The sequence below is a fragment of the Streptomyces sp. NPDC020807 genome (genome assembly GCF_040641575.1).
In the GTDB taxonomy this organism is placed as follows: domain Bacteria; phylum Actinomycetota; class Actinomycetes; order Streptomycetales; family Streptomycetaceae; genus Streptomyces.
This window is the reverse complement of record NZ_JBFADU010000005.1, coordinates 391,317-448,326: the sequence shown is the minus strand read 5'-3', so window position 1 is coordinate 448,326 and position 57,010 is coordinate 391,317. Positions and strand designations below refer to the sequence as shown.

51 protein-coding genes and 1 pseudogene (2 of these 52 only partly in view) are annotated in these 57,010 nt (G+C 73.2%); 31 read left to right on the top strand and 21 right to left on the bottom strand.

Annotated elements, in window-relative coordinates; translation table 11 throughout:
• The 9 genes from AB0G79_RS12100 to AB0G79_RS12060 form a co-directional block, all read left to right on the top strand.
• A protein-coding gene (locus AB0G79_RS12100; protein ID WP_360804324.1) for a sugar ABC transporter permease crosses the window boundary here: on the top strand, positions 1-423 show its 3' portion. It extends 483 nt beyond the left edge of the window; 423 of the gene's 906 nt are visible here — the last part of the coding sequence; the start codon falls outside the window, past its left edge; the stop codon is at positions 421-423.
• Positions 420-1,250, top strand: coding sequence for a carbohydrate ABC transporter permease (locus AB0G79_RS12095; RefSeq protein ID WP_360804211.1), 831 nt, complete (start codon positions 420-422; stop codon positions 1,248-1,250). Before AB0G79_RS12100 ends, AB0G79_RS12095 begins: the two co-directional genes overlap by 4 nt.
• A gap of 108 nt (positions 1,251-1,358) precedes the next feature.
• Positions 1,359-2,759: a glycoside hydrolase gene (locus AB0G79_RS12090; protein WP_360804208.1), complete on the top strand. Its 1,401-nt coding sequence runs from the start codon at positions 1,359-1,361 to the stop codon at positions 2,757-2,759.
• A 26-nt stretch (positions 2,760-2,785) separates the two neighbouring features.
• Positions 2,786-3,826: an endo-1,4-beta-xylanase gene (locus AB0G79_RS12085; RefSeq protein ID WP_360804205.1), complete on the top strand. Its 1,041-nt coding sequence runs from the start codon at positions 2,786-2,788 to the stop codon at positions 3,824-3,826.
• The gene (locus tag AB0G79_RS12080; RefSeq protein WP_360804202.1) at positions 3,823-4,872 is read left to right on the top strand and encodes a Gfo/Idh/MocA family oxidoreductase; all 1,050 of its coding nucleotides are present in this window, start codon (positions 3,823-3,825) and stop codon (positions 4,870-4,872) included. Before AB0G79_RS12085 ends, AB0G79_RS12080 begins: the two co-directional genes overlap by 4 nt.
• The gene (locus AB0G79_RS12075) at positions 4,869-5,729 is read left to right on the top strand and encodes a PmoA family protein (protein WP_360804199.1); all 861 of its coding nucleotides are present in this window, start codon (positions 4,869-4,871) and stop codon (positions 5,727-5,729) included. The genes AB0G79_RS12080 and AB0G79_RS12075 overlap by 4 nt, the downstream gene beginning before the upstream one ends.
• Complete coding sequence (locus AB0G79_RS12070) at positions 5,723-6,412, top strand: cupin domain-containing protein (protein WP_360804196.1); 690 nt, start codon at positions 5,723-5,725, stop codon at positions 6,410-6,412. Before AB0G79_RS12075 ends, AB0G79_RS12070 begins: the two co-directional genes overlap by 7 nt.
• Before the next feature lie 55 nt (positions 6,413-6,467).
• Positions 6,468-7,946 carry a non-reducing end alpha-L-arabinofuranosidase family hydrolase gene (locus tag AB0G79_RS12065; protein ID WP_360804193.1) on the top strand — a complete coding sequence of 493 codons (1,479 nt, stop codon included), beginning with the start codon at positions 6,468-6,470 and terminating at the stop codon, positions 7,944-7,946.
• Positions 7,947-8,020: 74 nt separating this feature from the next.
• Positions 8,021-8,383, top strand: coding sequence for a DUF1304 domain-containing protein (locus AB0G79_RS12060; protein ID WP_360804190.1), 363 nt, complete (start codon positions 8,021-8,023; stop codon positions 8,381-8,383).
• A gap of 16 nt (positions 8,384-8,399) precedes the next feature.
• Here AB0G79_RS12060 and AB0G79_RS12055 read toward each other — a convergent pair whose 3' ends face one another.
• Positions 8,400-9,446, bottom strand: a complete 1,047-nt coding sequence (locus AB0G79_RS12055; RefSeq protein ID WP_360804187.1) for a S66 peptidase family protein — start codon at positions 9,444-9,446, stop codon at positions 8,400-8,402.
• Between the two features lie 163 nt (positions 9,447-9,609).
• Here AB0G79_RS12055 and AB0G79_RS12050 point away from each other — a divergent pair, with 163 nt between their 5' ends.
• Together AB0G79_RS12050 and AB0G79_RS12045 are read left to right on the top strand one after the other, a co-directional pair.
• On the top strand, positions 9,610-10,869 hold the full coding sequence (locus AB0G79_RS12050; protein WP_360804321.1) for an SLC13 family permease: 1,260 nt from the start codon (positions 9,610-9,612) through the stop codon (positions 10,867-10,869).
• A gap of 4 nt (positions 10,870-10,873) precedes the next feature.
• Complete coding sequence (locus AB0G79_RS12045; protein WP_360804184.1) at positions 10,874-11,329, top strand: universal stress protein; 456 nt, start codon at positions 10,874-10,876, stop codon at positions 11,327-11,329.
• A 15-nt stretch (positions 11,330-11,344) separates the two neighbouring features.
• Here the strand turns inward: AB0G79_RS12045 and AB0G79_RS12040 are convergent, their stop codons facing one another.
• From AB0G79_RS12040 to AB0G79_RS12015, 6 genes are all read right to left on the bottom strand, one after another.
• Positions 11,345-12,220, bottom strand: a complete 876-nt coding sequence (locus AB0G79_RS12040; protein ID WP_360804181.1) for a galactosyltransferase-related protein — start codon at positions 12,218-12,220, stop codon at positions 11,345-11,347.
• Positions 12,208-13,203, bottom strand: a complete 996-nt coding sequence (locus AB0G79_RS12035; protein WP_360804178.1) for a glycosyltransferase — start codon at positions 13,201-13,203, stop codon at positions 12,208-12,210. The genes AB0G79_RS12040 and AB0G79_RS12035 overlap by 13 nt, the downstream gene beginning before the upstream one ends.
• A complete protein-coding gene (locus AB0G79_RS12030) occupies positions 13,200-13,694 on the bottom strand; it encodes a glycosyltransferase (protein WP_360804175.1) in 495 nt (164 codons plus the stop codon). The genes AB0G79_RS12035 and AB0G79_RS12030 overlap by 4 nt, the downstream gene beginning before the upstream one ends.
• Positions 13,616-14,275 (bottom strand): glycosyltransferase, encoded by a 660-nt coding sequence (locus tag AB0G79_RS12025; protein WP_360804172.1) that lies wholly within the window; start codon positions 14,273-14,275, stop codon positions 13,616-13,618. The genes AB0G79_RS12030 and AB0G79_RS12025 overlap by 79 nt, the downstream gene beginning before the upstream one ends.
• Positions 14,272-15,375: a glycosyltransferase family 1 protein gene (locus tag AB0G79_RS12020; RefSeq protein WP_360804169.1), complete on the bottom strand. Its 1,104-nt coding sequence runs from the start codon at positions 15,373-15,375 to the stop codon at positions 14,272-14,274. Before AB0G79_RS12020 ends, AB0G79_RS12025 begins: the two co-directional genes overlap by 4 nt.
• Before the next feature lie 262 nt (positions 15,376-15,637).
• Positions 15,638-16,885, bottom strand: a complete 1,248-nt coding sequence (locus AB0G79_RS12015) for a cytochrome P450 (RefSeq protein WP_360804166.1) — start codon at positions 16,883-16,885, stop codon at positions 15,638-15,640.
• A 50-nt stretch (positions 16,886-16,935) separates the two neighbouring features.
• On the opposite strand from AB0G79_RS12015, the gene AB0G79_RS12010 reads away from it, so the two are divergent.
• A complete protein-coding gene (locus AB0G79_RS12010; protein ID WP_360804163.1) occupies positions 16,936-17,691 on the top strand; it encodes a UdgX family uracil-DNA binding protein in 756 nt (251 codons plus the stop codon).
• Here the strand turns inward: AB0G79_RS12010 and AB0G79_RS12005 are convergent.
• Positions 17,640-18,122 (bottom strand): MerR family transcriptional regulator, encoded by a 483-nt coding sequence (locus AB0G79_RS12005; RefSeq protein ID WP_360804160.1) that lies wholly within the window; start codon positions 18,120-18,122, stop codon positions 17,640-17,642. The genes AB0G79_RS12010 and AB0G79_RS12005 overlap by 52 nt on opposite strands.
• A gap of 87 nt (positions 18,123-18,209) precedes the next feature.
• Between AB0G79_RS12005 and AB0G79_RS12000 the strand changes: the two genes are divergently transcribed.
• Positions 18,210-19,037 (top strand): oxidoreductase, encoded by an 828-nt coding sequence (locus AB0G79_RS12000; RefSeq protein WP_360804157.1) that lies wholly within the window; start codon positions 18,210-18,212, stop codon positions 19,035-19,037.
• 87 nt (positions 19,038-19,124) lie between these two features.
• Here AB0G79_RS12000 and AB0G79_RS11995 read toward each other — a convergent pair.
• Both AB0G79_RS11995 and AB0G79_RS11990 read right to left on the bottom strand, forming a co-directional pair.
• Positions 19,125-20,573, bottom strand: a pseudogene (locus AB0G79_RS11995) (ATP-binding cassette domain-containing protein); the annotation flags it as partial.
• Between the two features lie 170 nt (positions 20,574-20,743).
• Positions 20,744-21,187 carry a VOC family protein gene (locus AB0G79_RS11990; RefSeq protein ID WP_360804154.1) on the bottom strand — a complete coding sequence of 148 codons (444 nt, stop codon included), beginning with the start codon at positions 21,185-21,187 and terminating at the stop codon, positions 20,744-20,746.
• Positions 21,188-21,338: 151 nt separating this feature from the next.
• Between AB0G79_RS11990 and zapE the strand changes: the two genes are divergently transcribed.
• The gene (zapE, locus tag AB0G79_RS11985) at positions 21,339-22,544 is read left to right on the top strand and encodes a cell division protein ZapE (RefSeq protein WP_360804151.1); all 1,206 of its coding nucleotides are present in this window, start codon (positions 21,339-21,341) and stop codon (positions 22,542-22,544) included.
• Here the strand turns inward: zapE and AB0G79_RS11980 are convergent.
• From AB0G79_RS11980 to AB0G79_RS11965, 4 genes are read right to left on the bottom strand one after another with little or no spacing between them, the layout of a single operon-like run.
• Positions 22,441-23,535, bottom strand: coding sequence for an acyl-CoA dehydrogenase family protein (locus AB0G79_RS11980; protein WP_360804149.1), 1,095 nt, complete (start codon positions 23,533-23,535; stop codon positions 22,441-22,443). The genes zapE and AB0G79_RS11980 overlap by 104 nt on opposite strands.
• Positions 23,532-24,539, bottom strand: coding sequence for an acyl-CoA dehydrogenase family protein (locus tag AB0G79_RS11975; protein ID WP_360804317.1), 1,008 nt, complete (start codon positions 24,537-24,539; stop codon positions 23,532-23,534). The genes AB0G79_RS11980 and AB0G79_RS11975 overlap by 4 nt, the downstream gene beginning before the upstream one ends.
• On the bottom strand, positions 24,539-25,708 hold the full coding sequence (locus tag AB0G79_RS11970) for an acyl-CoA dehydrogenase family protein (protein WP_360804146.1): 1,170 nt from the start codon (positions 25,706-25,708) through the stop codon (positions 24,539-24,541). The genes AB0G79_RS11975 and AB0G79_RS11970 overlap by 1 nt, the downstream gene beginning before the upstream one ends.
• The gene (locus AB0G79_RS11965) at positions 25,708-26,676 is read right to left on the bottom strand and encodes an enoyl-CoA hydratase (protein WP_360804143.1); all 969 of its coding nucleotides are present in this window, start codon (positions 26,674-26,676) and stop codon (positions 25,708-25,710) included. Before AB0G79_RS11965 ends, AB0G79_RS11970 begins: the two co-directional genes overlap by 1 nt.
• A gap of 45 nt (positions 26,677-26,721) precedes the next feature.
• Between AB0G79_RS11965 and AB0G79_RS11960 the strand changes: the two genes are divergently transcribed.
• The 4 genes from AB0G79_RS11960 to AB0G79_RS11945 are packed head-to-tail and all read left to right on the top strand — an operon-like array spanning position 26,722 to position 30,454.
• Entirely contained in the window at positions 26,722-27,888 is a 1,167-nt protein-coding gene (locus AB0G79_RS11960) for an acyl-CoA dehydrogenase family protein (RefSeq protein WP_360804140.1), read from the top strand.
• On the top strand, positions 27,885-28,673 hold the full coding sequence (locus AB0G79_RS11955) for an SDR family oxidoreductase (protein WP_360804137.1): 789 nt from the start codon (positions 27,885-27,887) through the stop codon (positions 28,671-28,673). The genes AB0G79_RS11960 and AB0G79_RS11955 overlap by 4 nt, the downstream gene beginning before the upstream one ends.
• Positions 28,670-29,287: a TetR/AcrR family transcriptional regulator gene (locus tag AB0G79_RS11950; protein WP_360804134.1), complete on the top strand. Its 618-nt coding sequence runs from the start codon at positions 28,670-28,672 to the stop codon at positions 29,285-29,287. Before AB0G79_RS11955 ends, AB0G79_RS11950 begins: the two co-directional genes overlap by 4 nt.
• Before the next feature lie 9 nt (positions 29,288-29,296).
• Positions 29,297-30,454: an acetyl-CoA C-acetyltransferase gene (locus AB0G79_RS11945; RefSeq protein ID WP_360804131.1), complete on the top strand. Its 1,158-nt coding sequence runs from the start codon at positions 29,297-29,299 to the stop codon at positions 30,452-30,454.
• 157 nt (positions 30,455-30,611) lie between these two features.
• Here the strand turns inward: AB0G79_RS11945 and AB0G79_RS11940 are convergent, their stop codons facing one another.
• The 4 genes from AB0G79_RS11940 to AB0G79_RS11925 are packed head-to-tail and all read right to left on the bottom strand — an operon-like array spanning position 30,612 to position 34,076.
• Positions 30,612-31,679, bottom strand: coding sequence for a nitronate monooxygenase (locus AB0G79_RS11940; protein ID WP_360804128.1), 1,068 nt, complete (start codon positions 31,677-31,679; stop codon positions 30,612-30,614).
• Positions 31,676-32,446 carry a CoA-transferase gene (locus tag AB0G79_RS11935; protein WP_360804125.1) on the bottom strand — a complete coding sequence of 257 codons (771 nt, stop codon included), beginning with the start codon at positions 32,444-32,446 and terminating at the stop codon, positions 31,676-31,678. Before AB0G79_RS11935 ends, AB0G79_RS11940 begins: the two co-directional genes overlap by 4 nt.
• On the bottom strand, positions 32,443-33,291 hold the full coding sequence (locus AB0G79_RS11930; RefSeq protein ID WP_360804314.1) for a CoA-transferase: 849 nt from the start codon (positions 33,289-33,291) through the stop codon (positions 32,443-32,445). Before AB0G79_RS11930 ends, AB0G79_RS11935 begins: the two co-directional genes overlap by 4 nt.
• 14 nt (positions 33,292-33,305) lie before the next feature.
• Complete coding sequence (locus tag AB0G79_RS11925) at positions 33,306-34,076, bottom strand: enoyl-CoA hydratase family protein (protein ID WP_360804122.1); 771 nt, start codon at positions 34,074-34,076, stop codon at positions 33,306-33,308.
• A 78-nt stretch (positions 34,077-34,154) separates the two neighbouring features.
• Between AB0G79_RS11925 and AB0G79_RS11920 the strand changes: the two genes are divergently transcribed.
• Positions 34,155-34,931, top strand: coding sequence for an SDR family oxidoreductase (locus AB0G79_RS11920; RefSeq protein WP_360804119.1), 777 nt, complete (start codon positions 34,155-34,157; stop codon positions 34,929-34,931).
• 66 nt (positions 34,932-34,997) lie between these two features.
• Complete coding sequence (locus tag AB0G79_RS11915) at positions 34,998-35,909, top strand: SDR family oxidoreductase (protein WP_360804116.1); 912 nt, start codon at positions 34,998-35,000, stop codon at positions 35,907-35,909.
• A gap of 659 nt (positions 35,910-36,568) precedes the next feature.
• On the opposite strand, the gene AB0G79_RS11910 is transcribed toward AB0G79_RS11915, so the two are convergent.
• The gene (locus AB0G79_RS11910; protein WP_360804113.1) at positions 36,569-37,438 is read right to left on the bottom strand and encodes an alkaline phosphatase family protein; all 870 of its coding nucleotides are present in this window, start codon (positions 37,436-37,438) and stop codon (positions 36,569-36,571) included.
• Between the two features lie 100 nt (positions 37,439-37,538).
• Entirely contained in the window at positions 37,539-39,656 is a 2,118-nt protein-coding gene (locus AB0G79_RS11905; RefSeq protein WP_360804110.1) for an alpha-galactosidase, read from the bottom strand.
• 169 nt (positions 39,657-39,825) lie between these two features.
• Between AB0G79_RS11905 and AB0G79_RS11900 the strand changes: the two genes are divergently transcribed.
• The 10 genes from AB0G79_RS11900 (at position 39,826) to AB0G79_RS11855 (ending at position 53,791) form a co-directional block, all read left to right on the top strand.
• Positions 39,826-41,016: an ROK family transcriptional regulator gene (locus tag AB0G79_RS11900; protein WP_360804107.1), complete on the top strand. Its 1,191-nt coding sequence runs from the start codon at positions 39,826-39,828 to the stop codon at positions 41,014-41,016.
• Positions 41,017-41,223: 207 nt separating this feature from the next.
• Positions 41,224-42,507, top strand: coding sequence for an extracellular solute-binding protein (locus AB0G79_RS11895; RefSeq protein WP_360804104.1), 1,284 nt, complete (start codon positions 41,224-41,226; stop codon positions 42,505-42,507).
• Between the two features lie 5 nt (positions 42,508-42,512).
• The gene (locus AB0G79_RS11890) at positions 42,513-43,505 is read left to right on the top strand and encodes a sugar ABC transporter permease (RefSeq protein ID WP_360804102.1); all 993 of its coding nucleotides are present in this window, start codon (positions 42,513-42,515) and stop codon (positions 43,503-43,505) included.
• Between the two features lie 7 nt (positions 43,506-43,512).
• A complete protein-coding gene (locus AB0G79_RS11885; protein ID WP_360804099.1) occupies positions 43,513-44,358 on the top strand; it encodes a carbohydrate ABC transporter permease in 846 nt (281 codons plus the stop codon).
• Between the two features lie 86 nt (positions 44,359-44,444).
• Positions 44,445-46,391: a cellulase family glycosylhydrolase gene (locus tag AB0G79_RS11880; RefSeq protein WP_360804096.1), complete on the top strand. Its 1,947-nt coding sequence runs from the start codon at positions 44,445-44,447 to the stop codon at positions 46,389-46,391.
• A gap of 61 nt (positions 46,392-46,452) precedes the next feature.
• Positions 46,453-48,207, top strand: a complete 1,755-nt coding sequence (locus tag AB0G79_RS11875) for a beta-galactosidase (protein WP_360804093.1) — start codon at positions 46,453-46,455, stop codon at positions 48,205-48,207.
• Between the two features lie 3 nt (positions 48,208-48,210).
• Positions 48,211-51,294, top strand: coding sequence for a glycoside hydrolase family 38 C-terminal domain-containing protein (locus tag AB0G79_RS11870; protein ID WP_360804090.1), 3,084 nt, complete (start codon positions 48,211-48,213; stop codon positions 51,292-51,294).
• A gap of 16 nt (positions 51,295-51,310) precedes the next feature.
• The gene (locus AB0G79_RS11865; protein WP_360804087.1) at positions 51,311-51,982 is read left to right on the top strand and encodes an HAD family phosphatase; all 672 of its coding nucleotides are present in this window, start codon (positions 51,311-51,313) and stop codon (positions 51,980-51,982) included.
• A gap of 154 nt (positions 51,983-52,136) precedes the next feature.
• Complete coding sequence (locus AB0G79_RS11860) at positions 52,137-53,456, top strand: ammonium transporter (RefSeq protein ID WP_360804084.1); 1,320 nt, start codon at positions 52,137-52,139, stop codon at positions 53,454-53,456.
• Positions 53,453-53,791 carry a P-II family nitrogen regulator gene (locus AB0G79_RS11855; protein WP_360804081.1) on the top strand — a complete coding sequence of 113 codons (339 nt, stop codon included), beginning with the start codon at positions 53,453-53,455 and terminating at the stop codon, positions 53,789-53,791. The genes AB0G79_RS11860 and AB0G79_RS11855 overlap by 4 nt, the downstream gene beginning before the upstream one ends.
• Before the next feature lie 60 nt (positions 53,792-53,851).
• Here the strand turns inward: AB0G79_RS11855 and AB0G79_RS11850 are convergent, their stop codons facing one another.
• Complete coding sequence (locus tag AB0G79_RS11850) at positions 53,852-55,285, bottom strand: SulP family inorganic anion transporter (RefSeq protein ID WP_360804311.1); 1,434 nt, start codon at positions 55,283-55,285, stop codon at positions 53,852-53,854.
• A gap of 531 nt (positions 55,286-55,816) precedes the next feature.
• Here AB0G79_RS11850 and AB0G79_RS11845 point away from each other — a divergent pair.
• Positions 55,817-57,010 carry the 5' portion of an FAD-binding oxidoreductase gene (locus AB0G79_RS11845; protein ID WP_360804078.1) on the top strand. It continues 198 nt past the right edge of the window, so the window shows 1,194 of its 1,392 coding nt (coding positions 1-1,194); its start codon is at positions 55,817-55,819; its stop codon lies off the right edge, out of view.

Here is a 57,010-nt window from a genome sequence, read left to right as displayed (position 1 = left end):
GTCGTCATGATCTGGAAGTACTTCGGCTTCCACATGATGCTGTTCCTCGCCGGCCTGCAGAGCATCCCGTCCGAGATCCTCGAAGCCGCCTCCATCGACGGCGCCGGCGCCTGGCAGCGCTTCCGCCACATCACGCTGCCGCTGCTCGGCCCGACGATCCGGATCAGCGTCTTCCTGTCGATCATCGGGTCCATCCAGCTCTTCGACCTCGTCTGGGTCATGACCTCCGGCGGGCCCAACCACTCCTCCGAGACGATGGCCATCGCGATGTTCCAGTTCGGGTTCAAGCGGTACCAGGTCGGCTACGCCAGCGCGATCAGCGTCGTGCTGTTCATGATCAGCCTCGTCTTCTCCCTCTTCTACCAGCGGTACGTGCTCCGCCGTGACCTCAGCGGCGCCGTCACCTCGGGAGGTGGCCGATGAACGCCCGTCGGACGGTACGCGGCCTCTCGCTGCACGCCGTGGTCTGGCTGATCGCCGCCTTCGTCGTCGTACCGCTGGTCTACGCCGTCATATCCGGCTTCAAGAGCACGGCGGAACTGACGAACAACCCGTTCGGACTTCCGGAGCACTGGAAGGTCGGGAATTACCTCGGAATTCTCGGCGACGGCATGTTCTGGCGGCAGATAGCCAACAGCGCGGGCATCGCCGTCGGCACGACGGTCGTGACGGTCGTGGCCTCCGCCATGGCGGCCTTCGTCCTCGCCCGGTACGCCTTCCGGGGAAGGGAGTTGTTCTATACGCTCTTCACCATCGGGCTGATGTTCCCGTTCGCGGTGGCCGTTCTGCCGCTCTTCCTCATGCTGCGGACCTTCGGTCTTCTCGACAATCCGCTCGGAGTGATTCTCCCGCAGGCGGCTTTCGGGCTCCCGATGACGATCGTGATCCTGCGCGGTTTCTTCCGGACCATCCCGGCGGAGATCGAGGAGGCCGCCACCATGGACGGCTGCGGCAAGTTCCGCTTCTTCTGGCAGATCCTGCTGCCGATGGCGCGCCCCGCGCTCGGCACGGTCTCCGTGCTCGCGGTCGTCGCGAGCTGGAACAACTTCTTCCTGCCCCTCCTGGTGTTCAGCGACCCGAAGCTGCAGACGATCCCGGTCGGCGTCCAGCAGTTCCAGGGCCAGTACTCGACCGACTTCGCGCTCGTCCTCGCGTACATCGTGCTCGCCATGGTCCCCGCCCTCGCCTTCTACGCCGTCGCGGAGCGCCAGCTGATCGGCGGCCTCACCGCCGGCGCGACCAAGGGCTGATCCGTACCGCGCGACAGACCTCCCCGTGCGAAACCCCCGTCCCAAGGAGATCCGTTGAAACGTCTGACCGCCTTGACAGCCGTCACGTTGTTAGCGCTAACATCTCACGTGGCCGCCGCCGAACCCGTACCGTCGGCGGCCACCCGGGCCGACAAGGCCGCCTCCGCCGACCACGTCCACCGGGCCGACAAGCCCGACCGTGCCGGACCCGTCATCGACTTCCGGGCAGCACTCCAGCCCATCGACGGATTCGGCTTCTCCATGGCCTTCCAGAGGGCCGACCTGCTGCACGGGGCCCGCGGCCTGAGCCCCGCCAAGCAGCGCGAAGTCCTCGACCTGCTGCTCAGCAAGGAGAAGGGCGCGGGCCTGTCCATCCTGCGCCTGGGCATCGGGTCGTCGACCGACCGCGTCTACGACCACATGCCCACGATCCTTCCCACCGACCCCGGCGGGCCGGACGCCGACCCCGAGTACGTCTGGGACGGCTGGGACGGCGGTCAGGTCTGGCTCGCCAAGGAGGCCAAGGCCTACGGCGTGAAGAGGTTCTACGCCGACGCCTGGAGCGCGCCGGCCTTCATGAAGACCAACGGCAACGAGAACAACGGCGGCGAGCTGCTCCCGGCCTGGCGCCAGGCCTACGCCGACTACCTCGTCCAGTACGCCAAGTTCTACCAGCGGGAGGGCATCGACATCACCGACCTCGGGTTCACCAACGAACCCGACTGGACGGCCACCTACGCCTCGATGCGCTTCACACCCCAGCAGGCCGTCGACTTCCTGAAGGTGCTCGGACCGACCGTCCGCGCCTCGGGGCTCAAGACCGGCATCGTCTGCTGCGACGCCGCGGGCTGGGACCGGCAGGTCGCCTTCACCGAGGCCATCGAGGCGGACCCGGAGGCCGACAAGGCCGTCCGGACCGTCACCGGCCACCGCTACAGCGGCCCGACCACGGTCCCGCAGCCCACCGACAAGCACGTGTGGATGTCCGAGTGGTCGCCGGACGGCACCACCTGGAACGAGAACTGGGACGACGGCAGCGGCTACGACGGCCTCACCGTCGCCGCCGACATCCAGAACACCCTGACCGTCGGCAACGCCAACGCCTACGTCTACTGGACCGGCGCGTCCCTCGGCGCCACCCGGGGACTCATCCAACTCGCCAACCCCGGCGACGACTACCGGGTGTCGAAGCGGTACTGGGCGCTCGCCGCCTTCAGCCGCTTCATCCGCCCCGGCGCCGTCCGCGTGCCGGTCACGACCGCCGACCCGGCACTGAGCGTCACCGCCTTCCGCAACACGGACGGCACCCGCGTCATCGAGATCCTCAACACCGCGACCACCGAGAAGTCCGCCGGATTCACCCTCCGCGGCGGACACGACCGGCACCCCGACGGCTACGTCACCGACGAGACCCGTTCGATCACCCCGGCGGACGTCGTCTCCACCCACGGCACGACCCTCACGGCGAAGCTCGCCCCGCGCGCGCTCACCACGATCGTTCTCGACTGACCCGCCCACCACCCGAGGAGCCGCTCATGTCCATGTCCCGCCATCTGATCGCCCTCACCGCCGCGGTCTGCGTCGCCGCCGGCCTCGGCACCACCACCGCCACCGCCGAGCCCCGCCCCGCCACACTCGCCGAGCTGGCCAAGAAGCACCACAAGTACTTCGGCTCGGCCACCGACAACCCCGAGTTCACCGACGCCGCCTACCTGAAGATCCTCGGCAGCGAGTTCGGACAGACCACCCCCGGCAACGCCATGAAGTGGTACGCCACCGAACCCCAGCCCGGCGTCTTCGACTTCACCGCCGGCGACGAGGTCATGGCCTTCGCCAAGGACCACCACCAGAAGGTCCGCGGCCACACACTCGTCTGGCACAGCCAGCTCCCCGCCTGGCTCACCGACCGCACCTGGACCGCCGAGGAGCTCCGCCCCGTCCTCAAGCGGCACGTCCAGACCGTGGCACGCCACTACAAGGGCAAGGTCATCCACTGGGACGTCGTCAACGAGGCCTTCAACGAGGACGGCACCTACCGCGAGTCGGTCTTCTACAAGACCCTCGGCCCCGGCTACATCGCCGACGCACTCCGCTGGGCCCACGAGGCCGACCCGCACGCCAAGCTCTACCTGAACGACTACAACGTCGACGGCATCAACGCCAAGAGCGACGCCTACTACAAGCTCATCAAGCAGCTCAAGGCCGACGGCGTCCCGGTCGAGGGCTTCGGCCTCCAGGGCCACCTGGCGCTCCAGTACGGCTTCCCCGCGGGCGTGAAGGAGAACATCCAGCGCTTCGCCGACCTCGGCGTCGACGTCGCCGTCACCGAGCTCGACATCCGGATGCAGCTCCCGGCCACCGCCGAGAAGCTCGCCACCCAGGCCGACTGGTACGCCCAGTACGTCAAGGCCTGTCTGGACGTCAGGCGCTGCGTCGGCGTCACCATCTGGGACTACACGGACAAGTACTCGTGGATCCCCGGGGTCTTCCCCGAGGAGGGTGCCGCGCTGCCCTACGACGAGAACCTCAAGCCCAAGCCCGCCTACCACGCCATCCGGAAGGTGCTGGGCGGATGATCAGGACGGCGATCGTCGGGACGGGCGGGATCGCGGGCATCTGCCACGTCCCCGCCCTCCGGGCCCAGGCGCACCGGGCCGAGATCGTGGCCGCCGTCGACGTGGACGCCGAGCGCGCCGAGGCCTTCGCGGCCGAGCACGGCATCCCCGCCGTCCACACCGACCTGCGCACGATGCTCGACGAGCAGCGCCCGGACGTCGTGCACCTGTGCACGCCGCCGTTCCTCCACGCCGAACAGGCCGTGGCCTGCCTGAACGCGGGCGCGTGGGTCTGGTGCGAGAAGCCGGTGGCGCTGTCCCTCGCCGAGATCGACCGGATCCGAGCCGCCGAGAGCGAGTCCGCCGCCGCGGGAGCCGTGTTCCAGCACCGGTACGGCTCCGGCGCCCGGTACCTGCGCGAGCTGATCGGCGCGGGCAGCCTGGGCCGCCCGCTGGTCGCCCAGTGCGTCACCGCCTGGTACCGCGACGACGCCTACTACGACGTGCCGTGGCGCGGCACCTGGGCGAGCGAGGGCGGCGGCCCGACGCTCGGCCACGGCATCCACCAGATGGACCTGCTGCTGACGGTGCTCGGCCCCTGGGCCGAGGTCCGGGCGATGGCCGGCCGCCTCGAACGGGACGTCCAGACCGAGGACGTGTCCACGGCCCTGGTCCGCTTCGAGAACGGCGCCGTCGCCACCGTCGTCAACAGCGTCCTCTCGCCGCGCGAGGAGAGCTACCTGCGGTTCGACCTCACCGACGCCACGGTCGAACTGCGGCACCTGTACGGCTACTCCAACGCGGACTGGACGTTCACCGCCAGGACGCCCGCCACGAAGTGGGAGCCGCCGGAGGACCTGCCGAGCTCCCACACCGCGCAGCTCGCGGAGTTCCTCGACGGCTACGAGGCCGGGATCCGTCCCGACCTCGGCAGGCCGACCATGGAGCTGGTCACGGCCCTGTACAAGGCCGCGATCACCGGACGGCCGGTCGTGCGCGGGGAGATCGACGCCAGCGACCCGTTCTACGACTCGCTCGACGGGGGACGCCCGGAGGTGTTCCGATGACACTCGAACTGCTGCGGAACGAAGGAGCGCTGACGGTACGGGCCCGGGGAACCGAGCTCTTCCGGTACGTGCACCACCCGGTCATGGACCCGTTCGAGGCACCGAAGCCCTACCTGCATCCGGTGCGCACCCTCGCCGGCCAGGTCGTCACCGGCTACCGGCCGCACGACCACCGCTGGCACAAGGGAATCCAGTTCACCGCCTCCTGGCTGTCGGGCCAGAACTTCTGGGGCGGCGGCACCTACCTCCGCGGCCAGGGCTACGTCGACCTGCCGAACCTCGGCACGATGCGCAGCCTCGGCGTGTCCACCGGCACGGACCACGAACGGGCCGTCGTCACCGAGGACCTCGCCTGGCACACCATGGCGGGGGAGCGCTGGATAGACGAACGCCGGACGCTGACCGCGTGCGACGTCGAGGCCGACTCCTGGACCCTGGAGGTCACCACCGAGCTGACCAACGTCCACGGCACCGACCTGGTCTTCGGCAGCCCCGGCACGCAGGGAAGGGAACTCGCCGGATACTCCGGCCTGTTCTGGCGCGGCCCGCGCGAGTTCACCGGCGGGGACGTCATCGGTCCCGGCATGGGCGAGCAGGGCGACTGGCTGGCCTTCGTCGGCACGCACGACGAGGTCGACCGCTCCTCCACCCTGCTGTTCCTCGACGACCCGGACCACCCGTGCCAGTGGTTCGTCCGCAGCGAGCCCATCCCCGCCGTCAACCCGTCCCTGGCGTTCGAGAAGGAGGTGCCGCTCGCCCCCGGCGACACACTGGCGCGCCGCTACCGGATCGTCGTCGCCGACGGCGCGTGGGACCGCGCGCGCCTGACCCGGTACGTCGAGGAGCACCCGTGGTGACACCGCTCCCCGGCGGTGTCGGAATCTCCGACCTGACCGTGTACGAGTGGGAGGCGGCCGACGGACTCTGCGGCGGCACCCCCCACATGCACCTCGTCTGCTCGGAGGCGTACGTCGTCATCGGCGGCCGGGGCAGCGTGCAGACCCTGACCACCACCGGGTTCGCCGACACGCCGCTGCGGACCGGCGACGTCGTCCGGTTCACCCCCGGCACCATCCACCGCCTCGTCAACGGCGGCGGACTGCGGCTCGTCGTCCTCATGCAGAACAGCGGGCTCCCGGAGGCCGGCGACGCCGTGTTCACCTTCCCCGCGCACGTCCTGGCCGACGCCGACGCCTACCGGGCGGCGGCGGCCCTGACCGGCGATGCCGGCCAGGCGGCGCTCCGCCGCCGGGACCTGGCGCTCGAGGGGTTCCGGACCCTGCGCGACGAAGGGGGGCTGCGGGAGTTCCACGCCGCGGCCCACCTCCTGAAGCGCGAGCTCCTGGACGCGTGGGAGGTCCGCTGGCGTGACGGCGCCCTGGCGGCGGCCGAGGAGACCGGCCGTCAGCTGGAGCGCCTGAAGGCCGGGGACCTCGGGCATCTCGACGACGGCGCCGTGGAGCGGCTGAACCGCCCGGAGGCCCCCCTCTTCGGGATGTGCGGCCTGCTCCACCCGTACACCCTCCCCCTTCACCCCTGACCGCACCCGTACTCGCACCGCACCCGCACCCGTACCCCCCCGAGAAAGAAGTCCGATGAGATTTCGTCATCCACCCCTGGTCCTGAGTCTCGTCCTCGCCGTCCTGTCGTCCCTGCTGCTCGGAGCCTCGCTCCTGACCGCCCCGTCGGCGGCCGCGGCCACCGTCGACACCAACGCCTGGTACGTCCTCGTCAACCGCAACAGCGGCAAGGCCCTGGACGTCTACAACCTGTCGACCAGTGACGGCGCCCGCATCACCCAGTGGACGCGGAACGACCAGAACCAGCAGCAGTGGCAGTTCGTCGCCTCCGGCGACGGCTACTACCGCGTGAAGTCGCGCCACTCCGGCAAGGTCCTGGACGTCCAGAACAGCTCCACCGCCAACGGCGCCGCCATCACCCAGTGGACCGACACCAACGGCACCAACCAGCAGTGGCGCCTCGCCGACAGCGCGGACGGGCACGTCCGCCTCGTCGCCCGCCACAGCGGCAAGGCCCTGGAGGTCCAGGGCGCCTCCACCGCCGACGGCGCGAACATCGTCCAGTACGACGACTGGGGCGGCGCCAACCAGCAGTGGCAGTTCGTCAAGGTCGCCGGCGGCACCACCCCCGGCACCTGCGCCCTCCCCTCGACGTACCGCTGGTCGTCGACGGGCCCCCTCGCGCAGCCCAGGCCGGAATGGGCCTCGCTCAAGGACTTCACCGTCGCCCCCTACAACGGCAAGCACCTCGTCTACGCCACCACGTACGGAGCCGCGGGCACGGGCAAGGGCTGGGGCTCGATGAACTTCACCCCCTTCACCAACTGGTCGGACATGGCCACCACCGGCCAGAACGGCATGACGAACTCCGTCGTCGCCCCCACGCTCTTCTACTTCGCGCCGAAGAACATCTGGGTGCTCGCCTACCAGTGGGGCAGGACCGCCTTCTCCTACCGGACGTCGACCGACCCCTCCAACCCCAACGGCTGGTCGGCCGAGCAGGAGCTCTTCTCCGGAACCATCACCGGCTCCGGCACCGGTCCGATCGACCAGACGCTCATCGCCGACGGCACGAACATGTACCTGTTCTTCGCCGGTGACAACGGCAAGATCTACCGGGCCAGCATGCCGATCGGGAACTTCCCGAGCAGCTTCGGCTCCTCGTACACGACGGTCATGAGCGACACGGAGAAGAACCTCTTCGAGGCGCCCCAGGTCTACAAGGTCAAGGACCAGAACCAGTACCTCATGATCGTCGAGGCCCGTGCCTCGAACGAGCAGCGCTTCTTCCGCTCCTTCACCGCCACCAGCCTGAACGGCACGTGGACGCCCCAGGCCGCCACCGAGACCAACCCCTTCGCGGGCAAGGCCAACAGCGGCGCCACCTGGACCAACGACATCAGCCACGGCGAGCTGATCCGCGCCACCGCCGACCAGACCTTCACGATCGACCCCTGCAACCTGCAGTTCCTCTACCAGGGGCGTGACCCGAACGTCGGCGGCGACTACGGCCTCTGGCCCTACCGCCCGGGCCTGCTGACGCTCCGGCGCTGACGGGGCCACCGCCCCTCGCCGCGTCACACCGCGGCCTCTCCACCGGAGGGGCCGCGGCGTGTGATTCTGGTGCCATGTCGATCATCGCAACCACCGTGGTGCTGCTCATCGCCGCGCTCCACGTCTACATCCTGGTCCTGGAGATGTTCCTCTGGACCGGTCCCCGGGCCCGTGCGGCCTTCGGTACCACCGCCGCCTTCGCCGAGGAGACCAAGGCCCTCGCCGCCAACCAGGGCCTGTACAACGGCTTCCTCGCCGCCGGGCTGGTGTGGGGCGCGGTGGCCGCCGACCCGGTGGGGTTCCAGGCGAAGATCTTCTTCCTCGTCTGCGTGGCCGTGGCGGGCGTCTACGGCGCCGCGACGGCCAGCCGCAAGATCCTCTTCGTCCAGACGGTCCCGGCCCTGATCGGCCTCGCCCTGGTGCTCGCGGCGCACTGACCCGGGCGCCGCACCGTCAGTACGTCACGGTGATCCGCCGCGCCGGGCCGTCCACGACGACGGTTCCGCCGTACGGGATCACCAGCTGAGGGTCCGTGTGACCGAAGTCGACGTCGAAGACCGCCGTCGTCTCCGGCGCGTACGCCGCCAGCGCGCGAAGGACCGCTTCGCGCTGCTCGGCGGCGTACCGGCGTTTGGCCTCCGCCGTGTTCGGCCGCTCGAAGGACCATGCCTTGGCACGGCCCATCAGCAGGGCCGGGAAACGGGCCAGGAGACCGCGTTCGCCCATGTTGCGGAGGATGCGGAAGACCTCCTCGGCCCCCGGCAGCTCCTCCGAGGTCTCCAGGAACAGCACCCCGCCCTCGTAGGCGGCGGGGTCGCGGGCGATCTCGCGGTCGGCCATCAGGAGCCAGGAGAGGATCTCCAGGTTGCCGCCCCAGGCGCGCCCCTCGACCCGGCGGTCCGGCCGGTGCCAGATCCAGCCGCCCGCCGGTTCGGTCTCCGGCGCGCGGTCGAAGGTGGCCGGGTCGGCCCAGTCGCGGTCGGTGTCGCGGTAGTGCGCGGCGGCGCGGAGTTCGTACGGGCCCGAGGTGAACAGGGCCGCGCGGATCGACTCGGCGGTCAGGGGGTCGAGCGCGGCCGGCCGGCCGAGCTCGGTCATCACGCTGCCGCCGTGGTAGGCGACGACACCCAGGTTGTAGAGGAAGGCCAGCAGGTTCGTGTTGTCGCTCCAGCCGAAGAACGGCTTGGGATGGGCACGGATCAGCTTGCGGTCCAGATGCGGCAGCACGGTGATCTGGTCGTCGCCGCCGATGGTGGACAGCACCGCCGTGACGGACGGGTCGGCGAACGCGGCGTGCAGGTCCGCCGCGCGCTCCTCCGGCGTGGAGCCCATGCGGCGGGTCGTCGGATACTCCACCGGCACCAGGCCGAAGTCCTCACGGAGCCGCCTGAGCCCCAGCTCGTAGGGGAGCGGGAAGAGACCGGGCAGCCCGGAGGACGGGGACAGGACCGCCACGCGGTCGCCGGGCGAGGGCTTCGGAGGATACGTGGGCGCGGTCATGACAGGGAGCCTACGGGATCGCGAACCGACGGCGGACGAGGCCGGTCGGGCCGGTTGCCCGCCCGGCGCGGGGTCGCCGCCGGGCGGCCCGGGCCCCGCGGGTAACCTCCGCCCAGACTGCCCGGGCGGAGTGACCGCCGGACGCGCGCGGAAGGACCCGACCCTGAACACCGAGCTCGCGGAGGCGCTGTCCGCGGCCCTCCTCATCCTCGTCCTCGCCTGCGCGGTCGCCCGGCCCTTCGGATGGCCCGAGGCCGTGGTCGCCGTACCGGCCGCCGGCGTGGTCGTCGCCACCGGGGCGATCCCGCTGGGCGACGCGATGGAGGAGGCCGAGCGGCTGGGGCCCGTCATCGGCTTCCTCGCCGCCGTCCTCGTCCTCGCCCAGCTCTGCGACGACGAAGGACTCTTCCGCGCGTGCGGCGCCTGGATGGCCCGGACGGCGGCCAACCGGCCGCGACGCCTCCTCGGGCAGGTGTTCCTGGCCGCGTCGGCGATCACCGCCGTCCTCAGCCTGGACGCCACGGTCGTGCTGCTCACGCCCGTCGTCTTCGCCACCGCCGCCCGGATCGGCGCCCGCCCCAAGCCCCACGTCTACGCCTGCACGCACCTGTCGAACACGGCCTCCCTCCTCCTCCCGGTCTCGAACCTCACCAACCTCCTCGCCTTCGCGGCGAGCGGCCTGAGCTTCACCCGGTTCGCCGCGCTCATGGCGCTGCCCTGGCTGGTCGCGATCGGCGTGGAGTACGCGGTCTTCCGCCGCTTCTTCGCGACCGACCTGGACGCCGGGGCGCAGGAGCCCGCCGTCACCGAGCCGCCCCGGCCGCCGATGTTCGCGCTCGTCACCGTGGGGTGCACGCTCGTCGGCTTCGTCGTGACCTCGGCGGTCGGGACCGACCCCGCGTGGGCGGCGCTCGCCGGTGCCCTCGCCCTCGCCGTACGCGCCCTGATCCGGCGCCGCACCACCCCGCGGGCCCTGCTCCGCGCCACCTCCGTGCCCTTCCTCGCCTTCGTCCTCGCCCTCGGCATCGTCGTCCGCGCGGTCGTCGACAACGGGCTCGACGAGGTCCTCGCGCGGGTCATCCCCGACGGCGCGGGCTTCCCCGAGCTGCTGGCCCTCGCCGTGCTCGCCGCCGTCCTCGCGAACGTCATCAACAACCTCCCCGCCGTCCTCGTGCTGCTCCCGCTGACCGCGCCGTCCGGCCCCGGCGCCGTCCTCGCCGTGCTCCTCGGGGTCAACATCGGGCCCAACCTCACGTACGCCGGATCCCTGGCCACGCTGCTGTGGCGGCGTATCGTCCATGCCCACGACGGTGAGGTGGAACTCCGGGAGTTCACCCGGCTCGGCGTCCTCACGGTCCCGGCGGCGCTCGTCGCCTCGGTGTCGGCGCTGTGGCTCTCGCTCACCGCGATCGGAGGAGGCTGACACCATGCCCGTGGTCGTGTGGATCGCCGAGGGCACCTGGCCCGCGTGCGTGGACGCCGCCCGCGCCCACACACCCGACGGGGCCGAGACCGTCCTGCTCCACGTCACCGCCCCCGACGTCCCGGGCGCCGCGCACGGGGCCTTCGCCGGGCTCCTCGGCCGCGGCCACCCCGAGCGCGACCCCGGCACACGCCTGGAACACCTCGCCTCCGACTCCGCGCACGCGCTGCTCCGGGCCGCAGCCGACCGCCTCGGCCGCCCCTGTACGGCGACCGCGCGCACCGGGCGGACCGAGCACGAGGTCCTCGCCGAGGCGGGGGCCGCCGACCTGCTGATCCTGGCCCGCGACGGCGACCGGACGCACGCCGGCCCGCACAGCCTCGGCCCCGCCGGCCGCTTCGTCGTCGACCACGCCCCCTGCCCGGTCCTCCTCGTCTGGCCGGAGCCGCCCGCCGGATGACCGGTGGGGACCGGATCACCCCGGCCGGCCCCGGTCCACGGCCCGCCACGTCCCGTCCGCCGGGTCCCACCGCACGAGGCCCCGGCGGGCGAAGGCCCGCAGCCAGCCCTCCATCGGCCAGCGGCCCCACCGCCGGTGGAAGAGGGCGCCGTTGCGGAGGATGTCGTCGAGGTGCCCGACGGGCGGGTCCTCGACGGGGTGGTACTGGTGATGCGCGGGCGCCCCGCCCAGCCAGCACAGCTCCACCCCGGCCCGGCGCGCGAGGAGGCCGAAGTCGGTGTCCTCGCCGCCGTATCCGGTGTACTCCTCGCAGAACCCGCCGATCGCCCGCCAGGTCGCGGCCGTCAGCGCGAACGACAGCGACCAGAACAGGTCCGGGTCGCCGCCGCCGATGACCTCGTCCTCCCGGGGAACGGGCCTGGCCGGGTGCGGCGCGGCCAGGTCGGTGAGCCGCTCCAGGGCGTAGCCCCCCGGCGGCGGGGGCGGCAGATAGGCGACCGTCCCGCACAACAGCACGCCGTCGCGGGCCGCTTCCCCGTACCGCGCGACGGTGGCGGGACCGGGCACGCAGTCGACGTCCAGGAAGACCAGGACGTCGGCGCCGAGTTCGACGGCCTTCCCGGCCCCGGCGTTGCGCGCCGCCGCGAGCGGCAACCGCCCCGGGACGGTCACCGGCACATGCACGACCCGCGCGGGCGGCACCCGCCGAGCCGCCTCCCGCCCGGCGACCGGGTCGCCCATGGCGACCACGACGTACGGATCGGGCCACCGGCTCCCGCGCGCGAGCCCGCGCTGCTGGAGCGCCAGGTGACCGAGGCGCCCGGCGACGGGGGTGACGACGGCGACCCGGCCGGTCCGCGGCCGGCCGTCCGGCGGCGTCACTCGTTCCACGGCGCGCCCGCGAGGCCGTCCAGGGCCCGTGCCGCCCGGCTCGCCCCGTCGCCCGGCGCCCACCGCGACCAGCCCGAGCCGTCGAGGGCCGCCGCCTCCGCGAGCAGCGACGGCCACTGGTGGGGTTCCGGCCACCGCTCCCGTACGACGGCGAGACCCGCCCGCCGCAGGGCGCGACCGGTGGCGAGCTGCTCGCCGAACGGGCGTTCCTGGGGCAGGACGACGGCGGGCCTGCGGGCCGCGGCGCACTCGGCGACCGCGTTCTGCCCACCGTGCGTGACGACCACGTCGGCCGCGCAGAGCCGGGGCCAGGGGTCCCCCGACCAGGCGCCGAGCGGCCCGCCGAGGAAGTCCCACCGCCACTGCGGTGTCGCGTCCCGGGCCGCGCTCACCTGCTCGGCCGTGACCCCGTCGCCGCCCGCGCCGAGCATGAGGACGACCTGCCGGGTCCCGTCCCGCCGGGCGGTGGGGCAGGCGCGGCCGTCGGAGCGCGAGAACGCGGAGGCGTACACGGTCTTCTCGTACCAGTGCGGCGGCCAGCCGGGCTCCGGCACCGAGGCCGGCCACGGCGCGAGCAGCCGGAGCGCGAGGTCGTACCCGAGCCGGTGGGCGTCGTCGAGGCGTTCGCCGCGCATGGCGACCGTCACGACGGGCACGCCGAGGAGCCGGGCCAGGCAGGCGACCTCGACGGACACGTCGCTGACGACGAGCGCCGGACGGGCCGCGCCGATCCAGTCGGAGAGCTTGCCCATGCGGCGGGCGTAGCCGTCGTGGTGCAGCGGCGCCCAGTGCAGCCGACCCTGGGCGCGGGTGTCCACGGCCGATACGGCGGTGTCCAGCGGGAGGCGGAGCCACGGACCCGGCCAGTCCGGCGGCGGGTCGAGACTGGACAGGCCGGTGACCGGGGTGCGGGCCTTCCGGGCGATGCACAGGGCGCGGTGGAGATGGCCGAGGCCCTGGTGGTGGATGTAGTAGCCGATCACGACAGCAGCTCCTCGTAGAGCGATTCGTAACGGTCCGTCATGCGGCCGAGTGAGCAGAACGCCTCGGCGCGCGCCCGGCAACCGGCCCGGCTGAGCCCCCGCGCCCGCCACACCACCGACGCGAGCGCGTCGACGTCGGCGTACGGGACGAGACGGCCGCACTCCGGGGTGAGGATCTCGCCGAGGGCGCCCCGGTCGAAGCCGCAGACGGGGGTCCCGCAGGCCAGGGACTCGGCGACGACGAGCCCGTACGGCTCGTCCCAGCAGGGCGTGACCAGCGTGGCCGACGCGCCGCCGACGAGCCGGGCGAGCTCCGCACGGGCCAGGTGGCCGACGTACCGGACGGGACCGCCGAGCCGCGGCGCCACGCGGGTACGGAAGTACTCCTCGTCCACGACGGGCCCCGCGAGCGTCAGCGGCAGGCCGGCGGCGCGGGCGGCCGCGACGGCGAGGTGCGCCCCCTTCTCGGGGACCAGCCGCCCCGACCACACCAGCCCCCCCCACCCCCTGGCCCGACCGGCCACCGTCGCAGGTCGATCCCGTTGTGGACGACGCGGGCCGCGCGGACCAGGGGCTGCCAGGAGCGGGCCGTGTGGCCGCTGACCGCCGTGAACGTGCAGGTGTGGGGCGTACCGGTCTGGATCGCCGACTCCAGCCACGGGGTCGGCGGCGTGTGCAGGGTGGTCACGACCGGGAAGGGCACCGCCGGGGCCATCGCCACCGGCAGGTAGTGGAGGCTGTTGTTGTGCGCGAGGTCGTACGCGTGCGGGCCGTCGCCCCGCGCGAGGTCGAGCATCAGCCGCAGGTACGCGTGGTGCTCGTGCAGTACCGCCGGATCCGTCATGCTGATGTCCGCCCGGGCCGCCGCGCTCAACCGGGGCGTGTGCACGGTCAGTTCGCGGACGCCGAGCGCCGGGTCGGAGCCGAGCGCCGCGAACAGCGAGACCCGGTGGCCCCGCGCCCGCAGCGCCGAGGCGAGCGACCACGTGTGCGCTTCGAGACCTCCCGCGAACGGTTCCCGGATCGGGAACCGGGCCGAGGCGATCAGGGCGATGCGCAGGGACCGGCTCACGACAGACAGCGTTCGTACAGGACGCGGTGGGCGGCGGCGAGCGCCGCGCGCTCCCCGAGCCGCGCGCCCGCGTGCGCCCGCGGCGCCGGACGCCGCTCGTAGGCGTCCCGCACCGCCCGGTCCAGCGATGCCGCGTCGAGGCCGTCGGGCGACAGCCGGAAGAGGTGGCAGGGCCGCTGCTGCGGGTAGTAGCCGCAGTCCGACACGGCCACGGCGGTGCCGAGGTCGTGACAGGCCTCCAGCCAGCCCGAGTGGGTGCCGAAGGTGTACGGCGGCACGGACAGGTCGAGCGAGCGGAGGTACGCCCACAGGGCGTCGTCGTCGAAGTAGTCGTGCACGCGCAGATCGAGCAGCCCGTCCCGGGCGAGCGCGTCGAGGCCGGCCACGAGTTCGGGGGAGTAGGCGTGGGCGGCGGGGTCGCGGGTGTCGTGGTGCATGTCGACGCGCAGCCGGGCGCCGCGGAGACCGGCGGTGATGGCGGCGAGGGCCCGTGCGACGTCCAGGGGCGCCATGTTCGGCCGCACGCTCTTCGCGTGCAGGCCGATGACGAAGTCGGTGTGCTGGTCGCGCGGGCGGGAGAGTTCCGGCTCGTCCACGACGTGCGGGTGGGGCAGCACGTGCGGCAGGCGGCCCCAGCGGGCCGCGATCTCGGTCGCCGCGCCCTGCGTGAGGGTGATCAGGCAGTCGGCGGCCGGGATCAGGACGTCGAGCGCGGCGTCATGGGCGCGCCGGTCGCGGTGGTGGGGGTTGCGCAGGTCGTGGACCGTCTGTACCAGCGGCTTGCCGTGCTCCCGCAGGGCGTCGACGAGAGCGGCGAGTTGGGCCGGGCTCTGGGCGTCGAAGCCGAAGTGCAGGTGGTACACGTCGAAGGTCTCGTGGTGGGCGCGGACCCAGCCGGGGTCCAGCATCACCGGCGGCCACCAGCGTTCCGAGGTGCTGGGCGCGCCGTTCGGGCGGGGGTCGGGGAGCAGACGCACCCCGTCGGAACCGTCCGCCGCGTGGATGTGGCGCACGTAGACGTGGCCGGCCGGGACGGAGGCGACCCGGATCGTGCCGGGCCGCGGGCGCTGGTCGGTTCGCGGGCTCGCCGTGGTGGTCATCGTGGGGCCCGTAGTCCTCGCCCCGGCAGATGTTCCACTCCGCCCCGGTGGCGGTCTCCTCCTCGGGATCGCCGTTGCGGGCCTGTCGCACGATCGCCGGTCGGCAGGTCCGGACGCGGTCGTCCGGCGCCGTCCGGACGCCGATGGCCTGGTCGGGCGCGGTTTCCGTACGAGATTCCATGATCAACATCGCCTTGGGGGATCGGGCGGAGTGGCTGTGGGAGCGCGTACCCGGTGCGCCGGAACGCAGGCGGCGTGACGGTCACCGGAGCCGGAGCACGACCCCGCTGCGCGGCAGCGTCGGCACGTGGGACAGCGGAATCGACAGGTCCTGCTCCGGCACGGCGTACGTCAGGGCCGCGAGCTCCGAGGCGAGGGCCGCGAGGACGGTGACGGTGACGTCCTCGCCGGGGCAGCGGTGCCCGCGCGCCGGGTCGCCGCCGCCCTGGGGGACCAGGTCTCCGAGCCCGCCGGGGCCGGTGAATCGCAGGGGATCGAAGCGGTAGGGGTCGCCCCACAGGGCGGGGTCGTGGTCCTGGCCGTACAGGTCGAGGATCACCAGCCCGTCCTTCGGCACGCGCTCCCCGCGCCAGGTCAGGTCCCGCGCCGCGAGCCCCGCCACGAACGGCGCGAAGGGGTAGAAGCGGCGCACCTCGTGGGCGAAGGCCACGGCGTACGACCCGTCGGCGTCCGCGCTGAGCCGCTCGCGCTGCTCGGGCCACCGGTGCATCGCGTGGGCGGCGAACGCGACGAACCAGGCGATGGCGACGGTGGGCCGCACGACGTTGAGCAGTTCCACCGCGGCGGTACGGGGGTCCAGGAGGTCCCCGCCGAGGTCGCGGTGCCGGACGACGGCCCCCAGGGCCGTACCGGAGGAGTCCTCCTCCCGCGCCCGGCGCACGTCCTCGACCAGGCCGGCGAGGGCCCACTCCTGGCGGCCGCGGGCGCGCCGGGCGCGCAGGTGACGCGGGCCGGGCGTGGCGAACCCGTCGACCATGCGGACGCAGTCGTGACCCAGCGCCAGGGTCGCCCGGTCCGACAGCGGCAGGCCGGCCCAGTCGCGTACGGCCAGGGCGAGGACGTCGGCGGTCGCGCCGAACAGGACGACGTCGTCCCGCCCCCGCCCCCGGCCCGCCGCCGTCTCGCGCCAGCGCCGTACGACGTGCCCGCGCAGGGCCGCGACGCCGGCGCCGTCCGTGAGGAGGGCCGTGAAGAGGGCCTTGCGGACCCGGTGCGCCTCGCCGTCGAGGGTGTGGACGGCGCCGCGTCCGAAGAGGGTGTCGAGGACGGGGCCGGGGAGGGCGTCGGTGCGGACGACGTGCCGCTCGTCGTAGAAGAAGCCGACCGCGTCCGGCCCCCGCATCGCGAGGGCGGGCCGCCCCAGGAGCCGGGTGCGGACCGCGCTGTCGTCAGGGGCCCGGCGCATCAGGTCGGGCAGCCAGGCGTAGCCGTGGGTGAGCAGCCCGAGGGTGCCGTCGTGCCAGGGGGCGGGGGATCTCCGGGAGGACATGTGGCGCGCGTACCCGGGTAGCCGCACTCCAGTCGTGAGAGGTGAGGCGAATGGAGAGAGAGGCCGCCGTCCATGAGGCCGGGCAGGGGTACGACGCGAGCCCCTTCCTCCCGACGGCCCGTGCCGGGCTTCCCGGACTGCGCCGGGCCGCCGCCGACTGCCGGGGCTGCCCGCTCTTCCTCGACGCCACCCGGACCGTGTTCGGCGAGGGCCCGGCGCACGCGCGGCTCATGCTCGTCGGGGAGCAGCCCGGTGACCAGGAGGACCGGCGCGGGGAGCCGTTCGTGGGCCCGGCCGGGCGGCTGCTGCGCGAGGCACTCGACGAGGCCGGGCTCGGCGACGAGGAGGCGTACGTGACGAACGCCGTCAAGCACTTCAAGTTCACGCTCGCCCCGCGCGGCAAGCGGCGCGTCCACAAGGCGCCGAGCCTGCGCGAGATGACCGCGTGCCGCCCGTGGCTCGTCAGGGAGCTCCGCCTCGTGGACCCCGATGTCCTGGTGGTCCTGGGCGGCACGGCGGGCAGGGCCTTGCTCGGGTCCTCGTTCCGCGTGGGCGAGCGGCGCGGCGTCCTGCTGCCCATGCCCCGGCTGCACGGGGCGGACGGAGGCGCGGAAGGCGAAGCGGGGGCAGGGGCGGACGGCGGGACGGGCCGCGGGACGGAGCGGGGCAGGGACCCCGGGGCCGATCCGACCGGTCAGCTCCTCGCCACCGTCCACCCGTCCGCCGTCCTGCGCGCCGACGACCGGAAGGCCGCCTACGCCGGCCTGGTCGCGGACCTCTCCGTGGCCGCCACGGTGCTGACCTGATCCCCGGCGTTCCCTCCGCCCGCCTCCGCGTCCGGCCGCGACGGGTTCCAGAGCCGGTCGGCCTCACCGCGCGCCAGGTGCTCCTCGTAGATCCGGACCTTGTAGCGCATGACCTCCAGCGTGTCCTGGAGCTCGCGTATCTGCGACTCCACACGGCTCTCGTGGCGGCGGAGCAGGTCGAGGCGGTCGCGCTCGTTCCCCGGGCCCTGCCGGACCAGGTCGATGTACTCGCGGATCATCGCCAGCGGCATCCCGGAGGCGCGCAGCTTCGTGCAGATCGCGAGCCACGCGAGGTCCTCCTCGTGGTAGATCCGGCGGCCGTTGGACAGACGGCGCACGGGATTGGCGAAGAGGCCCTCCCGCTCGTAGAACCGCAGCGCGTGCACGCTCAGCCCGCTGCGCTCCGCCACCTCGCCGATGCTCAGGTCCATGCCCGTCCTCCTCTGTTGATCTAGACCCGACTCTAGGTTCTACGGTCGTTCCGACGGCCCGTCCGGGCTCTGTGAACAGGGGAGAACATGAGCGTTTGGTTTGTCACCGGGGCATCGCGCGGACTCGGCGCGGAGATCACGCGGGAGGCCCTCGACCGCGGGCACAGCGTCATCGCGACGGCCCGGGACGCGGCGGCCGTCCTGAAGGCGTACCCGCAGGCACCGGACCGGCTGCTCGCGGTCGGCGCGGACGTGACCGCACCCGAGCAGCTGGCGGCGGCGGTCGAGGCCGGGCTCGCGGCCTTCGGCCGGATCGACGTCGTCGTGAACAACGCCGGTTACGGCCTCGTCGGCGCCGTCGAGGAGGTCTCCGACCAGGCGGCCCGCGACCTGTTCGACGTCAACGTCTTCGGCGTGCTCAACACCCTGCGCGCCACCCTGCCGACCCTCCGGGCCCAGCGGTCGGGACACGTCCTGAACATCGGCTCCGTGGGCGGCTTCGCCACCGCTCCCGCCGTGGGCCTGTACGGCGCCTCGAAGTTCGCGGTAGAGGGCATCACCGAGGCCCTGCACGGCGAACTCGCCCCCGTCGGCGTCCGCGTCACGATCGTCGAACCCGGCGGTTTCCGGACCGACTTCCTCTCCGGTACGAGCATGCGCGTCGAACCGGCCTCCATCCCCGACTACGAGGCCGGGGCGGGCCCGGTCCGCGCGGCCCTGGCCGGCAACGACGGCCGGCAGCCCGGCGACCCCGCGAAGGCCGCCAAGGCCGTCGTCGACGTCACCGAGGCCGCCGAACCGCCGCTCCGCCTCCAGCTGGGCGCGGACGCCGTCGACCGGGTCGAGGCCAAGCTCGACCTGGTCCGGCGCGAACTGGACCAGTGGCGGGACGTGGCCCTCTCCACCGGCATCTGACGCCCGCCCCCACGCCTCCCTCCCCAGGCCCCACCAGGCGACCCGCGACCCGCGACCCAGGGGCCGCGATCCGCGGGCCGCGAACGGTCAGCGGTCCCGGGACAGTTCGAGCAGCTCCGCGAAGGTCCCGCCGCCGTGGGCGAGGTCGTCGTACCTGCCCTGCTCGGTGATCCGGCCCTGCTCCATCACGACGATGTGGTCGGCGATCCTGGTGTTCTCCAGGCAGTGGGTGACGACGATCGTGATCCGGTCGGCGGCGATGGCCTTGATCCGCTCGAAGATCCGGTGCTCCCCGCGCGGGTCCATCTGCGAGGTGGGCTCGTCGAGGATGAGGAGCCCGGGGCGCCGGTTCAGCGCCCTGGAGCACGCGATGCGCTGCCACTGGCCGCCGGAGAGCTCCGTACCGCCGAAGACGTCCCGGGCGAGCAGGGTGTCGAGCCCCGCCGGCAGCTCCTCGACGGTGTCGCGCATGCCGACCGCCGTGACGGCCTCCCAGACGGGGGCGTCGTGCACGGTGTGCGGCTGGCCGAGCGTCACGTTCTCCCGGACGCGGAGCGGCCATTGGGCGAAGATCTGCGGCACCAGACCGGTGTGCGCCCACACCGAGGCGGGGTCGACCTCGGCGAGGTCGGTGCCGTTCCAGGCGACCGTCCCCTTGTCGGGGAGGTAGATCCCGGTCAGGAGACGGGTCAGGGTCGACTTCCCGGAGCCGTTGGCGCCGACGATCGCGAGGATCTGGCCGCGCCGCAGGCTCAGGGAGACCCCGTTCACCGCGGGCCCGTCCTTGCCCGGGTACCGGTAGACGACCTCGTCGAGCCGGATCTCGTCGACCGGCCCGGTGAGCCGGTGGACGCCGCGCCGGGGCGCGCGGGCGGCGGCGTCGTCGAGGAACGCCTGCATGTCGCCCAGGTACAGGCTGGTGTGGAAGACCGCCGCGCCGTTGACGACGACCTGGGAGAGCGCGGCGAGGGTGGTCTGCACGGCGATGACGGCCGTCGCGGCGACCGCGAGGGCGATCCGCCCGGACATCGCGAGCCACGCGAGCGCGCCCCACGTCACGAGGAGGAAGACACCCCCGGCGAGGGCGGACAGCAGGGCGATCGACAGGGTCCGGGGCGCGGCGGCCAGGGTGCGCCGGTCGCACCGGTCGGACAGCGCCCGGTACCAGTACACGAGGTAGTCGGTCATCGAGTTCGCACGGACCTCGTCGCTGTACTTCGACTCGGTCGCCCACCAGCGCATCATGCCGCGCACGTTGCGGTCGGCGATGTTGCCGTAGTGGATCTCGTAGTCGACCCGCGCGCTCAGGACGGCACCGACCGCCGCCGGGAGGACGGCGAGCAGGAGCAGCGGCAGCATCAGCGGGTTGAGGACGGACAGGACGCCCCCGGCGGTGACCATGCGGATCACCGCCGACACGAACCGCTGGGCGTCGGTCACCATGACGTGGGTGCGCAGCACCCCCATCTCGGCCGCCTCGCGCCGGTCGGAGAACCCGTCCTCCGCGTACGCGACGGCCTCGACCCGGCACACGGCCAGCTCTCTGGAGGGGGCGCCCCCTGGGAATCGGAGGGGTCGCTGGGTGGTGACACCTCATTCTTTGATCAAGATCCACATGCTGGGAAGGTTTCCCAGGCGTCCGTCATGCGACTGCAAGACGCCCGTCACAATCGGCCGTCACGACGCTCTCGCGACCGGCCGCCGGGTCAGCCGATCCGCTCGGCGAGGGCGACGATGATCCCGGAGGGCCCGCGCAGGTAGCAGAGCCGGTAGACGTCCTCGTACCGCGCGACCTCGCCGAGCAGTTCGGCGCCGTGCGGGCGGAGCCGGGCCAGGGTGTCGTCGAGGTCGTCGACGGCGTACATCACGCGGTGCAGCCCCACCGTGTGGGGCGGCGGCGGGTCGAGCGCCCCGTCGCCGACCGGGGCGGGGGAGTCGTAGCGGGCGAGCTCCAGCCTCCCGTGCCCGTCGGGCGTCCGCATCATCGCGATCTCGCTGCGGACACCGTCCAGCCCGACGGTCAGGTCCGCGAACAGCCCCTGGATCGGGGTCCGGCCCTCCAGTTCGAGACCGAGCGCGGTGAAGAACGCGACGGCGGCGTCCAGGTCCTCGACGACGATGCCGACGTTGTCCATGCGCTGTACCGCCATGAGGCACTCCTTCCGTGTGGCACGACCCCCGTGGACCACCGGTATACCGATCGCGGACCCGATCGCCCGGACGCGACACCCGTGGAGCCGGGTGCGATCATGATCGGCCGGTCGGTGCCCCGACCCGTACCCAGCGCACGAAGGACGACCAGTGCCCCAGCATGAGCAGGCCATGCGCCGCCACTTCCACGAGGCCGCGGCACGGCGCGGATTCTCGATCGCCCCGGAGCAGGAGGCGGCGGTCGCTCGGCTGTCCCGGCTCGCCTCCGAACTCGCCCGCCCCGCCTGGACGTTCCCCCGCCCGCCGCGCGACCTGTACGTCTGGGGCCCGGTGGGCCGGGGCAAGAGCTGGCTCGTCGACACCTTCTACGAAGGGCTGCCGGGCGACCGCAAACGGCGCCTGCACTTCCACGACTTCTTCCGGCGGCTGCACGACGGCGTGAGCAGGCCGGGCTCCCGCCACGACGGTCAGAGCGCCGTCGACAGCGCGCTCGACGAGCTCGTCGGGGACAGCAAGGTCCTCGTCTTCGACGAGTTCCACGCGCACGACGCGGGCGACGCGATGCTCATCGCCCGGCTCTTCCGGACGCTCCTCGACCGCCGGACCACCCTCGTCACCACCTCCAACTACCCGCCCGCGGGACTCGTGCCCGACCCCCTCCACCACCATCTCTTCGAGCCGACCATCGCGCTCATAGAGGAGCGGATGGACGTCCTGGACGTCTCGGGACCGGTGGACTTCCGCCGCGTCGCGCACCCGGGTGCGCTCGACGGAGGCCGTCGGTTCGCGACCGGGCTGCGCGTGCCCGCGGGCGACCCGGGCCTGGAGTCCGCGGGCCTGACCTCCCCGGCTCCGGACGAGGCCACCTCCGTCCGCGCCCACCTGCGTGACCTGCCGGCCCGCGCGGTCCGCGGCGACCTCGTGTGGCTCGCCTTCGGCGCGCTGTGCGAGACCACGACGGCGGTCCCCGACTACCTGGCCCTCGCCGAACGGTTCGGCACCCTCGTCCTGGACGGCGTCCCCCCGCTGGCCGAGGCGAGCGCCGACGGCCGGCAGCGCTTCGCGAACCTCGTCGACGTCGCCTGCGACCGGGACGTCCGGCTGATCCTCGTCGGCGCCGACCCGCTGGCCACCCTCACCGATGCCCGGGCGGCCACCCGGGACCTGGACCGCACGGCGAGCCGCCTCGCGATGCTCGGCGGCCCGGCCCGGGGGACGGGCGCTCCCCAGGACGTCTGCCCCGCCTCTCGCGTCACCCGAGCGGGGTGCCCGACGGCAGCCCCAACTCCCCTGCCAGGCGCGCCCGGTGCCAGTGGGGTGCGCCGAAGAGCTGGGACGAGCCGTGGGCGCGCTTGAAGTAGCGGTGGGCGTCGTGCTCCCAGGTGATGCCGATGCCGCCGTGCAGCTGGATCATCTCCCCCGCCACCGTCGAGAACGCCTCCGAGCACGCCGACTTGGCCGCGGCGGCCAGACGCGTGAACCCGGCCGCCTCCGCGCGGTGTTCGTCGGCCGCGAAGGCCGCTCCGAGCGCGGCCGAGCGGGCCGACTCGACCAGGACGTACGCGTCCGCGAGCCGGTGCTTCACCGCCTGGAAGGAGCCGATGGCGCGGCCGAACTGGACCCGTTCCCGCGCGTAGTCGAGCGTGATCTCCAGGCAGCGCGCCGCCGCGCCGACCTGTTCGGCGGCGAGGGCCGTGCAGGCGAGGTCCAGGACCTCCGCCAGCACCCTGTCGCCCGCGCCCCCGGCCCCGATCAGGCGGGCCTCGGCGCCGTCGAGCACCACGCGCGCCTGGGCGCGGGTCGCGTCCATCGTGACGAGCGGCTCGCGCGCCACTCCCGGCCCGTCCACCGCGACCTCGAACAGCGAGACGCCCTCGGGCGCACGGGCGGCGACGACCAGGACGTGCGCCTCCGCGCCGCCGAGGACGTGCTCCTTCACACCGCTGATCCGCCACGTGCCGTCGGGGGCCGCCGTGGCCCCGGCCCGTACGGCCGAGGGGTCCCAGCCCTCGCCCTCGGCCCACGCGAGCGCCCCCACCGCGTCGCCCGCGGCGAGTCCCGGCAGCAGGCGCGCGCAGGCCTCCCCGTCGCCGGAGCCGAGCAGCGCCGCCACGGTGAGGACGGCGGAGCCGAGGTACGGGACGGGGCTCAGCTCCCGGCCCAGCTCCTCCATCACCACGCCGACCTCGCGGGCCCCGTACCCGGCGCCGCCGAACTCCTCCGGGACCGCGAGACCGGCGACGCCGATCTGGCCGGTGAGCGGCCCCCAGGCCGCGTCGCCGGGGTGGCGCGCGAGGACCGCCCGAACGGCGGACCGCAGCTCCTCCTGTTCCTCCGTGGGCCTCATGCCCCGACTCCTTCCGCGAGGACCCGGGCCCGGCAGGCCGCGGGGGTGCCCCAGGCGTCGCGGAGCGGCCGCGCCTTGCGGATCCACAGGGCGAGGTCGAGCTCTTCGGTGTAGCCGATGGCGCCGTGGAGCTGGAGGGCGGTGCGGGCGGCCGCGTACGCGGCCTCACCGGCCGTCACCTTCGCCGCCGCAACCTCGGCGGGGGCGTGGTCCGCCCCCTCGGCCAGGGCCAGCGCGGCGGACCAGAGCAGCGGCCGGGCGAACTCCAGGGCGACGAGCGTGTCGGCCAGGCGGTGCTTCACCGCCTGGAAGGAGCCGATCGGCGCGCCGAACTGACGCCGCTGGCCGACGTAGGCGACGGTCCGGTCGAGGAGCGCGAAGCCGAGGCCGAGGCTCTGGGCCGCGGTGCCGAGGGCGGCGACCTCGGCGGCGTACGCGGTCGCGGCGGCCACGGCCGGCCCCTGCGCGAGAACGGTCCCGTCGAGCGGGCGCGCGAGGCGGCGCGCCGGGTCGGCCGAGGGCTGGACGGGTCCGGTGCCCGCCGTGAGGCGCACCGTGTCGCCCTCGACGAGGAGCACGGCGTCGGCCGCGTCGGCGTCGAGCGCGTACGGTCCGCCGACGGCCGGCACGCAGAGCGAGACGAGGGCCTCGCCGCTCGCGATCCGGGGCAGCCACCCCGCCGCCCCGTCCCCGAGAAGATCCCCGAGGCGGTCGAGGAGGGCCGCGGCCGCGACCGTCTCCACCACCGGACCGGGCACCGCGTGCCGCCCCAACTCGGTGAAGGCAACGGCCAGTTCGACCGGAAGCGGACCGAGGCCCTCGTGCCGTTCCGGTACGGCGAGCGCGAAGACCCCCGCGTCCGCGAGCCGCGACCACAGCGCGCGTCCGGGCTTCGTGTCCCCGGCCGCCCAGGCCCGCACCGCCCCCGGGGTGTCCGCCGCCGTGAGCATGGCGTCGAGGGAGCGGGCGAACTCCCGCTGCTCGTCGTCGAGGAGGAACCGCATCACCGGCGTCCCTTCGGGAGGCCGAGCAGGCGCTCGGCGATGATGTCGCGCTGGATCTCGTTGGTGCCCGCGTAGATGGGGCCGGCGAGCGAGAACGTGTGACCCTCGGCCCAACCGCCGTACGCGGGCGCGTCGTCGGCCTCGTCGGAGAGCTCGCCGTACGGCCCTAGGAGGTCGAGGGCGGTCTCGTGGAGGGCGATGTCGAGCTCGGACCAGTACACCTTGTTGAGACTGGACTCCGCGCCGATCGTTTCCCCTGCGGCGACCCTTGAGGCGTTGGCGAAGGTGAACAGCCGGTAGGCGCGCGCCCCGATCACGGCGTCGGCGACGCGGTCCCGCAGCGCCGTGTCCGCGGGGTCGGCGGTCTCCCGCCAGAGGGCTGTGAGGCGTTCGGCGGCGGCGGTGAACCGGCCGGGGCTGCGCAGCGTGAGGCCGCGCTCGTTCCCGGTGGTGCTCATCGCGACCCGCCAGCCCTGTCCGGGCGTACCGATCACGTCTTCGTCGGGCACGAAGACGTCGTCGAGGAACAGCTCGGCGAAGGCGGGCTTTCCGTCGAGCCGCCCGATGGGCCGTACGGTCACGCCGTCGGCGTCCAGCGGGAACATCAGGTACGTCAGGCCCTGGTGCGGCTTGGCGGTGTCGGGCTCGCTGCGGAACGGGCCGAAGGCGCGGTCGGCGAAGGCCGCGCGCGAGGACCAGGTCTTCTGGCCGTTCAGCAGCCACCCCCCCTCGGTCCGGCGGGCGGTGGAGCGCAACGAGGCGAGGTCGGAGCCGGACTCCGGCTCGGACCAGGCCTGCGCCCAGATGACCTCGCCGTTCGCCATGGAGGGCAGGATCCGGGCCCGCTGCTCCGCCGTGCCGTGCTCGAAGAGGGTGGGGGCCAGCAGGTTGATGCCGTTCTGGCTGACCCGGCCGGGCGCGCCGGCCGCGTAGTACTCCTCCTCGAAGACCAGCCACGCGAGGAGCGAGGCGTCCCGGCCGCCGTACTCCTCGGGCCAGGAGACGACCGACCAGCGGTCGGCGGAGAGCGTCCGCTCCCACCGGCGGTGGGCGGCGAAGCCCTCCTCCGTCTCCAGGGAGGGGAGGGGGGTGGTGGGCACGTGGGCGGCGAGCCAGGCGCGGGCCTCGGCCCGGAAGGCGTCCTCCGCCGCGGAGAAGTCGAGGTCCATCAGGCTCCCGCCTCGGAGGGAAGGAGGGGGCGCCCCCCGGAATGTTGCCGCATCGAGCGAATGTCCATGCCGCCGAGCGGGTCGTGGGCGGTCTCGGCGTTGTGCGCGTGCGCGAGGTGGTGCAGTCCGAAGACCGAGTCCATGCCGGTGTGCAGGCCCTGGAGGTCCTCGGCCTGGTTGACGGCCCTCTTCGTCAGGGCGAGCCCCATGCGGGGCATGTCGGCGATCCGGACGGCCAGTTCCATTGTCCTGTCCGGGAGTTCGCCGGCGGGCACGACACGGTTGACCATGCCGACCTCGTACGCGCGCCGGGCGTCCATGCGGTCGCCGGTGAAGAGGAACTCCTTGGCGATCCGCGGGGGCATGACCCACGGGTGGGCGAAGTACTCGACGCCGGGGATGCCCATGCGGACCACCGGGTCGGCGAAGAACGCGTCCTCGGACGCGACGATCAGGTCGCAGACCCAGGCCAGCATCAGACCGCCGGCGACGCAGGCGCCCTGCACGGACGCGATCATCGGCTTCGGCAGCTCCCGCCAGCGGCGGCACATCCCGAGGTAGACCTCGGACTCCCGGGCGAAGCGGCTCTCCGCGCCCCGCTTGTCGGAGTGGTCCCACCAGAGCCCGGCCCTGCGGTCGAACGGGAGGTGGGCGTCCCGCTCGGGGGTGCCGATGTCGTGGCCGGCCGAGAAGTGCTTCCCGGCCCCGGCGAGGACGACGACCTTGACCTCGTCGTCCTCGGCCGCGCGGTAGAAGGCCCGGTCGAGGGCGTAGGTCATCGCCGAGTTCTGGGCGTTGCGGTAGTCGGGCCGGTCCATGGTGACGACGGCCACGGGGCCGCGGTGCTCGTAGCGGACCGGCTCCGGCGAGGTGGACGCGCTTGTGGACGTGGCCGTCGACGCGCTCGTGGACGTGGCCGTCGACGTGCTCGTGGATGCGGACGTGGACGTGGTGCGGGCAGCGGACATCCGCCCTCCTTCCCTAACAAGTGTTTGGTAGGTTAACGTACGGCCATGAGCAACGTCGAGGAGTTCCGCAGAGAGGTCCGCAGCTGGCTGCGCTCCCGCCTCACGGGCGAGTTCGCCGCCCTGCGCGGCCGGGGCGGCCCGGGTCGGGAACACGAGGCCCACGCCGAACGCCTCGCCTGGGAACGGAACATGGCCGCCGACGGATGGACCTGCGTCGGCTGGCCCAAGGAGTACGGAGGGCGCGGCGCGACCCTCGAACAGCAGGTCGCCTTCCACGAGGAGTACGCCCTCGCCGACGCCCCCGCGCGCGTCAACCACATCGGCGAGCAGCTGCTCGGCCCCACCCTCATCGCCTTCGGCACCCCCGGGCAGCGCGAGAGGTTCCTCCCGCCGATCGTCGCCGCCGAGGAGCTGTGGTGCCAGGGCTACTCGGAGCCGGACGCCGGCTCCGACCTCGCCAACGTCCGCACCCGCGCCGAACGCGACGGCGAGGCGTGGGTGGTCACCGGACAGAAGGTGTGGACGTCCCTCGCCCACGAGGCCGACTGGTGCTTCGTCGTCGCCCGCACCGAACCCGGCTCCACCCGCCACCGGGGCCTGTCCTACCTCCTCGTCCCGCTGCGTCAGCCGGGCGTCGAGATCCGCCCCGTCGTCCAGCTGACCGGCACCTCCGAGTTCAACGAGGTGTTCTTCGACGGCGCCCGCACCGACGCCTCACACATCGTCGGCGCCCCCGGCGACGGCTGGAAGGTCGCCATGGCCACCCTCGGCTTCGAGCGGGGCGTCTCCACCCTCGGCCAGCAGGTCGGCTTCCGCCGCGAGCTGGAGTCGGTCGTCGAGCTGGCCCGGCGCAACGGCGCCGCCGCCGACCCCGTCATCCGCGACCGGATCGCCCGCGCCTGGATCGGCCTGGAGACCATCCGGTTCAACGCCCTGCGCATGCTCGGCGGCGTCGCGGCCGGAGCGCCCGGACCCGAGGCGTCCATCGGGAAGATCTTCTGGGCCACCTGGCACCGGGAACTGGGCGAACTCGCCATGGACGTCTGCGGCGCCGACGGCATGCTCGCCGCCGGGGAACCGTACGACCTCACCGACTGGCAGCGGCTGTACCTCTTCTCCCGCTCCGACACCATCTACGCGGGCTCCAACGAGATCCAGCGGAACATCATCGCCGAGCGCGTCCTCGGCCTGCCCAAGGAGGCCCGCCCATGACGACCCCGCCCCCTCCCTACGTCCCCGGTCACGGCCTGCTCGCCGGGCGTACCGCCGTCGTCACCGCCGCCGCCGGAGCCGGCATCGGCGGCGCCACCGCCCGGCGGCTCCTGGAGGAAGGCGCGAAGGTCGTCCTCTCCGACGCCCACGCCCGCAGGCTCAAGGAGTCCGAGGCCGAACTCGCCGCCGAGTTCGGCGCCGAGCGGGTCGGCGCCCTGCCCTGCGACGTCACCGACGAGGCCCAGGTCGCCGCACTCCTCGACCTCGCCGTCGCACGCCACGGACGCCTGGACATCGTCGTCAACAACGCCGGGCTCGGCGGCACCGCCGACCTCGTCGACATGACCGACGCCCAGTGGGACAAGGTCCTCGACGTCACCCTCAACGGCACCTTCCGCTGCACCCGCGCCGCCCTGCGGCGGATGAAGGCCGAGGGAGCCGGGGGAGTCGTCGTCAACAACGCCTCCGTCGTCGGCTGGCGCGCCCAGAAGGGCCAGGCCCACTACGCCGCCGCCAAGGCCGGCGTCATGGCCCTCACCCGCTGCGCGGCCCTGGAGGCCGCCGAGTACGGCGTACGCGTCAACGCCGTCTCCCCGAGCCTCGCCATGCACCCGCACCTGGTGAAGGTCACCACCCCGGAACTCCTGGAGGAGCTCACCGCCCGCGAGGCCTTCGGCCGGTACGCCGAACCCTGGGAGATCGCCAACGTCATCGTCTTCCTCGCCAGCGGGTACTCCTCCTACCTCACGGGGGAAGTCCTCTCCGCCAGCAGCCAGCACCCGTGAGACCGGCCCCCGGGCGGCGCCGCGAGATCCTGCAGACGGCGGCCGAGGTGTTCGCCACCCAGGGGTACGACGCCACGACGGTGCGGCGCATCGCCGACGCCGCCGGACTGCTCGCCGGCAGCCTCTACTACCACTTCGACTCCAAGGAGTCGATGCTCGACGAGATCCTCCGCGCCTTCCTGGACGAGCTCTGGGCCCGGTACGACGCCGTGCTCGCCGCACGGCTCGGCCCCCGCGAGACCCTGGAGGCCCTCGTCACCGAGTCCTTCCGGGAGATCGACCGGCACCGCGCCGCCGTCGCCATCTACCAGAAGGAATCCGGCCACCTGCGCGCCCAGCCCCGCTTCGGCTATCTCGCCGGATCCCAGCGGAGGTTCGAGCGGACCTGGCTCACGACCCTGGAGCGCGGCGTCGCCGCCGGGGTCTTCCGCGCCGACCTCGACGTCCGGCTCACCTACCGCTTCGTGCGCGACACCGTCTGGGTCGCCGCGTCCTGGTACCGGCCGGGCGGACAGCACAGCCCGGAGGAGATCGCCCGCCAGTACCTGTCGATGGTGCTGGACGGCGTCGCCCTCCGCGACGGACACAACGAACCCACGAACCTTGCCACTTGAGGAGTGACCATGGCCGAGGCCTACATCGTCGAAGCGGTCCGCACCCCGGTCGGCCGCCGCAAGGGCGGCCTGTCCGCCGTCCATCCGGCCGACCTCGGAGCCCACGTCCTGCGGGCCCTGATGGAACGCGCGGGGGCCGACCCGGCCGCCGTCGAGGACGTCGTCTTCGGCTGCCTGGACACCGTCGGACCGCAGGCCGGCGACATCGCCCGTACCGCCTGGCTGGCCGCGGGCCTGCCCGAGGAGGTTCCCGGCACGACCGTCGACCGGCAGTGCGGCTCCTCCCAGCAGGCCCTGCACTTCGCCGCGCAGGGCGTGCTCTCCGGCACCCAGGACCTGGTGGTCGCGGGCGGCGTGCAGAACATGTCGATGATCCCCATCGCCTTCGCCAGCCGCCAGGCCGCCGACCCGCTCGGGCTCACCGACGGCCCGTACCTCGGCTCCGTCGGCTGGCGGGCCCGCTACGGCGACCAGCCCGTCAACCAGTTCCACGGCGCCGAGCTCATCGCCACCAAGTGGGGCATCTCCCGCCAGGACATGGAGGAGTTCGCCCTCCGCTCCCACCAGCGCGCCGCCCGCGCCATCGACGAGGGCCGCTTCGAGCGGGAGATCGTGGCCTACGAGGACGTCACCACCGACGAGGGCCCGCGCCGCGACACCACCCTGGAGAAGATGGCCGGTCTCAAGCCGGTCGTCGAGGGCGGCCGGATCACCGCCGCCGTCTCCTCGCAGGTCTCCGACGGAGCCTCGGCCCTGCTGATCGCCTCGGAGCGCGCCGTCCGCGAGCACGGCCTGACGCCGCGCGCCCGGATCCACCACCTCTCCGTACGCGGCGAGGACCCCATCCGCATGCTGTCCGCGCCGATCCCGGCCACGGCGTACGCGCTGAAGAAGGCCGGCATGAAGCTCGACGACATCGACCTCGTCGAGATCAACGAGGCCTTCGCCTCCGTCGTCCTCGCCTGGCTCAAGGAGACCGGCGCGGACCCGGAGAAGGTCAACGTCAACGGCGGCGCCATCGCCCTCGGCCACCCGCTCGGCGCGACCGGCACCAAGCTGACCACCACCCTCCTCCACGAACTGGAGCGCACCGGCGGCCGGTACGGCCTCCAGACCATGTGCGAGGGCGGCGGTCAGGCGAACGTGACGATCATCGAGCGTCTCTGACGGTCACCGATGTCGAGCGGGAGCGTCGGCGAGGTCATGGCCGACAGTTCCTCCGCGACGGCCGCGTCCGGGACCAGCCAGCACATGACACGGGTCCGCCGGGGTGAAGGTACCCCGGCGGACACGGGTGCGCGGTGGGCCGGACGGCCGTGACGGGTCAGGAGGGCGTGGAGGGCAGCCCGTCGAGGGTGGCCCGCGCCTCCGCCATCAGGCGGTCGACCAGCTCGGCGCAGGACGGCAGGTCGTCGATGACGCCCGCGACCTGCCCCGAAGCCATGATCCCGAGGTCCGTGCGCCCCTCGACCATCGACGCCTTGAGCAGCATGGGCGTGTTGGCGGCGAGCAGGATCTGGCTCCAGGTGAGGTCCTTGCCGTGCTTCATCGCCAGACCGTCGCGGACCATCGCCGACCACGACATCCCGGACTCCCGCCGGAACGAGGAGGCGTGCCGTACCGCCCGCAGCAGCGAGGAGACCCGGCCCGAGCGTTCCAGGGCGTCGACCAGCTCCGTCCGGAGCATCCGGTGCGGCAGGCCGTCGACCTTCGTCGTGACGGTGACGTCCTTGACGGCCGCCGCCAGGTAGCGGGCCTTCACGGCGTCGGGGACCGTGCTGTCGGAGGTGAGGAGGAAGCGCGTGCCCATGGCGATGCCGGCCGCGCCGTAGGCGAGCGCGGCGACCAGGCCGCGCCCGTCGTGGAAGCCGCCGGCCGCGACGACCGGGATGTCCACGGCGTCGACCACCTGGGGGAGCAGCACGGTGGTGGCGACGGCGCCGGTGTGGCCCCCGCCCTCGCCGCCCTGCACGATCACCGCGTCCGCCCCCCAGGCCGCGACCTTCTCGGCGTGCCGCCGGGCCCCCACGGAGGGGATGACGACGACTCCGGCGTCCTTGAGGCGGGCGATGAGCTCGCGGGACGGCGCGAGCGCGAAGGACGCCACCTTCACGCCCTCGTCGATGATGATCCGCACCCGCTCGCCCGCGTCACCGGCGTCCGCGCGCAGGTTGACGCCGAAGGGCGCGTCCGTACGGGACCTGACCTCGCGGACCGCCGAGCGGAGCTGGTCGACCGTCATCGTCGCGGACGCAAGGATCCCCAGCGCGCCGGCGTCGGCGGTGGCCGATACCAGGCGGGGGCCGGCGACCCAGCCCATGCCGGTCTGCACGACCGGGTGCCGCACGCCGACGAGTTCGGTGAACGGGGTCGCGATCGTGACGTCGCTCATGACGGCACCTCGCGCTCGCGCAGCCCCTTCGGGTCGATCTCGGTACGGATCAGGCGGAGTTCGTCGGCCGTGGGCTCGCGGGTGTACGGGACCTCGTCGGGGACCTCCAGCGTGAAGCCGGTCGCCTCCCTGACCTGTTCGACGGTGACGCCGGGGTGCAGCGAGCGCAGGCGCATCGTCCGGTCCGGGGTGTCGAAGTCGAACACGCCGAGATCGCTGACGACTTCGGGGACGCGGTGGTAGCGGGTCGCCGAGGGCCCGGCCGCGGCGGCCCGGTCGTATCCGACCCCCGAGACCATGTCGACCTTCTCGACGAAGACCCGGGCCGAGTGCTTGGGGACCCAGTAACTCGTCGGGTTGTTGAGCGAGTTGACCGGTGCCCCGCGCACGCCGAGGAGCTGGCGCTTCGGACGCGCCCAGTCGCCGATGCAGCTGATGTTCTGGTTGCCGTACCGGTCGATCTGGCTGGCGCCCATCATGACGTGCCGCCTGCCCGTCGTGACGAGCGCCAGGTGCTGGCGGTACGGCAGCCAGCCCTCGACCACGCCGGGCGCGGCACCGATCGCGGGAACGTCGCCGATGAGCAGCGCCTCCCCGTCGGTGAGGAGGAGGTCGGGGGAGAAGGTGAGCTTGGCGAGCCGGGCGCCGATCGACGGGATCGTCCCCATGGGGCTGGCGAGGATCTCGCCCGCGTCGCGCCAGGCCTCGGCGCAGGCGACGACGCAGTACTCGGCGCGGGACGCCCGCGGGTTCTCGGTGCCGCTCATGCTTCCTCCTTGTGGAACGCCGCCACGGCGGCCTGGTACGCGTCCTCGTCGCCGGACAGGAACCGCTCGGTGAACTCCCGCCAGCCGTCGGGGTCCTTGGCCGCCTTCACGTAGGCGCGCTGGAACGCCTCGTCCCGGTCGTAGTCGGGGGCGCAGGAGGTGAAGTGCGCTCCGTTCGGGGTCTGGACGACGCCGTCGACGAACGCCCGCTTGAGCAGCAGCGACTGCGGCCCGGCCTCCTTGAGCAGTTCCGAGGTCTCGACGACGCGTTCGCAGGAGACGTACGCCTGGTCGGCGGCCTCGCAGAACAGGTCGTCGAAGTACGGGTCGGGCCCCAGGTACTGGCCGTTGCCGTGCATGTCGGCCCGGTTGACGTGGACCAGGGCCGCGTCCAGCCGCAGCGCGGGGACGGCGACGAGCTCCTCGCGGTCCTCGTACGGTGAAGTGATCGTCCGCAGAACGGGGTTGACGGTCAGGACGTCGGAGCCGAGGCCGGCCCGGATCGGCATGAACGGGAGCCGGTGCACGGCGGCCGTCAGCCCCCACATGACCATGGCCTCGTCGAGCTCGACCAGTTCGAGGTCGCCGCGCTGCCGCGCCGCGCCGAAGTGGGGTTCCAGGGGAACGGAGTCGAGCGTCGCGAAGGCCGCGACGAGCTTGCGGACCTTCCCGGCGGCGGCGAGGAGGCCGACGTCCGGGCCGCCGTACGAGACGACGGTCAGGTCGGTCACGTCGGACCGCAGGAGGGCCCGGACCAGCGCCATCGGCTTGCGCCGGGAGCCCCAGCCGCCGATGCCGATCGTCATGCCGCTGCGGAGCCGGCCGACGACCTCCTCGGCGGTCATCGTCTTGTCCTTGCTCACGACTGTCCCTTCCTGTCGGTACGGGTTCCCTCGGCGCCGAAGGTGTCGCGGACGCGGTCGGCGACGCCGCTGAGGTTGGCCTCGAAGGTGAAGCCCTGCTCGAAGCGGTAGCTGCGGTGCACGTCCACGGGGTCGATGCCGTTGATGGCGGCCTTGGCGAGCCGGATCAGCTCACCGTCCTTGGCGGCGATCTCCCCAGCCAACTCCAGCGCCGCGTCGAGGAGTTTGTCGCGGGGGACGACCTGCCAGACCGAGCCGTGCCGGTGCAGCTCCTCGGCGGTGACCGTGCGGGAGGTGTAGTACAGCGCCCGCATGAGCTGCTGGGGGACCAGCCGGGCCAGGTGCGTGGCGGCGCCGAGCGCGCCCCGGTCCAGCTCGGGCAGGCCGAAGGTGGCGTCCTCGGAGGCCACGATCGCGTCGGCGTTGCCGACGAGGCCGATGCCGCCGCCGAGGCAGAAGCCGTGCACGGCGGCGACCACCGGCACCTCGCAGTCGTAGACGGCGGCGAAGGCCTCGTAGCAGCCGCGGTTGGCGCCCAGGAGGGCCTCGTGCCCGGCCGTGCGCTGGATTTCCTTGATGTCGACGCCCGCGTTGAAGCCGCGGCCCTCGGCGGTCAGGACGACGCACCGCACGCGGGGGTCGCGGCCCGCGGCGCGGACGGCGTCGGCGAGGTCGTACCAGCCCTGTACGGGGAGGGCGTTGACCGGAGGGAAGGCGACGGTGACGACGGCGACGCCGTCGTCCGGGCCGGAGGTGGAGACACCCATGAGCAGATCAGCTACCTTTCCACCAAACGTTTGTTAGGTGGAAGATAGCAGCGGTTCGCGCGCTGCGGGAGGTGTCCCTTGTCCGTCACCATCGATCTGTCGGGATCCGTGGCCGTCGTCACCGGCGGCACGCGGGGCGTCGGCGCCGGCATCGCCCGCGCCCTCCTCGAAGCCGGGGCGGAGGTCGTGACCTGCGCCCGCAGGGAACCCGAGAAGCCCGTGGAGGCGGCGGGGCGCACCGCCCGCTTCCTCCCCGTCGACCTGCGGGACCCGGCGGCGGTCTCCGCGTTCTTCACTCGGGTCCGCCGCGACCACGGCCGACTCGACCTGCTCGTCAACAACGCCGGGGGCACACCCTTCCGGAAGCTTGCCGACGGCACGGCGGAACAGCAGGCCCGGGTCCTCGAACTGAACCTCGTCGCCCCGCTCACCGCCTCCCTCGCCGCGTACGAGGTCATGCGCGAGCAGCCCGGCGGAGGCTCGATCATCATGATCGGCAGCGTCAGCGGCACCCGCCCGTCGCCCGGCAGCGCGGCGTACGGCGCCGCCAAGGCCGGCCTCGACAACCTCGCCCGCTCCATGGCCGTCGAATGGGCCCCGGCGGTACGGGTCAACACCCTCGTCCTCGGCATGGTCCGCACCGAACTCTCGCACCTGCACTACGGCGACGAGGCGGGCGTCGACGCGGTCGGCCGCACCGTCCCGCTCGGCCGCCTCGCGGAACCCTCCGACGTCGGCGACGCGTGCGTCCTCCTCGCCTCACGCCAGGCGGGGTACGTGAGCGGCGCGAGCCTGTACGTCCACGGGGGCGGCGAACGCCCCGCGTTCCTGGACGCGGCGACGGCCAACCACTGACCGCCCAGCCCGCTTTCACCCACCCACCCACCCACCGCTCACCCACTGACGAAAGGCACCGATCCCATGACTGGACTCTGCGAAGGACGCGTCGTGATCGTCACCGGCGCGGGACGCGGCCTCGGCCGCGCCCACGCGCTGGGCTTCGCCGCCGAGGGCGCGAAGGTCGTCGTCAACGACCTCGGCGTCGGCCTCGACGGCACGGGGGGCGGCTCCGGCCCCGCCCAGCAGGTCGTCGACGAGATCGTCGCCGCAGGCGGCCAGGCGGTCGCCCACGGCGGCGACATCGCGACCTCGGAGGGCGCGGCCTCGCTCGTGGAGACGGCCCTCGCCACCTACGGCCGCCTCGACACCCTCGTCAACAATGCGGGCTTCCTCCGCGACCGCATGCTCGTCAACCTCGACGAGGACGACTGGGACGCCGTCATGCGCGTCCACCTGAAGGGCCACTTCCTCCCCCTCAAGCACGCGACGGCCCACTGGCGGGCCGAGGCGAAGGCCGGGCGGGTGCCGGAGGCCCGGATCGTCAACACGAGCTCCGGCGCGGGGCTGCTCGGCAGCGTCGGCCAGGGCAACTACGCGGCGGCGAAGGCCGGCATCGTCGCCCTCACCCTCGTCGCCGCGGCGGAGGCGGCCCGGTACGGCGTCCAGGTCAACGCCATCGCCCCGGCGGCCCGCACCCGCATGACGGAACAGACCTTCGCGGACACGATGGCCGCCCCCGAGGACGGAGCCTTCGACGCCATGGCCCCCGAGAACGTCTCCCCCCTGGTCGTCTGGCTCGGCTCCGCCGCGTCGGCCGGCGTGACGGGCCGCGTCTTCGAGGCGGAGGCGGGCCGCATCACGGTCATGGAGGGCTGGCGGCCGGGCCCGACGGCGGACAAGGGGGCTCGCTGGACCCCGTCGGAGGCGGGCGAGGCGACGCTGAAACTCCTGTCGGAGTCGGAGCAGCCGCAGCCGGTGTACGGCACCTTCTGATCACCCGAGCGGAACCGGGACGCCCCATCCCCGGGGACCAGCCCCCAGGCCCCCACCGCCCGTGCCCCGCGTGCGCCCGTGGGGCCGCCGTTCCGTTGTGCCCACCCGTTCCGCCCCGGCGGAACGGGTGCCCACAACGGGGTGGGCGTCGCCCACAACGGGGTGGCGGGCTCGGCCCACGGCGGGGCACCCGCCCACAAGGGGGCACCCGCCCACAAGGGGGCGGCGGGCCCGGCCCGTAGGGGGCACCCGCCCGCAGCGGGGCATCGCGCATCAACGAGGGCGCCGCGGCATCGCGCACCCGCCCGACCCCCTTTCCCGCTCACCGGGAACTGGCGCTCCCCGCCCCCGCACCCCCGCCCTAGCCTCGCCGCACACCCCCAACCACCCCCGCGCCCCCAGGAGGGACCCCGTCATGCTCACGGATCGCCGGCGACGCGAGGCGGCCAGTCTGCTGCGCTCCGCCGAAGTCGGGGTCGCACCGATCGGCCCCCTCGTCGAGTCGTTCCCCGGGATCGGTACCGAGGACGCGTACGAGATCCAGCTCGTGAACATCCGGCAGCGCCTCGCCGAGGGTGCCCGGGTCACCGGCTGCCGGCGTCGTACGCCTCCGCCGCCCACGACGGGGGAGCCGACCGCACGGTGCGGGGGGGCATCGATCATCCGGCGAAGGGCGAACCGTCCAGCGTCCAGTGGAGGTCCGGGGTGATGCCCAGGGACGCGTACACCTGGGCGGCCACGTCGGCGTGGTGGAGCCGTGGCCGGACGGTGGCGGGGGACAGGCCGGGGCCGCAGGCCGCTATCCAGGCCGTGCGTTCCAGGGCGCTGCGGCCCCCGTGGCCTCCCTCGTCGCGGTGTCCGTGGTCCGTGACCACGATGACCGTCCACCGCTCGGTCGCGTACGTGGCGCGGCGGCGCACGGCGGCCAGGAGCCGGCCGAGGCGGCGGTCGGCGGCCTCGACGGAGGCGCGGTACTCCTTGCCGCAGCCCAGGAAGTGGGCGGTCTCGTCGACGGCGCCGAGGTAGACGAAGCCGGCGTGCAGGTCCTCCTCGGTGAGGCCGAGGAGGTGTTCCGCGTCGGCGGTCACCCGGTCGTCGACCTCCTCCCAGGCCTGCGGGGTGTCCTCGCGCGGGGCGACGTACGCGAGGCGGGTCGGGGAGACGAAGAGCGGTCCGCCCTCGCGGGCGAGGAAGAGCGGTGCCCAGCCGCCCACGGCGAAGGTGCGGCGACCGCGTTCGGCGGCGAGGCGGGTGGTGAAGTCGGGGAAGACGTCGAGCCGGTTGCCGTCGAGGCGGTTGCCCCAGACGCCGTGCTTGGCGACGCCGACGCCGGTGGCGATGGTGGTCCAGCACGGGCCGGACATCGTGGGGGTGGCCTCGTCGACCTCGACGGGGGCGAGGAAGCCCGCCTCGGCGACCGCGTCGAGGTGCGGGGTGTCGAGCTCGGGAAGCAGGTCGAGGCGTACGCCGTCGACGCCGACCACGAGGACGCGGGCGGAGTCGGGGGAGAGGGGCTGTGCGGTGTCCATGGGGCTGTCCAGGGCTTTCGTGGGCGGACGAGGAGGGGGCGGGAAAGAGGCGAGCGGGAAAGCGGGGGGGGGCGGGACAGAGGGGGCGGGAAAGAGGGGGTCAGGCGTCGACGCGGCGGAGCCGGACGAGGCTGCTCGCGTAGTCGCCCGCCGGGAGGCGCGGGTCGACGCCCCGGTGCACCAGCACGTCGCCGCTGTGCACGACGCCGAGGTCCGGGTCCAGGTACCGCGCCGACGGGTCGAGCGCGGGCAGCCGCACCGGGGCGGCGGCGTGGCCGAAGCGGACGGTGGGGCGCCGGAAGAGGACCACGTGCTCGCCGTCGTCCGGCGCCGCGTAGTGCACCGCCGACACCGGACCGCCGAAGGCGACGCGGTGCTGGATCCCGCGCTGCACGAGCGGACGGATCTCCTTGTACGCCGCGACGAGCTCGGCGGCCTCCTTCAGCTCCTCCTCCGTCCAGGACGTCAGGTCCCCGCCGATGCCGAGCGCCCCCGCCATGGCGACGTGGAACCGGAAGCGCAGGGGCGTGACCCGGCCGGAGTGGCCCGGACTGTCGGTGACCCACGCGCCCATCGCGCGGGCGGGAAAGAGCTGGGAGTAGCCGTGCTGGATCTCGATCCGGTCCACCGGATCGGTGTTGTCGGAGGTCCAGGCCTGGTCGGTGCGGGCGAGGACGCCGAGGTCGACGCGCCCGCCGCCGCCCGCGCACGCCTCGATGCCGAGGCCGGGGTGGGCGGCCCTGAGCCGGTCCATGACCCGGTGGACGGCGCGCGTGTGGTCGATCCAGAGCCGGTCGGGATCGTCGTGGCCGTCCCAGCCCGCTTCGGTGAAGGGCCGGTTGGCGTCCCACTTGAGCCAGTCGACGTCGTTCTCGCGGACCAGCCGGTCCAGCGTCTCCAGGGCCCAGGCCTCGACCTCGGGGCGGGCGAAGTTCAGCACCAGCTGGTTGCGGAGCTCCGTCGCGTCGAGCCGGCCGGAGTGCACCACCCAGTCCGGGTGCGCCCGGAACAGCTCGCTGTCCGGGTTGACCATCTCCGGCTCCACCCACAGCCCGAACCGCATGCCGAGCCGGTGGACCTCGTCCGCGAGGGGGCGGAGCCCCCGGGGGAACGCCTCGGGCCGGGGGGTCCAGTCGCCGAGCCCCGAGCTGTCGTCGCGGCGGGTGCCGAACCAGCCGTCGTCCAGGACGAAGAGCTCGGTGCCGATCCGCGCGGCCCGCTCGGCGAGGCGGATCTGCCCGGCCTCGTCGACGTCGAAGCCGGTGGCCTCCCAGGAGTTGTAGAGGACGGGCCGGTCGCGCCCGGGTTCCGGCAGCACCTCGCCGCTCACGTACGCGTGCCAGGCGCGGCTGGCTCCGCCGAAGCCGTGCGGGGTGTACAGGCCCGCGTACACCGGAGTGCGGAGGCTCTCGCCGGGGCGCAGCGTCCAGCCGATGCCCTCGTGGCCGAAGCCGCCCGTCCAGGTCGTGCGGCCCACCGGGTCGCGGTGCACGGTGACGCGCCAACTGCCGCTCCAGGCCAGGGCCGTACTCCACACCTCGCCGTGCTCCTCGGCCGCGGTCCCGTCGTCGAGGGCCAGCCAGGGGCTGGCGTGGTGACCGGTGAGGCCCCGGCGGCTCGTCAGCACCGTCTCGGCGACGGGGAGCCGGTCGCGCTGGAGCTGGAACTCGCTGTTCCAGCCGCCCACCAGATGGCTGAGCCGGTAGTCGGCCAGCGGGGGAGCGGTCCAGGAGGCCGAGTCGAGCCGGTCCACTCGGACGGCGTCCGTGCCGTTCGGCCCGGTGTGGGTGACCTCGGTCCACCGCTCGACGACGTCCGTGCCGGGGCGTACGCGGTAGCCGAGTTCCACCCGCAGCGGGCGGTGCCGGTCCTCCAGGACGAGCCGCAGCTCGCCGCCGTCCACGTGGTGGCCGGCGCACCGCCACTGGGTGCCCCGGGTGCCGTCGGCGAACCGGACCTGGAGTCCGGCGGGGCCGAAGCGCGCCCCGGTCTGCGGCGCGAGTTCGTCGGGCGCCGCGTCCGCCTCGAAGCTGCTCGCGGCGGGGGAGACCGCCTCCGGCAGGGCGGCCAGGCCGGCGGTGTCGAGCGGCGCGCCCCAGTGGACGTGCCGGGGGCTGCCGTCGGCGGCGAGGCGGAGCGCGTACACGCTGTGCGGCGTGCGCAGGACCGCGAGGCCGAGGGCGGGGTCGAAGGTGACGGGCGGAGGCGAGACGTGCACGGGCGGGTCCCCTGACGCGTGAGGAGTGGAGCGGGGGCGTCCCTTCGGGACGCCGGCGCCGCAAGGTGTTACCCAGGGATACGGGCACAGGAGCGGGGCCGAGCGTAGGGGAGCTCCAACTCCCAAATCAATACTGGAAGAAGTTATTTATTTGCTCTACGTTGCTCCCGTGTTTCGACATCACTCCCAGCCTCTGGTCAGTGCACCCGCCGAGACCGCGGTCCTCGCCCTGCTTCTCGCCGAGGGTCCGCTCAGCAGGGTGGAGCTCGCCCGGCGCACGGGACTCTCCTCGACGGCCGTCACCAAAGCGGCGAGACCGCTCATCGACGACGGCTACCTGTACGAACTCCCCCCGGAACGTACGGCTCCGGGCGCCGGACGACCCGTCAACCCGCTCGCGGTCGCCCCCGACCGGGAGTACTTCGTCGGCCTGAAGATCAGCGCCGACGAGCTCTTCGGCGCCGTGTGCGACCTCAGGGCCGGCATCCGCGCCACGGCGGGACGGCCCGTGCGGGAGTGCACGCCCGAGGCCGTCGCCGCCCTCGTCGCCGCCCTCGTCGACGAACTCCTTGACATGGACCCCGCGTTCCGGGAACGTACGCGCCACCTCGGCGTCGCGATCAACGGCGACGTGGACCGGGACGCCGGACGGCTCCGGCACTCCGGACTGCTCGGCTGGAAGGACGTCCCGGTCGCGCAGCTGCTCGCCGCCTCGACCGGCCTCGCGGTCACCGTCGAGAACGACGTCAGGGCCCTCACCGTCGCCGAGCACTGGTTCGGAGAGGGCATCGGCACCGGCTACTTCGCGCTCGTCACCATCGGCTCCGGCATCGGCTCCGCCCTCGTCGTCAACGGCCACCTGCTCCGCGGGGCCCACGGCGTCGCCGGCGAGGTCGGCCACCTGTGCGTCGACCCCGTCGGACCGCGCTGCCGGTGCGGCGCACGCGGCTGCGTCGAGGCCGTCGGCTCCACCGACGTCATCCTCACGGTGGTCCGCGAGGCCGTGGGCAACCCCCGTCTCACCTTCGACGAGGTGGTCGCCATGGCCCGCGAGGGCCACCGCGAGGCCGTCGACGCCTTCACCCGGGCCGGACACGCCATCGGGGTCGGCATCGCCGCGCTCGTCAACCTGGTCGGCCCCGAACGGGTCGTCGTCAGCGGTGAGGGCGTCGACGCCTACGACCTGTTCAGCCGGTCCATCCAGGAGGCGTACGCGGCACACGCCTTCGGCGCCGCCTCACGCTGCTCGCTCTCGATCCGCCCGCTCCCGTGGGAGGAGTGGGCCCGAGGGGGAGCCGCCGTCGCCATACAGGCCCTGTTCCCCCAACCCCCGGCGACCGCCACCATCGGCGCCGGCTGACCCGCACGCACCAGAACCCCGGCGACGCACCCGACCTCCCGGCCGTCGTACCCGACCTCTCCGGCCGTCGCACCCGACCTCCCGGCCGTCGCACGCACCCGACTCCCTGGCCGCCGCCCTCCATTGCCGGCAAGCACTGACGAGGACGCCGGCCAGGGAGCACATCCGCCCCGCACGCACACCCTCACCGCAGTAAGGACATGGGACATGAGCGCACGCAGAACCGAGCTTAGCCGACGCGGATTCCTCACCGGCTCGCTGCTCGTCGCCGCCGGAACGGTCTTCACGACCGCCTGCAGCACCGACCCGACGGGAAGCTCCGCCAAGGGCGCCAAGACCACCCTCAACGTCTGGTACCACGCCTACGGCGAGGCCGGCACCCAGCAGGCCGTGCTCCGCTACGCCACCGCGTTCACCAAGGCCAACCCCGACATCGCCGTCAAGGTGACCTGGGTCCCCGGCGACTACTCCGGCAAGCTCAACGCCACCCTGCTCACCGACTCGGCCCCCGACGTCTTCGAGATCGGCGACTTCAGCGAGGCCATGGTCAGGCGCGGCCAGCTCGCCGCGCTCGACGACGTGTACGGCGCCGCGAAGAGCGAGTTCAACGCCAACGCGATCGACTCGGTCACCGTCGACGGCAAGCCCTACGGCGTCAAGATGATCGACGACGTGATCATGCTCTACTACCGCAAGAGCGTCCTCGCCAAGGCCGGGATAGCCCCGCCCACCACCTTCGACGCCCTCGCGACCGCCGCCAAGGCCCTCACCACCAAGAAGAACAAGGGCCTCTTCGTCGGCAACGACGGCATGGGCGACAGTGCGAGCAACGCCGTCTGGTCCAGCGGCGGCGAGCTCGTCACCCCCGACGGCAAGGTCGCCTTCGGCACCCCGCAGGCCCTGGAGGCGATCACCGCCCTCAAGCGCCTCCACGACGACAAGTCGCTGCTGCTCGGCTTCACCACCGACTGGTGGGACCCCGCCGCGTTCACCCAGGGCGTCGTGCCGATGCAGTGGTGCGGCCTGTGGGCCATGCCCGCCATCCAGGCCGCCCTCGGGGACGACTTCGGCGTCCTGCCGTGGCCCGCCTTCAAGGCCGGCGGCACCCCCGTCGTCCGCGTCGGCGGCTGGACCAGCTGCGTGAACGCGAAGAGCAAGAAGACGGAGGCGGCCAAGAAGTTCGTGAAGTGGCTGTGGGTCGAGCAGTCCGCGCTCCAGCAGGACTTCGCCGAGAGCTACGGGTTCCACGTCCCGCCCCGCACCTCCGTCGCCGCCTCCGCCAAGAAGCTCTCCTCCGGCACCGCCAAGGAGACCGTGGCCCTGTCCGCGAAGCACGGCAAGCACAACCCGGCCACCTGGGACACCGCCGTCAGCAGCACGTTCAACGCCGCCGCCACGAAGATCGCCGCCGGTGACGGCGACCCGGCCGAGCTCCTCGCCGACGCCGTCAAGAAGGCCCAGAGCGAGATCGACAAGCAGCTCGGCCGGTGACACCGATGACCACGTCGGCGACGCCCCTCGCGCCGAAGCCCGAAAGCACCGGGCGCCCCGCGGACATCCCGCGCGGCGCCCGCCGGACCGGCCGCACCCGCGTCGGCCGGTCCGGCTGGACCGCGTTCGTCCTGCTGACCGCCCCCGTCCTGGTCGGCCTCGGCGTCTTCAAGTACGTCGCCATCGGCTGGAGCTTCCTCCTCAGCCTCAGCGACGCCCGCGGCACCATCGCCCTCGGCGACTGGGTCGGCCTCGCCAACTACCAGGCCCTCCTCGGCGACCAGGCCTTCCGCGACTCCCTCCTCAAGATCCTGCTCTTCACCGCCTTCATCGTGCCGGTCACCTTCGCCGCGTCCCTCGGGCTCGCGCTCCTGGTCAACCGGATCCGGCGGGGCCGCGCCCTGTTCCGTACGACCTTCCTCATCCCGGCGGCCGTCTCGTACGTCGCGGCCTCCCTGCTGTGGAAGATGAGCCTCTTCAACGGCCTCCCGGCCGGGATCGCCAACACGATCGGCGGCTGGTTCGGCATGGAGCCCGTGGCCTGGCTCCAGTCCACCTCGCCGCCGCTCTACTGGGCCGTCCTCGTCAGCCTGCGCCTCTGGCTCCAGGTCGGCTTCTACATGGTGCTCTTCCTCGCCGGACTCCAGGCCGTCCCCCGCGAGGTGTACGAGGCCGCCGCCCTCGACGGCGCCAAGGGCCGGCGCCTGCTCACCGGCATCACGCTCCCCATGCTCCGCAACACCTCCGTCGCCGTCCTGATGCTGCTGTTCATCGCCGCCTTCCAGGCCTTCGACGAGTTCTACAACCTCTTCAACAGCGGGCTCTCCGGCACCGGGACCGCCCCCGTCCAGACCCCGCTCGTCCACCTGTACAACACCGCGATGGGCAGCCAGAACTACGGCCTCGGCTCCGCCGGAGCCTTCGTGCTCACGGCGCTCATCGTCGGCGTGACCCTGCTCCAGGGACGGTTCACCGGCTTCGGCAGGAGCGGAGAATGAGAAGCGCATGATCACCCTTCCCGGCCTCTCCGCCGCCGCACGCCGGCTCACCGGCGGCCTGCTCGTCGGCCTCCTGACCGCGGCCTTCCTCGCGCCCTTCTACCTCATGCTCCGGAACTCCCTCATGGACTCCCAGGGCCTGACGGCACCGGAGTGGACGTGGTGGCCCTCGACGATGCACTTCGAGAACTTCACCGCCCTGTTCTCGGACCCCGCCGTCGCCATGGGCCCGGCGCTCGGCAACTCGCTGCTCGTCGCCGCCGTCACCGCGCCGGTCTCCACCCTGCTCGCCTCCGCCGCCGGCTACGCCCTCGCCCGCATCCCGGTCCCGGGACGCGGGGCGGTGCTCGCCCTGGTGGTGGCCACGCTGATGATCCCCGGCTCCGTCACCTTCGTACCGACCTTCGTCGTCGTCGGCTCCATGGGCGGCGTCAACACGCTCTGGGGCATCATCGTGCCCGGCCTCTTCAATCCGTTCGCGGTACTGCTCTTCCGGAACTTCTACCTGCAGTTCCCGAGCGAGATCGAGGACGCCGGACGCCTCGACGGCCTCGGCTGGCTCGGCCTCTACGGCCGCGTCGCCCTCCCGAGCTCCGGGGCGATGCTCGCCTCCCTCGGCGCGCTCTCCTTCATCGAGAGCTGGAACTCCTTCCTGTGGCCGCTGGTCATCGGCCAGGACCCGTCCGCCTGGACCGCGCAGATCGCGCTCTCCACCTTCCTCACCTCCCAGACGATCAACCTGCCCGGCCTCTTCGCCGGAGCCGTCGTCACCATCACCCCCCTGGTCGTCATGTTCCTCGTCGCCCAGCGCTACATCGTCGAGGGCATCGCCACCAGCGGCCTCAAGGGCTGACACCGGCCCCCACCCACTCCCCGGACACCAGGTCCGGGGCCCGCACCACCGCACTCCCTCACCCCACTCCACCGGAGGGACACCACATGCGCACCCTCAGAACCACCCGTCCGGCGATGCGGCGGATCCCGGCGCTCCTCGCCACCGCCACGCTCCTCGCCGTCGCCGTACCGGCCGCCGAGGCCTCCCCCCAGGCCGTCACCGCCACGACGGCCACTCCCCAGACCGGCGAGCGGCTCGCCGCCTCCTGGACCGCCCCGCTCTCCACCCGCGGCCGGTACGTCGTCGACGCCGACGGCGACCGCTTCAAGCTCAAGTCCGGCAACTGGGCCGGCGCCCAGGGCACCTACGAGGGCAGCGGCGACATCGCCGACGTCACCAACCACCAGGCCGACCAGAACTCGTACAACATCCCCCTCGGCCTCGACCGCAAGCCGATCGACCAGATCCTCGCCGACTTCCACGCCCTCGGCCTCAACAGCATCCGGCTGCCGTTCGCCAACGCGATGATGCGCGACACCACGATCGTCCCCGACCGGGCCGTGGCCGCGAACCCGCAGCTCAAGGGCAAGACCCCGCTCCAGGTCATCGACGCCGTCGTCCAGGAGCTCACCGACGACGGCTTCGCCGTCATCCTCAACAACCACACCACCACCTACCGCTTCTGCTGCGGCCTCGACGGCAACGAGCGGTGGAACAGCGGCCAGAGCACCCAGCAGTGGATCGACGACTGGGTCTTCCTCGCCAAGCGGTACCAGAACAACAAGCGGGTCGTCGGCGCCGACCTGCGCAACGAGGTGCGCCGCGACACCTGGAACGACCCCAACTGGGGCTGGGGCAACGACCACGACCTCAACAAGGCGCTCGAAGAGGCGGGCAACGCGATCCTTCGGGCCGTACCGGACCTCCTGATCGTCATGGAGGGCATCAACTGGCAGGGGATCCCCACCGACATCACCCCCCACGGCCGCCCGACGCTCACCCCCGTCGCCACCCTCTCCAACACCCTCGTCCACTCCGACAAGCTGGTGTACGCCGCCCACTTCTACGGCTACACCGGCCCCAACCACACCGGTGCCACCGGCACGGGCGAGACCCACGACCCGCGCTACGAGGACCTCAGCCCCGAGGACCTCGTCAAGGTCGTCAACGACCAGGCCCTCTTCGTCACCCGGGCCGGACAGCACTTCACCGCGCCCGTGTGGATCAGCGAGTTCGGCGCCGGCGGCCGAGGCGACCTGGACGCCAAGGAACGCGACTGGTTCGGCCGCTTCACCGACATCCTGGTGAACAACGACACCGACTTCGCCATCTGGCCCCTCGTCGGCTGGTCGAACGCGAGCGGCACGCCCCAGGACACCTGGGCCATGGTCAGCTACCGGGCCGACGGCACGCGCCTCGGAGCCATGGACGCCGGCGACTGGCGCACCCCCCACTGGTACAAGCTCGTCGACGCCCCCGGCAGGACCGGCCAGGTCGCCAGGACCCCGCGCTGGAACATGCTCAACCTCGACTACGGCGACTACGACGTCTCCGCCACCATGCTCGCCAAGCCCGACTGGTCGCCGGGCAACCGCAAGGGCAACTGCCCCGACACCCAGCGCCTCGTCGGCCTCGGCCGCAGCGACAGCCGCGGCCTGTGCACCGACATCGCCCAGCCCGCCAAGGGCACCGGGGCCTGGACCGTCGTCACCGACGAGCGGTACGTCACCGGCGGCGACTGGGCCAGCGGCTACAACAAGCTCCAGTGCCCGGCCAACTCCTTCGCCGTCGGCTACAGCGTGAAGGACAACGCCATGGCGGCCCTCCTCTGCGCCCCGGCCGCGACCGCCCTGCCCACCGCCAACCGCCTCGCCTGGTTCGACAAGGGCGACAACAGGCCGGCCACCGGCGGCTCCACCGCAAGCGACTGGGCCCCCGGCTACTACAAGGGCCAGTGCGCCGACGACGAGTACCTGGCGGGCGTCGCCTACACCTGGAAGTGGAGCCACTACGGCGTCCCGGACGCCCTGCTCTGCCGCAAGCTCGCCTGACCCGACCGGCCAGGCAACGACCGAACACACCACCGCACCGAACAGCTAGGAGCACCCCGGCATGCCCCGACTGGAGATCGCCGACGACGGCTTCCGTCTCGACGACCGGCCGTTCCGCATCATCTCGGGAGGACTGCACTACTTCCGCGTCCACCCGGAGCAGTGGGTCGACCGGCTCCGCAAGGCGCGCCTGCTGGGCCTCAACACGGTCGAGACCTACGTCCCGTGGAACCTCCACGCCCCCCGGCCCGGCGAGTTCCGCCTGGACGGAGGTCTCGACCTGCCCCGCTTCCTCGACCTCGCCGCCGCCGAGGGCCTGCACGTCCTGCTTCGCCCCGGCCCCTACATCTGCGCCGAGTGGGAGGGCGGCGGCCTGCCCTCCTGGCTGCTCGCCCAGGACGGCATCGCCCTGCGCAGCGGCGACCCCCGCTTCCTCGCCGCCGTCGACGGCTACCTCGCCGCCCTCCTCACCCCCCTCAAGCCCCACCTCGCCTCCGCCGGCGGGCCGATCATCGCGGTCCAGCTGGAGAACGAGTACGGGGCCTACGCCGACGACACCGGCTACCTCGCCGACCTCGCCGCCCTGCTCCGCACCCACCTCGGCGAAGACGTCCCCCTCTTCACCTGCGACCAGCCCTCCGACCTCGCCCGCGGCGGCCTCGACGGCGTCCTGCGGACCGTGAACTTCGGCAGCCGCGCCGAGGCGGGACTCGCGGAACTGCGCCGCCACCAGCCCACCGGGCCGCTGATGTGCTCGGAGTTCTGGATCGGCTGGTTCGACCGCTGGGGCGCCGCCCACACCGCCCGCGACGCCGCCGACGCCGCCGCCGAACTGGAGAAGCTGCTCGCCGCCGGAGCCTCCGTGAACATCTACATGCTCCACGGCGGCACCAACTTCGGCCTCACCAACGGAGCCAACGACAAGGGCACCTACCGCCCCACCGTCACCTCCTACGACTACGACGCCCTCCTCGACGAGGCCGGCGACCCGACGCCGAAGTACACGGCCTTCCGCGAGGTCATCGCCCGACACGCGCCCGTACCCGACGAACCGGTCCCGGCGCCCTCCCCGAAGCTCACCCCGACCGTCGTCGAACTCGACTCCGCCGCACCGCTGTTCGCGTGCGACGGCCTCTTCGGGACGCCGGTCCGCGCCGACCGCCCGCGGACCATGGAGGAGCTCGGCCAGTCCTTCGGGTTCGTCCTGTACGAGACGGAGCTCACGACCGAGGGCCCGACCGTGCTGCGGGTGGGCGAGGTCCGCGACCGCGCCCAGGTCTTCGTCGACGGGCAGCCCGTCGGCGTGCTGGAACGGGAGAACCACGAGCACGCCCTCGCCTTCCACGCGCCGAGGAGCGGAGCCCGCCTCGCGGTCCTCGTCGAGAACCAGGGACGGGTCAACTACGGCCCCGGCATCCACGACCGCAAGGGCCTGCTCGGCACGGTCACGGTCAACGGGGACGAGCCCGCCGCCTGGACCAGCAGCCCGCTCCCCCTCGACACCCTGGACGGACTCGGCCCCCTCGCACCGGCCCCCGGTCCCGTCGTCGGCCCCGCCCTCCACCGTGGCACCTTCGACCTGGCCCGGCCCGCCGACGGCCACCTCGCGCTCGACGGCTGGACCAAGGGCCTCGCCTGGGTCAACGGCTTCCCCCTCGGCCGGTACTGGTCCCGCGGTCCCCAGACGACCCTGTACGTCCCCGCGCCCGCCCTGCGACCCGGCCGCAACGAGATCACCGTCCTCGAACTCCACGCCACCACCACCCCCACGGTCGAGCTGCGCGACCGGGCCGACCTCGGACCGACGGAGGACTGACCCGTGCACAGCAAGCAGAGCCTCGTCGAGCAGCGCCTGAAGCGGATGCTGACGGAGCGCATCCGGCCCGCCGCCCACGCCCGCACCGTCCCGCTCCAGGTCGCCGTCTGGGACGTCCCCGGCGAACCCGTGCCCGTCGCGGAGGGCCTCGCCGCCCCCTACACCCCGGTCCGCCTCGGCCATCGCTGGGGTCCCGCCTGGTCGACGAGCTGGTTCCGCGTCACCGGCCGCGTCCCGGAGGAGTGGGCCGGGCACCGCGTCGAGGCCGTCCTCGACCTCGGCTTCGACGTCACCGGAGCGGGCTTCTCCACGGAAGGCCTCGTCCACCGGCCCGACGGCACGATCGTCAAGGCCCTCAACCCCCGGAACAACTGGATCCCGGCGGGGGACGGCGCCCCCGTCGCGGGCGGCGAGGAGATCACGTACTACGTGGAGGCCGCCGCCAACCCGGCGCTCTGCGACAGCCACGAACCGACCGCCCTCGGGGGCGTCCCCGACTGGCTCGCCGACACCGTCCCGCCCGCCGACACCGACCCCCTCACCCACCCCACCACCGACCCGCTCTACCGGATCCTCCGCGCCGACCTCGCCGTCTTCGACACCGAGGTGTGGGAACTCGCCCAGGACCTCGACGTCCTCGGCGAGCTCATGCACGCCCTGGCCGAGTCCGACCCCCGCCGGTGGCAGCTCCTGGAGACCATCGACCGCGCCCTGGACGCCGTCGACCTCCAGGACGTCTCCGGATCCGCGCCCGCCGTCCGCGCGATCCTCCGCCCGGCCCTCGCCTCCCCGGCCGCGCCCAGCGCCCACCGCGTCTCCGCCGTCGGCCACGCCCACATCGACACCGCGTGGCTCTGGCCGCTCCGCGAGACCGTCCGCAAGGTCACCCGGACGCTCTCCAACGTCACCCATCTCATGGACGAGCACCCGGAGTTCCGCTTCGCCATGTCCCAGGCCCAGCAGCTGGCCTGGCTCAAGGAACGGCGCCCCGAGGCGTACGCCCGCGTCCAGGAGAAGGCGAAGACCGGACAGTTCCTGCCGGTCGGCAGCCTCTGGGTGGAGCCCGACACCAACATCACCGGCGGCGAGGCCTTCGCCCGCCAGCTGATCCACGGAAAGCGCTTCTACCTCGACGAGTTCGGCGTCGAGACCGAGGAGATGTGGCTGCCCGACACCTTCGGCTACAACGCGGCCATGCCCCAGCTGATGAAGCTCGCCGGCGTGCGCTGGTTCCTCACCCAGAAGATCTCCTGGAACACCACCAACACCTTCCCCCACCACACCTTCCGCTGGGAGGGCATCGACGGCACCCGCGTCTTCAGTCACTTCCCGCCGGTCGACACCTACAACGCCGAGATCACCGGAGCCGAACTCGCCCACGCCGTCGCCAACTTCCGCGACAAGGGCCCGGCCGGCAGCTCGCTCCTGCCCTTCGGGTACGGGGACGGCGGCGGCGGCCCCACCCGCGAGATGCTCGCCAGGGCGGCCCGCCTGGGCGACCTGGAGGGCTCGCCCAGGGTCGTCGTCGAGCGGCCCGCGGACTTCTTCGCGCGCGCCGAGGCCGAGTACCCCGACGCCCCCGTGTGGGTGGGGGAGCTGTACCTGGAGTTCCACCGGGGCACGCTCACCAGCCAGTTGCGCACCAAGCAGGGCAACCGCCGCAGCGAGCACCTGCTCCGCGAGGCCGAACTCTGGGCGGCCACCGCCGCCGTGCGCGAGGACTTCCCCTACCCGTACGAGCGGCTGGACCGGCTCTGGAAGACGGTCCTCCTCCACCAGTTCCACGACATCCTGCCCGGCTCCTCCATCGGCTGGGTGCACCGCGAGGCCGAGGACACCTACGAGGAGGTCCGCGCCGAGCTGGAGGGGATCGTGGCCGGAGCCCAGCGCGCACTGGCCGGGGACGGCGCCGGGGACGTGGTCTTCAACGCCTCCCCGTACGCCCGCGACGGCGTCCCCGCGTTCGGCGCGGCCGTCCGCACGGCCCCGGTGGCCGTGACGGTGCCCCCGGTCCCGTACGGCGAAGGCCGCGACGGGGGCTTCGTCCTCGACAACGGACTCGTACGGATCGAGATCGACGCACGGGGCCTCGTCGTCTCCGCGCTCGACCTGGAGACCGGACGCGAGGCCCTCGCCCCCGGCGCGGCGGCCAACCTGCTCCAGCTGCACCAGGACTTCCCCAACGAGTACGACGCCTGGGACATCGACGCGTTCTACCGCAACACCGTCCGCGACCTCATCGAGGCCGACGCGGTGCGCGCCGAGCCGGGCGGCGTCCGCGTCGTCAGGACCTTCGGGGACTCCCGGGTCGAGCAGCTCCTGTCCCTGCGCTCCGGCGCCCGCCGGCTCGACGTGGACACCGAGATCGACTGGCAGGAGACGGAGAAGCTCCTCAAGGCCGCCTTCCCCCTCGACCTGCGCGCCGACCACTCCACCGCCGAGATCCCCTTCGGCCACGTCAAGCGCCCCACCCACACCAACACCGGCTGGGACGCCGCCAAGTTCGAGATCTGCGCCCACCGCTTCCTGCACGTCGGAGAGAACGACTGGGGCGCCGCCCTCGTCAACGACTCCACCTACGGACACGACGTCACCCGCGACGTCCGCCCGGACGGCGGCACCACGACCACCGTCCGTCTCACCCTGCTCCGCGCCCCCCGCTTCCCCGACCCGGACGCCGACCGGGGCCGCCACCGCCTCGCGTACGGTCTCGTCCTCGGCGCCGACGTCCCGAGGGCCGTCCGCGAGGGGTACGAGGCGAACCTGCCCGAGCGGACGGTGCCCGGCTCCGCGGCCGTGGACCCGCTGGTCGCCACCGGACACGCCGCCGTCGTCGTCGAGGCGGTCAAGCTGGCCGACGACGGCTCCGGCGACGTCGTGGTGCGCCTGTACGAGGCCCACGGCGGACGGGCCCGCACGACCCTCGCCACCGGCTTCCCCTGGGAGACCATGACGGAGACGGACCTGCTGGAACGCCCCCTGCCGGGCGCGGTCCCGCACGGTCCCGACGGCGCAGGACCGGAGCTCACCCTCCGCCCCTTCGAGATCCGCACCCTCCGGTTCGCCCGACGAACCACCACCGCCTGACGGGCAGGGAGCACCCGTGAACACCACACCGCACGCCGTCCTCCTCGACATGGACGGCACCCTCGTCGACACCGAACGCCTGTGGCTGCGCGCCGTCGGGGAGGAGGCCCTCGGCCTCGGCCTCGCGCTCACCGACGCGGACCGCGCCGCCGTCCTGGGACGCTCCATCGACGACGGTGCCGCCCACCTCGCGGCCCGCGCCGCCGGCCCGGCCGACCCGGCCCGGCTCGGCGCATCCCTGGAAGAGCGGTTCACCGAGCTCGTACGGGGACGGGTCGTCCCGCTGCCGGGAGCGGCGGAGCTGCTGACGGCCCTGTCCGCCGCCGGCATCCCGACGGCCCTGGTCTCGGCCTCGCCGCGACCGGTCGTGGACACCGTCCTCGACGCGCTCGGCCGCCACCTGTTCACCACGTCGGTCGCCGAGGGGGAGACCCCGCGAACGAAGCCCTTCCCCGACCCCTACCGGGAGGCCCTCGCCCGGCTCGGCCTCGCCCCGGGGGACTGCGTGGCGGTGGAGGACAGCCCGACCGGCGTGGCCTCCGCCGAGGCGGCGGGCTGCGCGGTCGTCGCGGTCCCCGCCCACGCCGCCGCCGTCGCCGCCCTCACCCCGGCCCCGGGCCGGGCGGTCGTGGGCAGCCTGCTCGACGTGGACCTCGCCCTGCTCGGGAGGCTCGTCGCCGACGGGTGATCCGCGGAGGGGCGGGGCTCCGCGCCGGATCCGCCGTTCCGTGAGGCTCCGTTGACGTCGGCGAAACACGAAACACGCCGGAAACGCCGGTGTACGCGTCGCGAAACGCTCTCCGGTGAGGCTCTCCCCTCGAACCTGTAGGAGGAGACCGCTGATGCCCCTCGCCGCCGCACCCCGGCTCGACACCGGCGACACCGCCTGGCTGCTCGTCGCCACCGCTCTCGTGCTGCTGATGACCCCCGGCCTGGCCCTGTTCTACGGGGGCATGGTCCGCACGAAGAGCGTCCTCAACATGCTGATGATGAGCTTCGTGTCGATCGCCCTCGTGACGGTGGTCTGGCTGGTCGCGGGGTACTCCCTCGCGTTCGGCGAGGACGCCGTCGGCGGTCTCATCGGCGGCCTCGACCACCTCGGTCTCGCGGGCATCGCCCCGGACACCCTCACCGGCACGGTCCCCACCTTCCTCTTCACCACCTTCCAGCTGACGTTCGCGATCATCACGGCGGCGCTGATCAGCGGCGCCGTCGCGGACCGCACGAGCTTCGCCGGCTGGCTCGTCTTCGTCCCCGTCTGGACCCTCCTCGTATACGTCCCCGTGGCGCACTGGGTGTGGGGCCCCGGCGGCTGGATCTCCCGCTCCCTGGGCGCGGTGGACTTCGCCGGCGGACTCGTCGTCGAGATCGCCTCGGGCGCCTCGGGCCTCGCCCTCTGCCTGGTCCTCGGCCCGCGGATCGGCTTCAGGAAGGACGCCATGCGGCCGCACAACCTGCCCATGGTGATGCTCGGCGCCGGACTGCTCTGGTTCGGCTGGCTCGGCTTCAACGGCGGCTCGGCCCTCGGCGCCAACGGACTGGCGGCGGCCTCCCTGCTCAACACCCTCGTCGCCGGATGCACGGGTCTGCTCGGCTGGCTCTTCGTCGAGCAGCGCCGCGACGGCCACCCGACCACCTTCGGCGCTGCCTCCGGCGCCGTCGCGGGCCTCGTCGCGATCACCCCGGCGTGCGGCGTCGTCGCGATGCCCGGCGCCGCCGCCGTCGGCCTCGCGGCCGGCGTCGTCTGCTCGTACGCCGTCGCCTGGAAGTTCCGCTTCGGCTACGACGACTCCCTGGACGTCGTCGGCGTCCACTTCGTCGGCGGCGTCGTCGGCACCCTCATGATCGGCCTGTTCGCGACCTCGGCCATGACCGGCGGCACGGAGGGCCTGCTGTACGGCGGCGGCCTCGGCCAGCTCGGCCGGCAGGCCGTCGCGGTGGTCGCCGTGGCCGCGTACACCTTCCTGGTCACGTACGGGATCGGCAAGGCCCTCGACCGGCTCGTCGGCCTGCGGGCCCCCGCCGAACAGGAGCTCACCGGACTCGACCAGACGGTCCACGCGGAGACCGCCTACGATCACGGCGTGCTCGGCCACGCAGGCGCGCCGCTGCACGCCACGTCCGCCGTCGTCGCGCCCAAGGACAGGAAGCCCTCCGCATGAAGCTGATCACCGCGATCGTCAAGCCGTACCGCCTCGACGAGGTGAAGAACGCGCTCCAGACGCTCGGCATCGCCGGCCTCACGGTCACCGAGGCCAGCGGGTACGGGCGGCAGCGCGGGCACACCGAGGTCTACCGGGGCGCCGAGTACCAGGTCGACCTGGTCCCCAAGGCGCGGATCGAGGTCGTCGTCGAGGACGCCGCCGCCGACGAGGCCGTCGACGCGATCGTCCGCGCCGCCCACACCGGCAAGATCGGCGACGGCAAGGTGTGGATGGTGCCCGTGGAGACCGTCGTGCGCGTCCGCACGGGGGAGCGCGGCCCGGACGCGCTCTGAGGTGCGGCGGGCTCACCGCCGGCGGGGCTCGCCCCCGCCGGAGCCCGCCCCCGCCGGGACTCACCCCGCCGAGGTGAGCTCCCCGCTGAGCGAGCCGTGCAGCCGGGCGCTCGGCCCGTTGAGGCCCGTGATCTCCACGGTCTTCCCGCGCTGGGCGTACCGGTGCTCGATCGCGTCCAGCGCCGCCACGGACGAGGCGTCCCAGATGTGCGCGGCGGACAGGTCGATGACGACCCTGGCGGGATCCCCGGCGTAGTCGAAGCGGCCGACGAGCTCGTTCGACGAGGCGAAGAAGAGCTGCCCGGTGACGGCGTACACGACCTGGGACCCGTCCGGGTCCGTGACGGCGGTGACGTCCGCGAGCCGGGCGACGCGCTTGGCGAAGACGACCATCGCGGTGACGGAGCCGGTCACGACGCCGACGGCGAGGTTGTGGGTGACCACGACGCACACCACGGTCACGACCATCACCGTGATCTCGCCGGCGGGCATCCGCCGCAGCGTCCGGGGCGCCACGGAGTGCCAGTCGAAGGTCGCGAAGCAGACCATGACCATGACGGCGATCAGGGCGGCCATCGGGATGTCGGAGACGACGGGCCCGAAGACGACGCACAACACCATGAGGAACACGCCGGACAGGAACGTCGACAGCCGGGTCCGCGCCCCCGAGACCTTCACGTTGATCATGGTCTGACCGATCATCGCGCAGCCGCCCATCCCGCCGAAGAACCCGGTGACGACGTTGGCGACGCCCTGGCCGACGGCCTCCCGGGTCTTCGACGAGCGGGTGTCCGTGATCTCGTCGACGAGCTGCGCCGTCATCAGGGACTCCATCAGGCCGACCAGGGCCATGGCGAACGCGTACGGCGCGATCAGCGTCAGGGTGTCGAGCGTGAAGGGCACGTCCGGCAGCCCCGGGACCGGCAGGGAGGTCGGCAGGGCGCCCTCGTCGCCGACGGTGGGCACGGCGATGCCCGCGGCCACCGTGATCACGGTGAGGACGACGATCGAGACCAGCGGCGCGGGGACCGCCTTCGTCACGCGCGGGAACAGGACCATCAGCGCCAGACCGGCGGCGAACAGCGGGTAGACCGCCCACGGCACGTCCCACAGCTGCCGCACCTGGGCCATGAAGACCAGGATGGCGAGCGAGTTCACGAAACCGACCATCACCGAGCGCGGGATGAACCGCATCAGCCTGCCCACGCCCAGCGCGCCCAGGGCCATCTGCATCACCCCGGCGAGGATGACGGCGGCCACGAGGTAGCCGAAGCCGTGCTGCCGGTTCAGCGGGGCGATGACCAGGGCAACCGCGCCCGTGGCGGCGGAGATCATCGCGGGCCGGCCGCCGACGAAGGCGATCGTGACGGCCATCGTGAAGGAGGCGAAGAGGCCGATCGCCGGATCGACCCCGGCGATGATCGAGAACGAGATGGCCTCGGGGATCAGCGCGAGCGCGACCACGAGACCGCCCAGCACCTCGGTGCGCAGCACCTTCGGCGAGAGCCAGGACGGCCGGAACGAGCCGAACCGGGAGGCTCGCGCGCCGGCGGGGACACCGGTCGGGACGCCGGTCGGGACGGAGGGGTCTCGGGAGACGGGGGAGTCGGACACGAAGGGCAGACCTGTCGGGGCGGGCACACCGCCGGGGACGGGCGAGCGTACGGGGAACGGGACGACCCTCCACGGTACCGGCGCCGCACCCGGGCGGATCACCGCCCCCGCCGGCCTCCCCGGCGGCCCCCTCGGCGACGTCCCCGGGCGAGCGCGACCGGCGGCGTCCGCGCCGCCCTCCCGTCGGCCGCCCTCCCGCCGATCGCCCGGTCCTCCCGCCGGCCGCCCGCGCTCCCTCCCGCCCCCAGTCGGCCTCCCGCCGCCCGAATCGCCTACCGGCGGGTCCGGTCGCATACTGACGGCGTACGGCAGCGGCCGGTGGCCGCGTCCGCCGAGGCCCGACGCGACGTCCCGAGCCCGTGGCCCCGTGGCCGCCGCCCTCGACGCCCGTCGACGGCAGGAACCACCGCCATGACCACCACACAGCACCCCTCCGCCCGCATCCCCGGATTCCGGGGCGAGACCGTCGGACCCGCCGACCCCGCGTACGAGTCCGTCCGCCGGTGCGTCAACCGCGACCACGACCAGCATCCCGAGCTCGTCGCCCGCTGCACGGGCCCCGAGGACGTCCGCGCCGCCCTCCTGTACGCCCGTGAGAGAGGCCTCGACGTGTCGGTCCGCGGCGGCGGCCACGCCACCGCCGGCTTCGCCTCCTGCGAGGGCGGACTCGTCGTCGACACCAGCCCGATGAAGCGCGTCGACATCGACGTCGAGGCCCGCACCGGACGGTTCGGCGCCGGGCTCACCTGGGGCGAGCTCGACGCGGCGACCCAGGAGCACGGCCTCGCCGTCACCGGCGGCCGCGTCTCCGACACCGGGGTCGCCGGCCTGACCCTGGGCAGCGGCTCCGGCTGGCTGGAGCGGATGTACGGACCGTCCGCGTGGAACCTCACCTCGGCCGACGTGGTGACCGCCGACGGGCGGATCCTCCACGCCGACGAGCGGGAGAACGCCGACCTCTTCTGGGGCCTGCGGGGCGGCGGCGGCAACTTCGGCGTCGTGACCGAGTTCGGCTTCCGGCTCCACCCCGTCGGGCCGCTCCTGTACGCCGGGATGCTGCTGCACCCGCGCGCGGTCGCCGGCCCGCTCCTCCGCTTCTACCGGGACTTCCTGGAGCGGGCGCCCGACGAGGTGGGCGGGGCCGTCGCGCTGGTCACCGCCCCGCCCGAGGAGTTCGTACCGGAGGAGGGCCGAGGCCGGCCGGCCGTCGGCGTGATCGTCGTGTACGTCGGCGACGCCGCGCGCGGCGAGGAGGCCCTGCGGCCCCTGGTCGAGTGGGGCGACCCGTGGGTCCGGCGGGTCGGCCCCATGCCGTACACCGCCGTCCAGCGGATGCTCGACGACGGCACGCCCGTCGGCGTCAGCGAGTACTTCAAGGTCGACTACCTGCCCGAGCTGCCGGACGAGGCGATCGACGCGGCGATCGCGAAGGCCGATTCGGTGTCCTCGCCGCTGACCGAGGTGATCTTCTGCCCCCTGGGCGGCGAGATGGACCGCCTCGACCCCGGTGCCATGGCCCTCGCCACCCCGCCCACGAAGTGGGTGTACTTCTGCCTCGCCGTCTGGTGGGGGAACGAGGGGCGCGAACGGCACATCGAGTGGACG

Coding starts and splice junctions, on each gene's coding strand:
- AB0G79_RS11925 (WP_360804122.1), bottom strand. CDS start 34,076: ATGGGTGTCTCCACCTCCGGCCCGGACGACGGCGTCGCCGTCGTCACC.
- AB0G79_RS12080 (WP_360804202.1), top strand. CDS start 3,823: ATGATCAGGACGGCGATCGTCGGGACGGGCGGGATCGCGGGCATCTGC.
- AB0G79_RS11965 (WP_360804143.1), bottom strand. CDS start 26,676: ATGTCCGCTGCCCGCACCACGTCCACGTCCGCATCCACGAGCACGTCG.
- AB0G79_RS12085 (WP_360804205.1), top strand. CDS start 2,786: ATGTCCATGTCCCGCCATCTGATCGCCCTCACCGCCGCGGTCTGCGTC.
- AB0G79_RS11975 (WP_360804317.1), bottom strand. CDS start 24,539: ATGCGGTTCCTCCTCGACGACGAGCAGCGGGAGTTCGCCCGCTCCCTC.
- AB0G79_RS12020 (WP_360804169.1), bottom strand. CDS start 15,375: ATGACCACCACGGCGAGCCCGCGAACCGACCAGCGCCCGCGGCCCGGC.
- AB0G79_RS12005 (WP_360804160.1), bottom strand. CDS start 18,122: ATGGACCTGAGCATCGGCGAGGTGGCGGAGCGCAGCGGGCTGAGCGTG.
- AB0G79_RS11940 (WP_360804128.1), bottom strand. CDS start 31,679: ATGAGCGACGTCACGATCGCGACCCCGTTCACCGAACTCGTCGGCGTG.
- AB0G79_RS12075 (WP_360804199.1), top strand. CDS start 4,869: ATGACACTCGAACTGCTGCGGAACGAAGGAGCGCTGACGGTACGGGCC.
- AB0G79_RS11855 (WP_360804081.1), top strand. CDS start 53,453: ATGAAGCTGATCACCGCGATCGTCAAGCCGTACCGCCTCGACGAGGTG.
- AB0G79_RS11875 (WP_360804093.1), top strand. CDS start 46,453: ATGCCCCGACTGGAGATCGCCGACGACGGCTTCCGTCTCGACGACCGG.
- AB0G79_RS11930 (WP_360804314.1), bottom strand. CDS start 33,291: ATGACCGCCGAGGAGGTCGTCGGCCGGCTCCGCAGCGGCATGACGATC.
- AB0G79_RS11885 (WP_360804099.1), top strand. CDS start 43,513: ATGATCACCCTTCCCGGCCTCTCCGCCGCCGCACGCCGGCTCACCGGC.
- AB0G79_RS12065 (WP_360804193.1), top strand. CDS start 6,468: ATGAGATTTCGTCATCCACCCCTGGTCCTGAGTCTCGTCCTCGCCGTC.
- AB0G79_RS12010 (WP_360804163.1), top strand. CDS start 16,936: ATGGAGAGAGAGGCCGCCGTCCATGAGGCCGGGCAGGGGTACGACGCG.
- AB0G79_RS11970 (WP_360804146.1), bottom strand. CDS start 25,708: ATGGACCTCGACTTCTCCGCGGCGGAGGACGCCTTCCGGGCCGAGGCC.
- AB0G79_RS11960 (WP_360804140.1), top strand. CDS start 26,722: ATGAGCAACGTCGAGGAGTTCCGCAGAGAGGTCCGCAGCTGGCTGCGC.
- AB0G79_RS12055 (WP_360804187.1), bottom strand. CDS start 9,446: ATGACCGCGCCCACGTATCCTCCGAAGCCCTCGCCCGGCGACCGCGTG.
- AB0G79_RS12015 (WP_360804166.1), bottom strand. CDS start 16,885: ATGTCCTCCCGGAGATCCCCCGCCCCCTGGCACGACGGCACCCTCGGG.
- AB0G79_RS11990 (WP_360804154.1), bottom strand. CDS start 21,187: ATGGCGGTACAGCGCATGGACAACGTCGGCATCGTCGTCGAGGACCTG.
- AB0G79_RS12045 (WP_360804184.1), top strand. CDS start 10,874: ATGCCCGTGGTCGTGTGGATCGCCGAGGGCACCTGGCCCGCGTGCGTG.
- AB0G79_RS11890 (WP_360804102.1), top strand. CDS start 42,513: ATGACCACGTCGGCGACGCCCCTCGCGCCGAAGCCCGAAAGCACCGGG.
- AB0G79_RS11935 (WP_360804125.1), bottom strand. CDS start 32,446: ATGAGCGGCACCGAGAACCCGCGGGCGTCCCGCGCCGAGTACTGCGTC.
- AB0G79_RS11980 (WP_360804149.1), bottom strand. CDS start 23,535: ATGAGGCCCACGGAGGAACAGGAGGAGCTGCGGTCCGCCGTTCGGGCG.
- AB0G79_RS12000 (WP_360804157.1), top strand. CDS start 18,210: ATGAGCGTTTGGTTTGTCACCGGGGCATCGCGCGGACTCGGCGCGGAG.
- AB0G79_RS11955 (WP_360804137.1), top strand. CDS start 27,885: ATGACGACCCCGCCCCCTCCCTACGTCCCCGGTCACGGCCTGCTCGCC.
- AB0G79_RS12095 (WP_360804211.1), top strand. CDS start 420: ATGAACGCCCGTCGGACGGTACGCGGCCTCTCGCTGCACGCCGTGGTC.
- AB0G79_RS11945 (WP_360804131.1), top strand. CDS start 29,297: ATGGCCGAGGCCTACATCGTCGAAGCGGTCCGCACCCCGGTCGGCCGC.
- AB0G79_RS11910 (WP_360804113.1), bottom strand. CDS start 37,438: ATGGACACCGCACAGCCCCTCTCCCCCGACTCCGCCCGCGTCCTCGTG.
- AB0G79_RS11915 (WP_360804116.1), top strand. CDS start 34,998: ATGACTGGACTCTGCGAAGGACGCGTCGTGATCGTCACCGGCGCGGGA.
- AB0G79_RS11880 (WP_360804096.1), top strand. CDS start 44,445: ATGCGCACCCTCAGAACCACCCGTCCGGCGATGCGGCGGATCCCGGCG.
- AB0G79_RS11895 (WP_360804104.1), top strand. CDS start 41,224: ATGAGCGCACGCAGAACCGAGCTTAGCCGACGCGGATTCCTCACCGGC.
- AB0G79_RS11860 (WP_360804084.1), top strand. CDS start 52,137: ATGCCCCTCGCCGCCGCACCCCGGCTCGACACCGGCGACACCGCCTGG.
- AB0G79_RS12060 (WP_360804190.1), top strand. CDS start 8,021: ATGTCGATCATCGCAACCACCGTGGTGCTGCTCATCGCCGCGCTCCAC.